Genomic DNA, 57,671 nt, shown 5'->3' with positions numbered 1-57,671 from the left:
CCCGCAACGTTGTTGACGCCGCGACCAAGGCTGTCGACAGGGTCTAAGAAGAACAGTGCTGTCGAGCCGAGTGCGTCGGATCCCCAAACTGTTCCGCCGCCGAGGCGAATCTCTTTTTCTTTATTAAATGCCCATTCACCATATACCCAACCAAGAGTAGGGGTGACGACAAGATCTTGAATGGATGGTATTTCAGCGAATGCTTCTATGCCGTATTCCCAGTAAAATGTGGACATTAACGTGGAATACATGAAAGCATCCCATTGGCGATAGCCAGATTTTCTTGCTGCTTGGTAATAAACTCCACCAAAATAAGGGTGACCAATGTAGTTGATAATGTGGTCATCTCGGTCCCATACCGGACCGGATTGAACGTTGTCCCACCATTTATTCATGAGTTGAACGTCGTCTTTTTCCCAGTTTGTAATGGATTCAGGCATAAGTGCCAACACACCCGCAACACCCACACCGTAAGCAAAGATAGACTTAGTTTGCGACCAAAGGCGCTCGCTATCTTCACCATTTTGAGGGTTGAATAGAGACACTTGATAAGGTGAGTCATAAAAACTGACTTGCTCAACTGTAGTTTCGTTTTGACGCAATTCTTCAAAACTACTATTGGTGGAAATAGAGCGATAGCCGAGTTCATTCCAAGTGCGATATTGTTGAGCAGTCAACGCTTGGTGACTCAAAGGTTCTTCAGCCGTGACCGCTTGTTTTAGCAAGTCTTCTTGAGTCAATGCTGAATCGTCGGTACTGGTGTCTACTTGCTGCGTCGCATTCGCCCAAGGGGTGTATAGACTAGAGAGCGCGACAGTGATGACAGATAGCGTTACCAGTGACTTTGGTGTTGTCGTTTGGGGAGAGACGGGAATTAGCGATGGATAAACATTCATAATATAAAGGGACTTAGCTCACAGTGTAGTGTTTAGTTGCTTAACATCCCTTTAAGCGAGGGAGTAATAATACAGCGTTCATTTATGATAGTCCCTTCTGAAATAACAATAAAACTGTGTCAAAGTGTAAATGTTCATTTGTGTGATAGACTTCTCGCAGTATTACCACGTTGTCGAGCAGAACATGAGAAAGATTACTACCGCGATTCATCCAGATATTGATCATTTGGACGACAAAAAAATTTACCATCGAAAGGCGACCCGAGCGATAGCGATAGACGGAGAACAGATCTTATTACTGTATACCGAGCGTTATCATGACTACTCTCTACCGGGTGGTGGATTAGATGAGGGGGAAGATGTCATCGCTGGTATGGTCAGAGAGCTAGAAGAAGAAACGGGTGCTAAGAATATTCATGGTATTAAACCGTTTGGTATTTATGAAGAATTTCGTCCTTGGCATAAACAGGATGCGGATGTCGTTCATATGGTGTCCTACTGTTATTCTTGTAAGGTTGACCGACAGCTGGGTAAAACCGCTTACGAGGATTATGAAATCAAAAATGGTATGAAGCCAGTTTGGATTAATATACATGAAGCGATAGCTTTCAATGAGAAGACCATTGCTGAAAGTGATAAAAAAGGTATGAGTATCGAAAGAGAAACATACCTGCTGCATTTAATCGCCAAAGAAATGCTGTAATTGAGGAGAGACAGTTTTGAAACTAGTGACTAAAGACGATAACTTTTTCTTTTTGCTGGGCTCGTTATTGGTTCTATTTTTCCTGAGTGCCGTTGTCCACCAATTTAAAGACGATGCGCAGTCGTATGTATTGGCGCTACTTGTACTTTGTATGTCTACGTCGATTGTTGGTGTTCATCGTAAGCAGACTTTCTATCGCTCTTGGTATGCCGTGATGCTGGTGGTTATTGTTACCTCGGGTACGATTACTCTGTTTGAAAATAAAGATTTATCTTTAATAACGATGTCAGCGATGTTGTGTTTTGTACTCGCACAAACGTATTCAGCGCTAAAGCAGGTAGTGATGGCGAAAAGGGTCACGTTGAATCAAATAGTGGGTTCGATTTGTGTGTATTTGCTGTTTGGATTGAGCTTTACGTTTATCTACCTGATTCAATTGGAGCTGTTTGTCGATCCTTTCAATGGGATAACACATAAACCATGGTTAGATAACTTGTTTGAAGTGATCTATTTTAGTTTTATCACGCTCACGACAGTTGGTTACGGTGACATTTCGCCAACGCTCGCGATTCCCAAATTTTTCGTCTTTTTGGAGTCAATCACAGGCAGCTTTTACCTTGCGATCATGGTGGCGAGCCTAGTGAGTAGCCATCTGGCACAGAAAAATGAGTAATCTACTATTGATTTAACGTAGTGTTCGTTAATCATTTATGCAGAGCAAGCCTCCAATTTATGGTCATAATTGGAGGCTTTTTCGATGGTATAACGATACGTCGTGATGGAATGCATCCACGGGCAACAGAGATCTGTTATGATGTGACAAAATCCGCTCAGGTCGAAGTTATGGAAACCATCGCAGTCCTTGTTGACGTTCAAAATATTTACTACACCACACGCCAAGCTTTCAAAAGTCGTTTTGACTACAATGCGCTATGGCGCCAACTGTCTGAGCACTATCAAATTAAATCGGCCAATGCGTACGCCATTTCCTCTACCGATCCTAAACAAAGACAATTCCATCACATTTTGCGAGGCATTGGTTTTAAGGTTCATCTTAAGCCATTTATCCAGCGCTCAGATGGCAGTGCAAAAGGGGATTGGGATGTTGGGATCGCTTTAGATGCGATCGAACTTGCTACCGATGTTGATCGCATTGTTTTATTGTCAGGAGATGGTGACTTTCAAATTCTCGTGGAACGAATCCAGCAACGTCTCGGTAAGAAAGTGACAGTCATAAGTGCGCGTTCATTAACCGCGAATAATTTGATTGAAGTTGCTGACGACTATCAACCTATTGATGATACGTTGTTGATTTACTAATGACGATTAAATCTGAGTTAAGCTTGTTATCCGGGGAGCTAGCAACAGAGTTTAAAACGGTGCAAGCGATGGTCGCAATATATTGCCGTGATCATCACCAGAACACTCGTCAAAGTACGGGGTTATGTGAGTCATGCTGTGAGCTACTTGACTACGCAGAAATGCGTCTAGATCGATGCCCGTATGGGCAGACTAAGCCCACCTGTAATAAATGTCCCATCCATTGCTATAAACCGCAACCTAAAGAACAGATGCAAGCCGTGATGCGTTATGCTGGTCCGAGGATGTTATTTCCTCATCCTATCTTGTCTATTCGCCACCTCTTACACGAGAGAAGGGCAGTCCCTGCCAAGCCAGAAGCGGGTCTATCAAATCGCTCGCAGCGAAAAAAACGTGGTGAGTAATCTTTTCTATCAAGGCTCACCGCTTAAAATACGGTGAGCTTTAATAACAAAAAGAACGCGATACTGACGATCGTGGTTAACAAGACATTGTTTGTGACTTTAGCGCAGATAATGGCAAAAATAGCACCTAAGCAGTACGGCCAGTTGTCACTCCAGTTAAGCTCTCCATGTGGAAGAAACACGATGGGTCCCCAAATAGCGGTGAGTACTGCTGGACTGGCGTAGCTTAGAAAGCGTTTTGCACTGGCACTGATTCGAAGCGGTAGTTTAGGCTCAAGAAATAGATAACGGCTAGCGAAGACAATAGACGTTAGAATTAAAATTATCGCGAAAATCATGACTTAACTCTCCCTTCCACCATATAGCCAACACTCATCCCAACAACGCTGGCGATGACTAACCCCATCTCAATGTTCATTGCTGCTAATACAACAGCGGTCACGAGGGCGGAAAAGGTGGCGAGAAATGTCGCTAAAGATTTTATTGTTGGAATGACGATGGCAATAAATGTTGCTGCGACGGCAAACTCCAAGCCATATTGCTGTAAGTCAGGAATTTGGCTACCAATAATAAGACCAATCAATGTCGCGATATTCCAAATCAAATAAAAGGATAGTCCTGCACCGAGTGCAAACCAGCGGTTAAATTTCTGCGGCGATTGGTGCCCACATAGAGCAAATAACTCGTCCGTTAATAGGAAGCCAAGTCCAAGGCGCCATTTTAACGGCAACGGAGAGATCGAGTCCCTCATAGATAGGCCGTAAAGAAAATGTCGGGAGGTGATAAAGAAAATAGTGACCACCATAGTCAGCAGCGTCGCACCAGATTTGATCATCCCCATGGCAACCAGCTGCGCGGCGCCGGCAAATAATATGGCGCTCATGGCTTGACCTTCAAATAAAGTTAACCCTGATTCAATAGCAAAGGAGCCAGCTAAAAAGCCCCATGGCACGACAGCTAAACTTAGAGGCATCATTGAAAGGCACCCTTTGAGAAATAAAGGCAACCTCTCGGCGGGGGCATCATTCTGACGTTTACTTCTTGCGATATGGTTTGGCATGCGTTCCTTGCTTACTTACTTGTTTATTTGTTTGCGTATTCGGAGTTGAATTCGCGGGTAATTGTTACGGTCACTGGCTATTGCTTTACGTTTGATAAGGGTTATGTTGCATCGGTGCTGTGTATTTTCAAGTGGTTAGGCATGCTAAATGTGAATTATTTTTGTTTTAATAACCTTGCTAGAATCACCACCCAAATTTTAGTTAGGCGCTTTTGCTTGAATATACCAACTTACTTTTTATCACTTAATCATTTATTGAACTCTGTCATTAAGATAGGGGTTTACTTGGCTTTAGCGTTTCCTTTGACAGCAGCAACATGTTGGGCAGTAGAGACGCCGCCATCAAAAGATGAAGATTACGGGCGAACACTACCGTTCTTTGGCGATAGAGTGCGTGATATGGGAATTACGCTGCCGAAACCGATCGGCATCTCATTGTTTACTCACCAGCAAGAAGATCTAATGAACTTGGGTGATTTCAAAATTGATGGCGAGTCTGTTGATGACCTTTTACCGAGCGGTGGAAGTTCAACGACCAACACAACCAGTATCGTCGCAGTTCGCGGTGATGTATGGGTGCTGCCTTTTTGGGGGTTCAATGCCATGATTGGTAAAGCGGTGACATCTTCTAATATTTCAATTGGGGTAAATGATTTCTCTAATGGCAACTTAGCTCGCTTGGAAATGAATGGTATGGCAACCACTTCTACCGTCACAGCAGTGGGCAGTACGCTAGCATATGGGCATAAGAATTTTTTTGGAACCATTGATGCGCAGTATGTATCTACGTCGGTTTCCGGAGTGGGCGTGAGCTTAGATGCGTTGGTTATTACTCCTCTCGTTGGTTTAAATATTGGTGATAGCGGTTGGCGAATTGTGATCGGTGGTCAATATCAGGATTATCAACGACAGCTAAAGGGTAAATTGGGTGATATTAAGTTTAGTGCGACGCAATCTTCTAGTCGTTGGTCGACGATGGTGGGGCTTCAAAAAGGCTTTGCAGAGAACTGGGAAGCATCTTTGATGGCGCAAAGCGGAAAAACGCGTGAAGGTGTGACGTTTATGCTTGGTAAGCGCTTCTAGTAGAGCTTGGTTAGACGACTTGCTTGAGCCTGGGTTCAAGCATCATTGGCATCGCAAGGTGAAAACCTTGATAAAAATCAAAGCCTAACGATCTCATCAAGGTTAATTGTTCTTCCGTTTCGATTCCTTCAATCACTGTTTTTGCGTTATTTTCTTTTGCGAGCGCGATACCATCAATGAGTGGTGCTTGATTACCTGCGATATAATCTAACAACAATTGGCGGTCAAATTTCAGTATGTTTGGGGAAACGGACGCCACCCTTTCTGGGTTTGATTCCTTACAGCCGAAATCGTCAATTGCAATGAGAAAATCAGCGTCACTTAAGTGCCTAGCCGCAGAAGCCAATGTTCTTGGGCTGAACGCGGTAAGCTCGACCAATTCCACTACGACACGCCTGCAGTCGATCTGCAGCGCTTTTAAGCGAGACATCAACAGCGATGATTGCAGTCCTTCCGCGGCTAATCGTTCGCTCGAGATAGGCAAGAAATTCAGAAATAGCAGCCTTTCACGATAGGCGGACATACTGAAGTTTCGAATATGAACGACTCGACTCAAGCGATCGACGTTAAGTTGATCAGATAAAGGAATGTCTTCGTTCTGGAAAAAGAGATTAGGCGGGATAGGTTGATTGTTTTGGTCATAAAGGCGAACCAAAGCTTCCATACCAATAATAGTGCCAGCACGACAGAAGATCGGTTGAAAAACACTTTTTAGTGTAAGGTCTTTATATTTTGCGACATAGCATCCAGTATGATCGATTTTAATCCGTTGTGTAAATTGGTGCTTGTCTGTGAGTAGCATGAAAGTGGCATTTATATTCAAGGTATTCATATAATAATGTCATGGGTGAAAAATAAGTCAAATTCACTACTGTTATGAAAGGTGGTCAGTTGGTTTGGATATTGAATGTTAGCGCTTTGAAAATGGTGTATGCGGCAAACATACCTAGCAATTTTAGTGATACAATTCATTGTTTCTTATAGAATCCATTTTATAAATAGCAATATTTATTTAAAAATTGACGAAGCGCAATGACGGTGAAAATAGCTGATTGTTTTTCGAGCAATTAAAAATTATTTTATATTTAACCAAAATATCGACAGACCTCTCATTTATCGGTTGTCAAAATAATCTTTATTGCGAATGTATTTACTCATTAAGTGATAAGAAAATGGTCGAATGAGCCAAGAAATGACCGATCGGCTAAATCGAACGACCGAGGGAGTATTCTCAAAAATACGACCATTATAGAGCCATAACATTTTACCAACGTGCCAATAAGCAAAGGGTAGTGGCGGCAGAAAAGTGACGATATCCAGATCACAGCAGATTCGATAGGTCTTGTGAGCCAGTTTAAAACGTTTTTTGAAGCGCCATCCTCCGATTGCAGGCTGCCCAAATGTCACTATTCGTTTAATTGATTTAGGGTGTTTCAGTTCCAATGCATCTGCTATCACGCACCCGATCGCTCCGCCCGATGAATGCCCGGTAATCGTAATTCTCTTGCCGTTTTCAATGAGCCCACTGGCTATCATCATAGTACGCTCAAACAGTGATAAACCGAGCGCGTCCAATTTATGGCTTGGCTGGCTTTCTTGATTGAGTATAAAGTGAAACCCTGCATGGATAGAGTAGTCGAGACCGAATGAAGCACATGAACGTTGCCATAACGCGAAATTAAGTAACCAATCGCTTAAGCTATGAGAACCTTTGATGACGATAATGGCTTCTTCTTTATGCTTGCTCCATAAAATCCTAACGACGGTTTTCCCCGCTCGGTTAGTCACTGTTCTTTGACCGTTTGGGTCAAATCCATATCGTGTTTGCTTAAATATGCGAGGGTAAGCGAGATTGCAGAGTACGGCGTAACGTTCATATTGATATCGTTTAAGGCTTTTCATGGATAGGTGAGGCCAGAGCTAACAGAGCGAATGCAAATATATTGCTTACTATGCGAAACTCTCATTAACCTTTGATGACAATAACTGGAGTGGGACAGTCATGTGTTCACTTGATTGAGATTCATGAACTAGCTTTGAACAATGGCATAAAGTTGTACGTATTTTTTAAGTGAATCTCCGTGCCGAGCACGCTTAATAGGGTGAGAATAGTAAATATAACGCGGTGTTAGTTGGTTGCGAGCCATTAGACGTTGGCGTAAATAACTTGGGCTTTCGGCAAGCTTGACGCCTTGCTGAGTGTATAAATCACTGTCTTCTGGTAATTGATGTGTCCACCAGTGGATAATTTCTCTACTAAAAATATTGCGGTTCATCCAGTGATCGGCGATGAGCACGAGTAAATCATGGGGTTGGATGGCAAATCGATATTCTGATTGCCATTCTTGAATTTTTTCAATCAAACGCTCTCGGCTCGAAGGGCTAGCGTTAACAAAGTGATGCGTGATCACCCAAACAGTGCCCTGAGATGAAGAGACTCGGTAATGCTGTGGTGCTTCTGAGCGCTTATTTAATTCAATCGACGCATATTCACAGTGTTGATTTACGCCAGTTTGGTTTGCTACGAGCCGTTTGACAAATGCTAGAGCCAAGTGGTGCTCAGTCATTCCCTTATTGTGAACAGCAGGGTAGTGATGAGCACATAGCTTTAAGCAGTCTTCTTCAAATTGATTTAAGCTATGAACAACAACATCTAGAAGCACGGTCTATTCCTTAACCTAGCGGTATTAATAAAATACAGCGTTTTTCAATTAGCTACGCTTGGACCACGTTCCCCAGCGCACCACACCAATAATGTCTATTTCATCATCCATCACTTGATGAATGGCATTTTTAGATGTGTCATCGCCATACCAAACATGAATAACGGCACCAATTTTGACTAATGTGAAAAACTCGGGGTAATCATTGCCTGGCAAACGAGCTAAGACAATATCGTCATTCACCCATTCTTTACCTTGTTCGACAAGTGCCACGCAGTCCCATTTATATGATAGAGCACCAGACACAGGGTATAACACCCCGAAACAGTTGTTATGTTTTGTAGGAACTGGAATCGAGCCAACAGCGTTGGCTTGTTCACCGCTTAGTAGGTGTGGGACTTCAGATCTTGTATAAACACTAACGGTAGATGCTTCGATGTTTACCGCGTTTGTTAATGTTTGCGCGTGGGTATGTTTATCGCCAATGCCAAAGCATAACCAGTGAGGTTGAACCTGAAAATACTGAGCAATGAGGGAGAGATCCTCTATTGAAGGGTAGGTTCTTGTGGCACCTTTTGTTAGATAGCGTCCAATGGTCGCCTTACCTTTTCCAATAGCTTCGGCGAGCTCGTGGTTGGTCACTCCATTTTCTTTTAATAATTGAGTGATGCGTTCTTGATACCCTGTGTCCATGGTTCCTCCATAAATTTGCTCTCAGCATAGTGGTTTGGTTTCAAAAATGAAACAAGGATTCATAAATAATCGTAATAATGAGAGGTGCTTGGAATAACTTATATGGATGGAGTGTTGAAACTTGAATCATTAAAAACCCTGTGCGTGATGGCGACTAAAATGTAACATTATGTGATACCTATTGAGTAAAAGAGAAGGGCACGATGTTTGAACAAAAGCAACGAAATGACATTATTATCCAATTGCAACAGTACTTTTCTGATGAATTGGAGCAAGAGTTAGGGCAATTTGATGCTGAGTTTTTATTGGATTTTCTTATCAAAAAACTTGGTCCGGCCTTTTACAATAAGGGCTTAGAGGATGCGAAAGCTGTACTCGAACGTAGAGTGCTTGATATTGGTGATGAGCTGTATGAAATAGAGATGCCGCTAGACTAAGGTTTGGGTTTAATGGTTGTCGTTAAGTTAGTTCGAAAAAATTGAATGACTTTATCAAGCTACCCATGTCGTCGTAATGTCAATTTAAGTAAATACTGTATCTCAAGCGTTAAATAGTCGTTAATATGACGAATGAGAATTGGTATCAATACATGGAACAGAAAATGGCAACAACCTCGGTTCAAAATTACAACTCAGTCTCAATGGCACTGCATTGGCTATCCGCTTTGGTGATTATTGGTATGTTTGCAGTCGGACTTTGGATGGTTGATCTTACATATTACAGTGAATGGTATAAAACTGCGCCTCACTGGCATAAATCTGTGGGCATACTGTTAGCGGTGGTAACTGTCTTCAGGTTAATTTGGAAACAGATGACACCAACACCAAATGCAGAGGGTTCTCCCATTGAGAAGATTGGTGCAAAAGTTGGTCACTTGATGATGTACATCGCGCTGTTTGTCATTTTCATCAGTGGTTATTTGATATCAACCTCAGACGGTCGAGGTATCGATGTTTTTGAATGGTTTACGGTTCCAGCATTAGGTGAGCTCTTTGCAAATCAATCTGATATTGCAGGAGAGGTTCATTTTTATGCCGCTTGGTTTGTTATTTTAGCCGCTGCAGGGCATGCATTAGCTGCCTTAAAGCATCACTTTATCAATAAAGATAATACTCTTCGAAAAATGTTAGGAGTTTCGAAATGAAAAAGACACTAATCGCTACAGGAATGGCAGTGGCAATGATGTTGCCACTAGGTGCAAATGCCGCTGATTACGCTATTGATACTAAAGGCGCACACGCCTCAGTGAACTTTAAGGTGAGCCATTTAGGTTACAGCTTTATTCAAGGTCGTTTTAACGACTTCTCTGGTCAGTTTAGCTATGACCCAGCAAACGTTGCTGCTTCTTCGGTGGAAGTCACCGTTGACACAACAAGTCTGGACTCGAATCATGCCGAACGTGATAAGCACATTCGTAGCTCAGATTTTATCGATGCAGGTAAGTACGGTGAGGCAGTGTTTAAAAGTACAGGTGTGAAAGACAATGGTGATGGCAAGTTAGACATTATGGGTGATCTTACCCTTCATGGCGTGACCCAGCCGATTACCATAAACGCTGAGTTTATTGGCGCAGGCCAAGACCCATGGGGCGGTGAGCGCGCTGGGTTTTATGGAACCACTCGTTTGGAGTTAGTGGACTTTAAGATTCCTGTTATGGGCGCATCAAGCTACGTTGATATGGAACTGCACATTGAAGGTGTGAAAAAATAAGCGTGAATCTTTAATTAGTGACTTCTTAGAGGTAAAACCCTGATTTAGACGGTCAGGGTTTTTTTATGTCTCAGGAATAACGACCGGTTAACACTGCCGGATAATCTTCGAGAATTAAAACCTCGCCATTTACAACACTAACTACGGGCAAGTTAGTATCGTCATTTTGGTGGGGCTTTGTGCAGTTAGTTGGGATTTTAACCATATGATTCATAAAGTAAGAATTTACGGTTGACCAAAATTCTATTTGGGGTAAAGTACGTCTCGTCCTCACGGTGAAGCGAGAGGATGATGGTGTTTGCATGTGCCCTGGTGGTGGAATTGGTAGACACAAGGGATTTAAAATCCCTCGACGTTCGCGTTGTGCCGGTTCAAGTCCGGCCCGGGGCACCATCTCATTGTTACAGTTGTGTAGGTAAGTCTACTTGTGCAGTGAACGATAAACACTAAATAAAGGCGCCTTGGCAGAGTGGCTATGCAGCGGATTGCAAATCCGTGGACCTCGGTTCGACTCCGGGAGGCGCCTCCAATATTCATCATCAAATTACATGATACCTTGATGATGAGAGATAAAGTCACCAGCTAAGGCTGGTTTTTTTATGCCTGAAATTTGAAGCTCTCGCCAGTACATGCTGGCGGGGGCTTTCCTATTCTAAGAGCATGCAGCGCTTTTTTAGCAGTATGCTGTTGCTGTCTTCACATAAGAATACCCATCTCCAATCTCGACTCAGGTTTAACTTGCCAGTGAGCGCGTATTCAACATACTCACTCCGCGTTTAAATAGCGACTTCAGTATCACGTTGTCCCAGTCACACTTGGCAATGTCCACTATTTTGTTGGTTTAGTTTCTTTTGTTGTACTGCTCGCAAACTTCTGCCATGCAACTGGAAGAGTATGCATATGCAATAGAAACTTAGCGCAATTCAGTCTATGTGTACAAATCGCTGAGGCATGACATTTTTAGTTCAGCGGCTTCGCATAATAAGGAGCTTTAGTGAAGAAAATTTGTCTTTTTTTACCCACCAACCGAGAATGCGCCAACGCGATTGGCTTGATGATCAAAGAAGCTAAATATGCGGTTGATAATTTTAATGTGCTTGTTCATGTTTTAATTTTAGATACTTCAAGCGGGGATGAATATAGATCAAACCTTGAAGCTGTTAAGCAGTATGACCACGTAAATAAAGTATCAGTTTCTTATTTTGATGATGAGAGACAGAAAAGCTTTATCCGTAATGTGATAAATGATGCAAAACAGCATGACGTGATGGCAAGGCTGTTAGCGATAATGTTGCCTGAAGGCTGTTCTTATGGGGCGTGCACGAATAGAGGTTTTTTAATCAGTACCGCTTTTGGTTGTGACAGTATTCACCGAAGAGATTCTGATAGTCGATTACAGAGAGTCAACGGTGAATATATTTTTCCTATCTACCAGGAGCTTCGCTCTTTATCTCAAAATGCTCATGATGTATCTGGAAATGTTGATTATGTGACCTTGTTACCTGAGCAAGAGCAGATGCCTGTTTCATTGGTCGGAGGCGCCTTTATTGGCGCTATGTCTGTAGATGTTCAAGAGATGCAAAGCATAAACTCAGATGTTTATGAAACAATTGTTAGCCTTGATGTTCCAGACGGCTACTCTGAGGCCCAGAGGAAAGAATTTGTAGAGAAGTCATTTAAAGGTAACGGAATAGAACGATTTAACGGTGATAAGTCGAGCCTATGCTCTGTTGATCCCTATGCGGTCGATATGTGCAATGTCAGTTTCTATAAAGTGCACCAAAAAATACCGCTTCCTCCGGCGAAGTCTACCATCGCTTCTGACTACTTTCTTATACATATGGTTAATAGCTCAAAACTTCCAGGTGTAGAGCACAATAGACATATAGATAACTACCATACCCCAGAAAGAAAAACAGATGATGGTTTCTTCGATTATCAAATTAGGTTGGTTAAGTATTATGTATCTCTTAATTACTTCGGTTTTATTTTTTCCAGACTAGATGAGCTTGGATTAGAGCTACTAGACCATGATTACCAAGTTAATTCGGAAGTTGTTTTGGCAGTGATAGAAGAAAGTCTAAAACTCGATCAGGAAACAGCTAAAAAAACGCTGAATATAATTATTAAAGAATATTCAAAACTCGGCGGTCGTTATGAAAAACTCTCATGTATAATTAGTGCTCGATTCAGTGAGTTATTATCCGAAGCCAAAGCTGATATGGAGGACTTTAGATTTTTAACGGGGGTTTGGTCTTCCCTAATAAATTCAAGTAAGAAGCAAGTTAGCATTTAATTATCAGTGGAAGATAAATTACGATGAAGTATCAAGAAGACAATGATGATAATTTCGATGCCATTACGTTCGATTTGGCAGGAATAGAGTGTCAATATGATAGGTTATCGCATGAACTACCTGGTGTAGATATACGATTCGCTATCAAAGCATGCCCGGTTGATGGCGTATTGAGGTCGCTTGTTGAAAAAGGCTCTGGTTTTGATGCTGCAGGAGTGAATGAAATTTTACAAGCAATTAAATCTGGATGCGATGTTAGTAAAATTCACTATGGCAATACCATTAAGTCGGACAAAGATATTAGTCATGCCTATTATTTAAATATTCGTGATTTTGTGACCGATAACATAGGCGATGTTCAAGCGATAGCACGTCTCGCGAGTGGCAGCCGAATTTGCTGTCGTATTGCTAATGAAGGCAAAGGCGCACTGTGGGAGTTAAGTAGAAAATTTGGTTGCTCAGGAAAGGAAGCAGTTCGAATTTTAATAGAAGCAAAGAGAAGCGGTTTGAAGCCTGCGGGGCTATCTGCACATGTTGGCTCGCAACAAATGGAAGTTGCAGCGTGGGAAAAGTTATTTACTCTCTGGAGAGAGGTTTTGCTTAACCTGAAATCTAAAGGCATAAAGATAGAGTATATTAATTTAGGGGGCGGATTCCCTTGCAGTGGCTATTTAGATAAGCAGGGAAATAAATTATCTCCACCAGAAGCAAAAATATTTAGCACAATTCGTGAAAATATGTCGCGGCTGCAAAAAGACATAGGGTACTCCTTACGTTTTATCGCTGAGCCGGGCCGCTATATTGTTGCTGATAGTGGTATGATTCGTGCGCATGTGGTGCGTTTATCTGAGCGGATTCAACCATGTGGTACTAGAGAGAGGTGGTTATATCTGTCTTGTGGAGTATTTAATGGTTTATTTGAAACTGACAAAATCAGATATAAAATGCGCTTCCCCACGCGAAAGGACAGTAAGCTAGTACTGGCAATTGTTGCTGGGCCAACGTGTGACTCGTATGATGTGATTAATGATGAAACTAGTCAAATTCTCGTTCCTGAAGATCTACAATCTGGGGACCCTGTATTAATACTCTCATGTGGCGCATATTCTGCGAGTTTTGCTACTGTCGGTTTTAATGGTTTTGCTCCGTTAAAGCACAGTTTGCAAAACGGGAGTGAGCATGGTTCGATGCAAGCAAGCTTAATTGAACAACCTGCTTTGAGTTGAATATAGAGGGTAAATAAATGAATACAAGTGTGGTGTCTTTTATTATTCCATTTAGGAACGCAAGTAGTGAAAGAGAACGAAACTGTTTTTCTACGTTGAAATGGGTAATTACCCATTACCCTAGTTGCGAAATAATACTTGCTGAACATGGCTCTAAGACCGAATTTCCACTCGAACTAGGAACCATTAATCAAATTTATGTAGGAAATGAACTTGAGCCATTTAATAAAAGTAAAATCATGAATCAAGCCGCCATTCTTGCATGTCATGATGTGCTCATATTTCTTGATTCTGATATTATCATAGACCCAGAAGATCTAAACCGATGTATCATCAGTTGCCAACAGGAATTTGAGGCAGTGAATCCTTTCAATGTCGTTATTGATCTTCCTGCAGATTTAAGTGAGATGGTTCATAACTCACCCGACATGAGGTTAAATTACCCCATTGCTGAAAAAGATAAATCTGAGTGTAGAGATTTTCTTAATTTTAGTGGTGGCATGGTACTGATTCGAAAATCAAACTTTGTTCAAATTGGCGGCTGGCCTGAAGAGTTCTGGGGGTGGGGAGGAGAAGATGACGTTTTTGCTTACAAAATTGAACGCTTCTTGAAGTTTAAAACATTCAAAAATCCCGTTTATCATCTTTATCATAAGCGTACAACTTATGAAACGGTTGCAGAGAACCCTGAGTATTTAGCTAATTGTGAAGCTATGGACCGGATAATTCGCTATACCGATAATCAATTAATAGACTATTGTATGAAAAGCAAGGAGGCACTTGTTAAGTTCCCTGCGAATGAACTATTATCAAATCCTATTCGTCATGATCTTGCTAAAGAGTTAATTATCCGACATGAAAGAGTCAATTTAGATGATTTAATTGAAGATGGGAAGGTTGTCTATTATCCAACAGTACAGTTAAGTTAGCCAAACTAAGGGTGTATAACAGTCAGCATTGTTAGAAAAGCTTCCCTGCTTTTTAGGGAGCGCCAGTGCCATTTCACGTAGAAGTGGCACTTATCGAAAGTAACTCTCACTTATTGTTAGTATCTGACTCCAATATCAACCTTGCCTCTACGCTAAAGCTAGCTCATTAACTAAGCTGGTTCATTAACTAAGTTGGTTAGCCAACGTTTAGCAAAGATTCGGTGTAAAACTAAGCATCCTTTGACGGCTTCTTCTAGTAGGATCGCGACCATTACCCAATTTAGCGGCCAACCAAGAACAAAAATCGTGAATACTGCAACTGGAATACCTATACCCCAAAGGCCAAATAACTCGATAAAGAGTGCATACTTCATGTCCCCGCCACTACGCAATGCCCCCGACAGTCCAAGCATGTTTAGAGCCCGCAATGGAACAGCGAAGGCCATAATTAGTAATATCTGAATCGCGACATCCAGTTGTGGCGTATTCATGTAATTCAAGACTTGCTGAATATCATCCCTTAACAGGTAAGTCAGCGGGCCAATAAAGAAAGCTAAGATAACCGCAACGATAATCAGTCGCCAAGCGACATACCATGCGCGTTGATACCGTTCCGCTCCCAGCTCCTGGCCAATGAGAGTCGATGCTGCGACACTTATTCCGTAGAAGAGGGAAAGTATCACGGCTTCCACGGGGCTTAGCATACTCACTACAGCCAGCGCGCCCACGCTAATATGCCCCATGAGTATGCTATAGGTTAAAATACCCGCCGCCCAGCCGCCGTTTTGTAGCAATGCCGGAAACGCAATTTTGAGATAGAGTTGGCGAGCTTTTAGAGTAAGACCGCTTTTTACATCGTGTTTATTCGGACAATATTGGCGCCGGCGACTATATAAGTACCAGCCTAAAATCAGCATTTGCACTACTCGTGATATTGCAGTACCTATTGCAGCCCCAACAACACCCATTTCAGGAAACCCGTATAGGCCGAAGATTAATAGTGCATTCAACCCAACATTTAATAGACTGGCAAATATGCTGATGTACGTGGGCACAGTAGCTTCGCCAACCGCCCTAAACATGGACTCTAAAGGAACAACAATTGCCGTGAGCAAGATAGTCCAACCAGTAAATAGCAAATAGTCCGTCGCCATTTGATTAAATTCTACATCGTTACTCGCTAGACCAATGACCCAGCTAGGTGCGATTGTATATAGCAAAGCAAAAGGTAATGAAACGATAGTGGACATAATTATCGATTGTCCTAAAGAACGTTTCACACCTAAAATATCATTGGCGCCAAAGTATTGTGCTGCTAATACAGTAACGCCTGCACACGACCCATAAATGGCAAGTAAATTGAAAAACACAATTCGACCGCCTAGCCCGACAGAAGCGACGGCACTATCACCTAAAGGAGCCACCATAAGCGCATCCACTAAGGATAGTAAGGAGTATAGGATGGACTGGGTAGCAACAGGAATAGCGATACTGCATACTTTACGCCAAAAATTACTATCTGCGGTTCGCCACATGGCTATCATCTTAATGTCCCTTTAAGTTTTGTGTGCATGAATCCGTCATTCCCAACAGCATAATAAGTTTGCCTAGCGTGATCGGTATTCAAACGACTAAGATACAATCTCGAATCATTTACCCACCTGTAACCGCCCCCTAAAATAACGCTAGTTCATTCTAAACGTCGCTTACTCAATATGATTATTTGCCTAGCAAACTTGAACTTTTGTACTGTTCGAGGGAGATTGTTTAAGGGGACAGAGACGAGTATATCGATAAGTTTTTCATATTATTACGTAAGCTCAGCTTGCTATGTACGATACTAAGTAAAAAATGCGAGTCGGAGGGAATTATTTGTAGTGGCATAGTAATTAGGCGATCAACTAAAGGTGATAGCAGTACTTCACCTTGATGCTCGTGTGGTTCGAGTTCAGTCTGACAAGAGGCTCCACTCATTGTTGCAGCTACAAACGTCACTCTACTTGTGCAGTGAACTCATGAATACTAAATAAAGAGCCTCTCTTATCTGTTCTTTTGGTTTCTAGTCCTCTCTATTTCGCTAATGCCAACGCTAAAATCCCGATCGGGTGTAAGCACGTGTAGTTTGTGTTTTCTTCTATTTGCCATTTACATGTTTCGCAATCACTAACAACGTAGTCTGCGTTGCTAGAATTTATGGTTTCGAATAGCGACCTGCCAATCGCAATTGAGTGTTTGTAGTTCTCTGTTTTAAATCCATAGGTTCCGGCTAACCCGCAGCATGCGCTATCTAGCACAATTAACTCTACCCCTGGGATTTGTTTAAGTAATTCAATTGTGAAAATATGATTGCCGCTTTTTTCCATATGGCAGGGGATGTGATAAACAAGTCTAAGATTGACCGGCCTAAAGTTTGGCTGGTGGCCATTCATCATCGCTTCAAGTAAAAACCGAGTAACATAGACAATATGGTTTTTTACTGAACCATTATCAACGCTCAGTACATGCGGGTACTCCTCTTGCAGTGTGAAAGAACAGGTTGAAGAAGTCGAGACAACCGCAGAATTACCGGACGCGAGTGCACCTTCAATCGTTCTGACATTCAGTTGTGCGTTTTTTAGTGCTTTGTTATGGAAGCCGTTAGCGATTAAAGGGACACCGCAGCACTTTTCTTTATCTAATAGAGCAACACCAAATCCGAACGCGTTCATCACTTGAACAAGCTCTTTACCTTGTTGTGGAAAGTTATAATTAACGTAACAGCCATGATAGTAGGCAACTTGGGTTGAATAATGCGATTGATCCGGCGCGTGCTTTTTAAACCATTGTCGAAATGTACCGTGTGCGTAGCGAGGCAATGATTTTTTTTCATGGACCCCAACAGTATGGTGCATGATTTTCTTTATAAGCGGCAGCTGAGTGAGTCGATTCGCAATTGGTGCAAATGGAGTGGCAATATGACCAAATAAATCGGTATGACTTAAGATAAAATCCCGTACCAATTTGGGGCTGATGGATTTCTTCTCATACTGTCCGCGTGCTTTGGCAATAATGTCACCAATTTTAACGCCAGATGGGCAGGCTGTTTCACAGCGCTTACAGTTAGTACACGCTTTTAGTGCAGGATCATAATAGGCCCGACTTTTTATTCTGAGTCTTTCGCCATCAGGTCCCGATGCTTTAGGTCCTGAGAAGTTTGGGTTAACTTTCGAAACTGGGCAGTATACGGTGCATATTGTGCATTTTATACAGCTTTCAAATTTGGAGTCGAGCGGTATTGTTGAGTAGCTAGGAGCGGAACTCATAGTGAAAGCTCCTTATTCGGTGAGTGATTAGATTTATTTCCCACACCACAGCTGGAGTGAGGTTTGGCTGCAACAGCGACATTACTGGTGGTTTTTATTTGGGTGTTGGCAATAATTTGCTCAGCGACTTTAACAGCGGTACTGATGGCAACACCACCGCCACACCCTTGGGCTATTGGGTCGTAATCGGCAAGAATTGACCCGCAGCAAAATAAATTGTTGACTACCTTTTCGCTGATAAAGGGTTGGAAGCGTGGGTTAGTTTTAACGCCATAAGACAAATAGGGTTGCGACTGGTTTGAGAATAAAATTGAATGGTGCCACTGACTACGAGGGTAGTCTTGGTGTACGTCTAGATTGAAAATAGGCTCGATGATCTGTTGATGATCCGATGTTAGACCATTACTAAAGAAACTCCCTGTCGCTAATATATAATTTTCAGCCTTAAGTTCGAAATTGCCGAGATTATGAGTCTGTATTGATGAAATATGAATACCATTATTATCGTGTGAACGATGGGCATTAATGACACTATCTCCCTTGAGATGCGTTCCGCCAAGCTGAATAAATACTTTACTTAATTGTGATTCAATATTGATACCTAACAAGGAAGGGGCAAGTGTGGGTACTAAACAAATGTCTAGATTGTGTTCTTGTTGCAAATGATTGAGGCGGCGCATCGCGTCACCATCACCAAAGACAGCAGGTAATATGATTAAGTCGTTTTGGCTTACTTTATCGAGTAATTGTTGTTTAAATTTATCAAAGTAGTGCGGCTCGTTTAAGCGACCTTGAAGGTCAGTAGATCGTAGTGGTCGAGCGGTTTCGTCGTTAAGAGCGTTAGCTAATGAAATCATCTGACTTTGTATATCAACCGCCTCATCCTCAAACAGTAAGGCTAAGTTGTGACAAAATAAGCTAGGTTGAAAGTCGTGAAATTTCTGGAAAGAGAATACTTGAACTCGGCTATTTTGATTCAAATTGGTTAGGTCTATGGCAAATTTTTTTACCAGCTGTTGGGAGCTCCATGTTGCTTTCAATGTGCCAATTGGCGTTAATCGGAAGTGATTATCTCTATCGCGAGAAGTGAGTACGTTGTTGTCTAGAACAATGGTGTTGATAAACCAATCGAGAGCGTGTTTTACACCACTTACACCGACCTTAGAATAGGGGTGAGAGGTTAACGACACCTCTAAATGTTCTATGGCTTTGAGTGGATTAGTGACAATGTCACCGGATATGGGGGAATGTGATAATACATCAATAGAGCCTGATGCAAAATGAAGTGCACTTTGACCCCGGCTGATCAGTGCAGTATTAAGACCAGCCTGCAAGGCACGAATAGCAGAACAATAGCCGGCCATACCGCCACCAATGACAATGACGTCGTAATGAATCATAGTGTTTCCTCACGTTGGTGTTCGTTAGTTGAAACGTCTGAGCGTGAAATTCCCATTAAACCTTCGAATGTCCATTGACTGAATTCAGCTTCTCTTAGGGCATCTCCCCATAAAATGGGTGTCACTCCTTTCCAGCGTTCTTCCAAAAACTCACAGAGTAATTGATTGAGGTCTTTATCCAGAATATTATCACTACAAGACAATAAGTTAGCGGCTCGATAGGTGCACATTTCACCTTGGCAAGGCCCCATCCCGAGTCGAGTTCGCCTTCGTAAATCAATGAGGTTTCGAACATCTAAATGTTGAATAGCGTAGTTCAGTTCGCCTGATGTAATCATTTCACATTCACAAATAATTGAGCTTGCATCATTAGCACCATCCATTTGCTCCAAAGCTTTTGCTCCGTGTCGGTACTCTGCGGATTGGAAAACAGAAATTTGTTTGTCTCGGAAGCGAGTAAGAGCACTGGTTGATTCCGAACCAGGTAAAGGTTTAACCTTGGTTAGACAAGGCTGTGTATTGTTTAACTTCTTGGCGATGATATCCGTAGTTTGTTCAGCCATGAGCCGATAAGTCATTAATTTACCGCCCGTGATCGTAGTTAATCCGGTCAATCCATCTCGTTGCTCATGATCAAGTAAAACGATACCTCGACTGATATCACGCCCCCTTTGGTCATGGTTTAAAGACACTAAAGGTCTCACACCAGCATAAGCTCGTAATACCCGAGTAGTTCGCATTGATGGAGCAAGCTTAGCCCCCTCAGTGAGTAAGGTATCGACTTCTTGCGGCGTGACTTTGAGATGGTCAATCTCACTGTAATCAATATGTTCTGATGTAGTCCCAATGAGAGATATGGTATCGCCGGGAACCAAAATATCGGCATCAGCAGGTGGCCGGCAGCGATTAATCACGGTGTTATTAATACGGTGATTTAGGATCAGTAACGATCCTTTAGCGGGATACATCTTGACGTCCAATTCGGCATATTCGCAGATGTTCTGGCCCCAAATGCCAGCAGCGTTAATGACCTGTTGGGCATAGACCTCAAAATACTGTTGAGTTTTGTGGTTGTAGACGCGGACTCCAACGACACGGTCAGTTTTACGGATCAAAGATGTCACAGTGCAATGATTGAATACTCTGGCGCCATGGCGTTTGGCATCTAGGATATTGGCCGTACAAAGGCGAAAGGGATCGATGGTGCCATCGGGAACACTGACTGCGCCAAGTAGTGAGGGATTGCAACTTGGCTCGATGGCTAAGGCTTGTCTAGGGTCAAGCGTCCGAGTCGGGATGTCTACGTGGTGGCAAGCTTCTAAAAAACGCTTCTGAAACCCAAAGTCGTCTTCAGGCAAGGAGATAAAAAGACCTTGAGTGTTCTCAATACAGTGATTGGCCACACGCTTTAAAATTTGGTTTTCTCGAATGCACTCTCTGGCTGAATGCTCATCGGTGACCGCATACCGAGCGCCGGAGTGGAGTAAGCCATGATTGCGGCCTGTTGTACCAGAAGCAAAATCATCGCGCTCAATTAGGATGCATGCTATTCCTCGTAATGCACAATCACGAAGTACTCCACTGCCTGTCGCGCCACCGCCAATTATCACGGCTTCTGTTTCTATACGATAATCTAGGTTCATGACGTTCTCTCCCGTTTGTAATATCAGTTTGGCAGTAATGCTCGAAAATGTTCGAGATTGCGTTCACAATTTTTCGATTTTAGATTGAAGTATTGGGTGGCTCAACGGTTGTGCAGTGATTGGCATTCGTGTCAATTATGATTGTTGTGGTTATTAATGCTGACTTTGTATGCATTGCAGCACTTTATTCTGATAATGATATCAATATTAGCAGTGTTTTGTGTGGATCGAATCTCATATTCAATCAAAAGTCAATGATGAGCGAGGTGTTTTATAAAGTTTGCGAGTCTCCTTTGGTTAGTTTTGATGGTTATTTATTATTGTTCGTGAGCGTTTATGCTCGATTGTGAGTGTGAGCAAGGTGGTGAAACAATCACAGGAGGAATTTTTATGGACAATAAACAGCGACATATACTACTTGGTCAATGCATAGCCGAATTTATCGGTACCGGACTACTCATTTTTTGGGGAGTCGGTTGTGTGGCTGCATTGGTGCTAACAGGTGCAGAATTTGGGCAATGGGAAGTCAGTATTATATGGGGGATGGCCGTCGCATTAGCGGTCTACTGCACAGCGGGAGTGTCGGGGGCGCATATCAATCCAGCGGTTACTATTGCTTTAGCTATGTTTCATGGTTTTGAAAAAGCCAAAGTTCTACCTTATATCATTTCTCAAATAGCAGGAGCGTTTGTGGCTGCGTCGATTGTTTACGCGTTATATGCCAACTTATTTGTAGAATGGGAACTGGTTAATGGTGTGGCCAGAAACTCGCCTGAAGCACTTGCGACAGCGGGGATCTTTTCGACGTTTCCTAACGCTTCATTGTCGTTATCTGGAGCGTTTGCGGTAGAATTTGCGATCACTGCAGTCTTGATGTTTGGCATATTGGCATTTGGTGATGAAAACAACGGTGCCCCACGAGGAGCACTCAGTCCGCTGCTGATAGGCCTACTTGTTGCCACTATTGGTGGTTCATTTGGTCCGCTAACTGGTTTTGCGATGAATCCCGCCCGTGATTTTGGTCCAAAACTATTTTCATTTTTTGCTGGTTGGGATTACGCGTTAACTGGTGCAAAGGATATCCCATATTTTATTATTCCAATTTTTGCGCCAATTGCGGGGGCGTGTTTTGGTGGCTGGCTTTATCCAAAGTTTATCTCAACCTACCTGCCTAACACTGGGACTGGATGCACCATTCCAAATCAATGTGATACTGATACAGACGCAGAAACAGAAGTCAAAATCTAACCGCACAACGACGCTTATATAAATAGAAAGGATTAAATTATGACGAACCAATATATTGTTGCTCTAGACCAAGGCACAACAAGTTCACGCGCCGTTGTTTTAGACCATGACGCGAATATCGTTAGCGTAGCACAGCGCGAGTTTACCCAAATTTATCCAGAAGCAGGGTGGGTGGAACATGATCCGTTGGAAATTTATGCAACACAAAGCTCGACGTTAATCGAGGCATTAGATAAGAAAGGGATCCGCTCTGATCAGGTGGCAGCCATTGGTATTACGAATCAGCGTGAAACGACGGTAGTTTGGGATAAAGAAACGGGTACACCTATTTATAACGCCATTGTTTGGCAATGTCGTCGTACCGCCAGTATTTGTGAATCACTTCTTAAAATTGATGGTCTTGAAGCGTATATCAAAGAGAATACCGGCCTCGTTCTCGACCCTTATTTTTCTGGCACTAAGGTGAAGTGGATCTTAGATAATGTTGAAGGGGCTCGTGAACAAGCTGAAGCGGGAAAATTGTTGTTTGGAACCATTGATACGTGGCTCATCTGGAAAATGACTCAAGGACGCGTGCATGTAACGGATTATACTAACGCTTCTCGCACAATGTTGTTTAATATCAACAGTCTTCAATGGGATGAAAAAATATTGAGTCAGTTTGATATACCGTTATCAATGATGCCGGAAGTGAAAAGTTCGTCAGAGGTTTATGGTAAAACGAATATCGGCGGCAAGGGTGGGACTCGTATTCCAATTTCAGGTATCGCTGGAGACCAACAGGCCGCGTTGTTTGGTCAAATGTGTGTCGAGCCGGGACAAGCAAAAAATACTTATGGAACAGGCTGTTTCTTGTTGATGAATACGGGTCAAGAAAAAGTAACATCACAAAATGGTTTGTTAACCACGCTAGCTTGTGGTCCCAAAGGCGAAGTCGCGTATGCCTTGGAAGGGTCTGTATTTATGGGGGGCGCGTCGATTCAATGGTTACGTGACGAAATGAAGTTGATTGACGATGCCAAGGATTCAGAGTACTTCGCTACAAAAATTGACTCTAGTGATGGCGTGTATGTGGTTCCTGCCTTTACTGGCCTTGGCGCGCCTTATTGGGATGCGTATGCAAGAGGAACGATTGTAGGCATGACACGTGGAACCGGTGCGTGCCATATTATTCGAGCGACGCTTGAAAGTATTGCGTATCAGAGCCGCGACGTGATTGATGCGATGCAAGCAGATTCGGGAATTAAACTCTCCGCCTTACGGGTGGATGGAGGAGCGGTCGCCAATGATTTCTTGATGAACTTCCAGGCTGATATTTTGAACACCGAAGTGTTACGACCTAAAGTCACGGAAGTCACAGCGTTAGGTGCCGCGTATTTAGCGGGTTTTGCTGTTGGTTTTTGGGATGGTATTAATGACATTTCAGATAAAGCAGAATTAGATCGCGCCTTTAAGCCATGCCCAAATAATACAAAGCGTGAAGTAAGGTATAAAGGCTGGCAGCGTGCAGTTAAAGGCGTAAGAGCCTGGTCTACATTTATGAATGATGAATAGGCTATGATGGATAAGGAATAGCTCAAGGTGTGATTAAAAAGAGATAGGTATTTATCTATCTCTTTTGTTATGTACGCAGATTTTCTCTCTATTCTACGATGTTAAGCTTGAGAGGTTCTCTATATGCTTTGTTGGCATTGTCTCTAAGTAGGCGCTCAAACTCTTTAGCAGGTACTGGCTTACTATAATGAAACCCTTGACCATACTCACAATCAATGGAATTGAGATAATCAACATGCCATTGATTTTCAATACCTTCTGCGATTACTTTTAAGTTTAGCGCTTTTGCCATGGCGATCACAGCGTTGACAAGCTCGCGGTCAGATTTATTTTTGCGGATATTTTTCAAAAATGAACGATCGATTTTTAGTTGATCAAACGGAAATTTTTGAAGATAGCTTAACGCTGAATAACCGGTGCCAAAGTCATCGATGGTTAATTTTACGCCCATGGATTGTAATTTATTCAGCAGGCTGATGACTTCTTCGTTGTGGTTAAAAAGTAGGCTTTCGGTAATTTCTATATCGAGTCGATCGGCGGGCAGCCCCGATTTCATCAGGCCATAGCGAACTTGCGTAAACAACTTATCGCAAAATCGAAATTGGACACTGGAAAAGTTAATAGACATGTGTATTGGAGCGATGGCTTGCCAAAGCGCTGCTTGTTGACAAGCCGTCATGATAGCGAACTCACCAATTTGATGGATTAGGCCATTCTTCTCTGATAAAGGTATAAATTCGTCGGGCGGCACCATACCAAATTTCTTGTCATTCCAACGCATAAGCGCTTCTGCGCCAATGATTTCATTAGTGCGTAAATTTAGGATCGGTTGATAATAGATTTCCAGTTCATTGTTGGCTATCGCATAGCGCAGTCGCCCGTCTAAGCTTAAACTCCGTTGAACATTACTGCTCATATCTGAACTATAAAAGCTAAATGCATTTCTACCATCTTGTTTAACGCTATACATGGCCATATCAGCATTAGCGAGGAGTTGTTCTGTATTTTGACCATCTTGCGGGTAAACAGACATTCCAATACTGATGGAAACGAAAAAATCTTGGTTATTCCAGTTGAATGGTTGATTGAAAAGGGCCAATACTTGGGTTGCATAGTCTTTGGCCAATACTTGGTTATTGAGGTTAGGGACAATGAGTAAAAATTCGTCACCACCTAAACGAGATAATAGCTCTGAGCTACCAACAGAATCCATTAAGCGGGAAGTGCTTTGCTTGAGCACTTCATCACCGGCTAAGTGACCCAAGGTATCATTTATCTGTTTGAAGTTGTCGAGATCGATAAACATTACCAGTAAGCTTGAGTTGTTTATGCCAGCCTTTTCTATCTCACTTTCTAGTTGTTGGTTACCATAACTGCGATTGGGCAAGCCGGTTAGGGCATCGTGAGTGGCTTGATAGGAGAGCTTTTCTTCTGATATTTTCCGTTTTTCTATCTCGTCTAAGAGCTGATGATTTTTTACCGATAATATAGCGTGCTGTTTTTTTGATTCAGTCACTTTTGTTCTTAAAATGATATTAGCGTTATTAATTATAAAAATATAAAATAAACCACACATAACAGGTAGCGCTAGGAAGGATAGGCCAATAATAAACCAGCTAGAGGTTAATATGCTTTTTTCGTTGACGGATTCAAACCAACTATTTAAAACGAAAGGCGTATTTTTGATAGGAATAGAAAAGTTAATCGTCGCATTAATATTATGTTCAGATATCGGATTTTTTCCTGATAATGAGTCCCAAACAAAAGAGTGGCCATTTTGGGAAACCAGTTCAATCCTACTTTGACTGTCCTTACTTTCTTGAGCGGTCAACTGTTCAAAAATAACGTCTTTGTTGAGAATCGCGACTAAGTAGGCTGTTGGCAGTCCAGATTGAGTCACCATTTTAACCAGTTGAACTTCATTGTCACCCAGTCGATTGACCGTTCGAATTATCACATCACTTGACTTGTTGTTCTTAAGGCGAGAGACATTAAATAACAGTTTTGATCTTGGGTAGGTATCGGCAATGATAGAACCATCCAGCCCAACAAGAGCAAAACGGTCATATATGTTCTTTTGATTGATGGTTTTGTTTTTTTGCGTTGCAACAAGTTTGTTCTTTAGCCTTAGGATACTCGAGCCTAAGCCATACTGCATGGACATCCCTGATGCTAAGTTTGCGAAGAAAGCATGCATTACTCTGTCTTCGGCCAGCGTATCCATATCTTCATTGGTGACGTAAAAGAAATACTCTAAAGTACTGGCGTAATTTCCTACTTTTAACTCAAGTTCGCGGTGCTGAGATTCTTCTAAACGAGTCTGACCTAAGTTAGTAACACCAAGAATTAACATTAAGTAAGCTGCCAGCAATAGAGAGGCTAATAATATCAATCGATTGGCTTTTACATTTTTAGTCATAGTTTAGATTTACTACCTTCTGTAAAATAACCTTCATAAAAATAGAAAACGGATGGATAGTATTTCTCGACAAGTTTATTGTAGCTTCCATCTTTTTTAATTTTAGATAAGTATTTATTAAATTCAATTCTGAGATTCGGAGAGTCTTTGCGAAAAACGGCAGCCATCCGTTGCTCTTCTGATACTGGTCCAATAACCTTAATTTCACCTGGCCATTTTTCTAGTGCAATTAGCGTATCTGGTACATCGAGTAATGTACTTTCAGCATTACTATTTAGTACAGCAGGGACCATTTCACTGAGCTTTCTTTGTTGCTCCGGAAGAATGATATTGGCGCCAGTGTCATAAAGTTGATACAAATTGGGGTCGAGACAAGAATGTTCCATGGCAAGTACATCTTTACCCCGCATCAGTTTTTTAACTTGTACGATGTCTTTGACGCTCGAACCAGATGGTTGAATGGGTCTCAAGTCGGATTCTGTTTTTGCTATCAACCATACTGCTGATGGAAAGTAATCTGTGGAAAAGTCAGCGATCTGTGTTCGCCATTCTAAGATTGTCACGCCGTTAGCAATTAAGTCGCCTTCAATTGGAACTTGTTTTCCTAGCGTTAGTGCATTGTTGGTAAATTGAGCATCTTGCCCTATTAGTTTGCCGAATACATTGTTCCATTGTGCAGGTACATATTGATACTCCACTCCGATTGATTCCGCGAACCCTTGTACAATTTCGACATCTAATCCAGTTAAATATTGAAAGTCATTTTGATCAATGTAGGAAACAAAGTTGGCGTATGAGACCCCAAGGTGTCTTAAAACCCCACGTTTTTGTATTTCTTCCAAATCATCAGCTAAGAGTGCTGAACTAAAAAAGGTCAGGGCAACCGTGGCAAGAGCCGCCGGTATTTGACTATACGATAGAGTAACTTTCATAGTAAACCTCTTAAAGCTCAGGTGATAATCGCCCAATATAGCATTGGGCGTATGGTAACTAGGCGATATCGTAGCTATGTCATGTCGTAACTAAGCCATGTCGTAATATAGATCTTGAATAGCATTGATCAGACCAATTACATCGTTTTTATCATGGAATAGGTGGGTAGAGATCCTTAATGAATAAGTATCGGGTCCCCCGACTTCCAATTTAAAACTCGTTGTACGGATTATGTAACCATATTCTTCTCGTAAACGATCCCTGAACTCTGTCAGTACGCTTTCGGGCACACTAAGTTCAAACGGGTTAAACGTAGTAAGGCCGCTAGTTAGGCCAGTTACGTTGGGCGAAAAAATATAGACGTTTGGCAGAGTCTTTTGCAAAAGCTCTTTGCACAGTGAGCCAAGTGCCAGCACTCTTTCTTCAATACGAGCGCGGCCGATATCGTCCCACATTTTACAACTGTCAGCTAAAGCTTGTTTTGCTGGGTAATTATCATTGCCAACATATTGGAGTTGATATTGAATACCCAAATAATCTAAATGGCCCAATGATGAGTTTATTGCCCAGTAAGGCTTTTCTCCGTTGGCCCATTCTTTGATTCGGTTCATGTTGTCACGGACGTAAAGAATACCAGTGGCTCCGGGGCCACATTGCCATTTGTGCCCAGAACCTGCGTAGAAATCACAATCAAGATCATGGAAATCGAGGTCGAGCATGCCTATTGTATGCGCGCCATCAACAAGGGTAGGTATCTGACTTTGTGTCGCCAACTGACAAATTTCTTTCGCTGGTAGGCGCGTGCCCGTTTTATAGGTGATGTGCGAGAAAGTAATAAGCTTGATATTAGAATATTGTTCAATCGCTTCACGGAACGCTTCTACATAATCTTGTTCTGTGACAGCTTCACTGCCCGTATAAATTGGCAACTGAATCTCGATAATTTCAACGCCATACCTTTGTTTAACCATATTCAATGGTGACATTGCGGCGATGTGTTCGTGATGTGTAGTAAGAATCACATCACCAGATTGCAGGTTAAGACCGTTGATTATCGAGCACATTCCATCGGTCGTGTTTCGGCTTAAGATGATCTCACTTGGGTCTGCACCAAACCCTGCAGCAATATCCGATACCATGTCTGAGACATAGGGCCATGAACCAAATTTTCCGTCCATATCCCAAGGGTGTTTTGCAACGGTTTTGTTGTTTTTGTTATAGTGTTTTAACACTTGTTTAGGCATAGATCCTGTAGTGCCGATGTTCATGTATGTCGTCGAATTATCGAGAATAAATTGGGATTTAATATTGGCCCAAAATGCTTTGCCTGTTGAGTGGCGATGAGAGCTCCACTGGGAGTCGAGCTCGTCGGCGTTTGACACTGAACTAAACAGGGTACTACTAACTCCAGCAATGGCTACGCCCGCACTACCTTTCATGAAATTACGTCGATTAAGTGATTCTACTTCCTTGTTCACTTTACTCATTTGCACAGTCCTTTATGATTGAGTGAGGTTGATAATGCTTATTTACAGTTATGTTAATTAAAGTTCGCTGTTTCAACAGCTTAGTATCTACAGGGCCAAAAATAAATTAGCCAAAGGTGATCTTGACTCCAAAACAAGTTAAAAGCTTTCTAAAAATCAACATGATAGCGTTCTATTTCGCGATCTAGCGCAGAGGCACACGTTGAACGCGATTGTCACTATCCTCAATTTTGTCATTATCTTAATTGATGGCCTCCACAGAGTAATAGATTAGGACTTTGAAAGCCTTAATCTACATTGTTTGCACGGTAAGCGATGAAGCGATCTTAGGGAGTTAACATCGGTGCTGGTGATTGCCCTGAGTTAGAATTAGAAATAGGGTTGTTTATTGGTATTGCGGTTGGATTAATATCTGACGTTAAAGGCATTGATTTGTCTCTTTCTTTTTGAATGTGAAGAGGATTTATCCAGCTTGCTGGAGTTTTCGCCAGGTAACCCATAAAGTTAACATTTTTGCTTGACGATAATTCTCATTCGAATATAGTGCCCAACGTTGCCGCATTTCAATGTGGGAGCGATGGTGTTTCCAAGCATTATATGCATGCCCTGGTGGTGGAATTGGTAGACACAAGGGATTTAAAATCCCTCGACGTTCGCGTTGTGCCGGTTCAAGTCCGGCCCGGGGCACCATCTCATTATTGTGTGATTAACAGCCGTTAATTTTCACCACATAATGAATTTAGAAACACGACATAAAAAGGCGCCTTGGCAGAGTGGCTATGCAGCGGATTGCAAATCCGTGGACCTCGGTTCGACTCCGGGAGGCGCCTCCATTTCTTAATGCTTCCCTATTCAAGCTAAACTTCCGCTACATTCGTAATCCTGATTACCTTCTTCGGATGCTACATAGGCACGTTCATTTCATTTATACTATAGACTTACATTAAGCGCTTAGTTTTACGTTAAGTGTATAGTTTTAGACGCAATTAGTTCATTTATAACCATGACTCTTGTTATTGCGCCATCTATTGAAATGGGTCATTGATGCAAGGAACTTAATTTTAGTCATCAATAAAGCTCCTCGCCAAAGGTGAGCCAACTCTCTCATTGAAGGTTGAAATCTACGCCTTTAAGGCTCATCCGTATTTACTACGCCCCCACGCTAAGTACCAAAACTCTGTGCCACGGCTCTCAGTAAACGATATGGTTAAGCGTTGTTACTGTGAGGGCAGTTCAAGACGGCGGTAATTTTTCCAGATACAAAAAGTTTACAAAGCGTCATCTCATTTTGTTGTTGCCACTGTTATTTAACATGGAGGCTGTACTGCACATCAGTTTAAATAATCAATAACAAAAGGTTTGCCAAGTGGACAATAAAACATTCAAATTATCGATGATTGCTAAAAGCTTAATTCCAATACTCTCCGTCGCCGTCATTGCAGGGTGTAATGATAGTGGTGGTAGCGCGGATGGTAACTCCGGCGGAAATAATGGCAGCAACATAACAGGCCTATATCAAGCGGGTGATAACGAAGTCGTGGTTTACTATAAACAAGATATTGCTGCCTCTTCAGGATCACCGTACGACGGATGGGGATTACATCTATGGAACGGTGAGGGGTGTACCAGTACTGATCTTCAAGCGATGGGGATCGCCGATGGAGGTACAGCTTGGGGGGCACCTAAGCTAGCCAATGGCGTAAGTGATACTTACGGTGCGTACTACGTATTGAACGTTGATCCGGATGCATCTGATCCTCACAACTGTATGAATTTCATTTTACATAAAGGTGACGAAAAAGCCTTTGGTAGTGCAAACTCAAAAGTGCAACTTAACAATCTTGATGAAAGCAAAGGGCTATTTGGCTTCCATGGTAGCAGTGAGCTGTACTACAAACCTATTGCCGATCGTCCGGTTGTTATTGATGGGCAAAAAGCTCACTGGCTAGATGCGGACACGCTTGCGTGGGAAGCGGCGGCCAGTGCTCAGAAAGTGAAATTGTTTTACAGTGAAACAGCCGCCATCACGATGGATAAAGACAGGAACATAGTAGGTGGCACTGCCGTTGACATGACGGTGCAAGGCGATTTGTCGGAAGCGTTAAAAAAACGATTTAGACACCTAGGAAGTTTAAAGTCGGTCACATTAAATACGACTGACGAGCTACTGCGAACCATTTTAAAATCACAAATTGTCGTGGTGGCTTACAACGGTAATGATGAAGTGATGGCCGCGACAGAGGTACAGAAGCCGGGCGTGCTCGATGCGGTGTTTGTTGATGAAAATACTGGCAATGCTATCAATGAAACTCTGGGTGCAATCGTGACCGGTAACGATGCGAACTTTAAGCTTTGGGCACCAACGGCTCAGCGTGTTCAGTTGGAAATCTACGACGTTGACAAACAGTTAGAGCAAACCGTTGCGATGACTGAAAATAGCGATACCGGTGTTTGGTCTTCTGATGTGGTGAGTGGTGTCGTGGGCAAGTTCTATCGCTACAATGTCAAAGTCTACCATCCCACAACCAAGATAATTGAACAGCGTTTAGTGACTGACCCATACTCTGTTAGCCTTTCTGTTAACTCGCGCTATTCTCATGTGGTTAATCTAGACGATCCTGCATTGATGCCAGAGGGTTGGGGCAGTGCTGAACATGTACGACCTACCGTAAAGAATGATGAAGATCATGTTCTGTATGAATCCCATATTAGAGACTTCAGCTTTAGTGACACATTAGGCACAACCGCGCTGAACGGCAAATACATGGCATTGACGGAGCCTTCTCGTGAATCGGTTACCCACTTGCAAGCGCTTAAAGACGCAGGCTTAACCACGCTTCATGTGCTTCCTGCTTTCGATATCGCGACAATAGATGAAGAGAAAACCGTGGATATTACCGACACGGTCGGTGATTTGTGTGCTGCTTCACCTTCGGCTTCGGTGTGTGCAAGTGCGGATTCGTCACAGGTTATAGAAGATTTGTTAGAAAGCTATGATCCGGCAACAGGCAGTGCGCAAGTATTGATGAACGATCTTCGTATGCTAGACAGCTTTAACTGGGGTTACGATCCATATCACTACACCGTACCGGAAGGAAGCTATGCAACAGACGCGAAAGGCGCTGTTCGTATCAAAGAGTTCCGTGAAATGGTGAAAGCCTCGCACGATATGGGGCTAAAGCTTGTCATGGATGTGGTGTACAACCATACCAACGCTTCAGGAGTGAATGAAAAGTCTGTTCTGGATAAAATTGTCCCGGGGTATTACCACCGACTCAATGTGAATACTGGTGGTGTTGAAACGTCAACCTGTTGTGATAACACTGCAACAGAAAACCTAATGATGGGTAAGTTGATGGTGGATTCGCTAAAAGTATGGGCAGATGACTATAAAGTGGATGGTTTCCGTTTTGATTTGATGGGGCATCAACCTGCTTCGGTAATGATCCAAGCACTGAAAGACGTTCGTGAAATTGACCCTAATACGCTGTTCTATGGTGAAGGTTGGGATTTCGGTGAAGTTTCAAATAATGCCCGTTTTGATCAAGCGAATCAGTTAAACATGGCGGGTACTCAGATCGGTACTTTCTCAGATAGACTGCGTGACGCGGTTAGAGGCGGGAGCCCGTTTGACGGCGGTCAAAACACTGACGGCAAACATCCTCTTCGTTTCAACCAAGGATTTGGTAATGCTGCGTATATCAACGAAGAAGTGACAAGTTCACCAGAAACTACCAAGGCCATGCTTCATAATCAAGATATCGTACGTTTAGGTATGGCTGGAAATCTGGCGGATTACGTTCTCATTGATTATACAGGGAGTACTAAAAGAGGCAAAGATGTGGACTATAACGGCGCACCTGCGGGCTATACTAAGTTCCCATCCGAAAACATTTCTTATGTGTCAAAGCACGATAACCAAACACTGTGGGACAATAACGCGTATAAGATTGCGACTGGCACATCGTCTGCCGACAGAGCGCGCATGCAAAGTGTTTCTCTGTCTACGGTTATGTTAGGGCAAGGGATTCCATTCATTCATATGGGCTCTGAATTACTGCGTTCTAAGTCGATGCAGCGAGATTCTTATGACTCAGGTGATTGGTATAACCGAGTTCGCTTTGACGGCTCTGACAACAACTGGAATGTGGGTCTACCAAGAGAAGATAAAGACGGTGCAAACTGGGGGTTAATTAAAACCATCATAGCAGACACGACCGCCGAGCCTGATCAAAACGATATCACCTTGACCAAAGCACAGTTTTTGGAGTTATTAACCATTCGTAGTGAGAGCCCGCTATTTAGGCTAAACAGCGCTGAGGAGGTGATGAACCGAGTTGATTTCCGAAATGTGGGCAAAGGTCAAACCCAAGGTTTGATTGTCATGACCATCGATGATGGAACGACAGCAGGTGCCGATCTAGATAACAATTATGATGCGATTGTGGTTGTGATTAACTCGACATCAACTCAGCAAGATGCTGTCATATCGGGTGTCACGGGCTTTGAACTGCACAGCGTACAGAAAAACTCGGCAGACACGACGGTGCAATCGGCTTCGTTTAGTGAGGGAACCTTCTCAGTACCTGCATTAACAACGGCGGTGTTTGTTCAACCACAATCGGGCGCTCAAGGTGCAGGCCTACCCGTTGATATGTCAGATAAAGACGTGGATTCTATTCCGCCATTTGGTGACACCATTGTGTACGTTAAAGGTAGTATGAATAGCTGGGCAGATAGTAATGACTGGGCGATGACATTTGTCGGCAATGGCTTGTATCAGTTATCCGCAACGTTAGAGGCAGGTACACACGAGTTTAAATTTGCTGATTCGAGCTGGAGTGCACCAAATGTCGGTTGTGGTGCCGCCACGCTAGCAGAGGGTTCTCTAAGTCTGGGTGACAGTGAGAATTGTAAGCTTACGGTTGCAGAAGCGGGCAAGTATAACTTTGTGTTTGATGCGCGTTATATGCAAGATGACAAGATTGCAAAAGCGACTGTGAGTGTGACGAAGCAGTAGTACTGAGATAGTTCGAATAATTTATAGCTTATAGGTTATTGCTTATTTAGGCAGCGAAACTACGGTTTTGCTGCCTATTTTCTAAAGTGATGGGGATGAGTAATTGGCGGTAACTAGTCTATAGCTAATCTATAACAACGGCAGTGCCACTTGCGGAGACCATCAACATGCCATTGCCGGAACCTAGCACTTCATAATCTAAATCGATACCCACTACCGCATTCGCACCAAGATCTTGTGCTTTTTCCTGCAATTCTTTTAGAGCAATTTCACGAGCGCGCTGTAATTCTCTTTCGTAAGTACCCGAACGACCCCCGACAATATCGCGTAAGCCGGCAAACATATCTTTAAAGACATTTGCACCTAAAATTGCTTCACCTGCAATTACGCCTTTATAGGCGACAATTCTTTTGCCTTCAATGCTTTGAGTCGTTGTAGTAATCATGAAAACTCTCCTGAGTTGAGTAATAGCAAACCAAATTACAACATAGCAGGTCAGGTAGAGATGTGAAATGACTAACTTTGCCTATTTTAGAAGCAATAAAAAGGAGAGCGTTGCTCTCCTTATATCGTAAACACAAAATTGGCGGAGACTACTTTTTGATAGGGGTATAGCCGTATTCCGCGATTAATGCTTGTCCGTTATCTGAAAGCACATATTTAATGAATTTATCGGCATCGTCATCTATGTCGTCCTTTTTATGTAGCAACAAGAATGGGCGCGCTAATTTGTACTTTCCTTGCGCGATATTCTGTGTCGACGCTTCGACACCTTCAAATTGAATCGCTTTGATGGAACGGTCTACCGAGCCCTCAGAAACAAAACCGATAGCATGTGGGTTGTGATTGACAATAGTTTTCACCATGCTGTTACTGTTAACAACTAAATTTGTCGGGTTGATATCAGAGACCAATCTATCGTTCACAATTCGAGTTAACCCTAATAGGCTCTCAAAACTATAACGTGTCCCCGAAGACGCTTCACGAGTGACAACCGCAATTTCTTTATCTTCACCACCGACTTGCTTCCAGTTGGTGATTTTGCCTTTATAAATATCAAAAACCTGTTCGCGCGAAAGGTTAGGCACTGGGTTGGTGATATTAACCACAATGGCTAAACCATCATAAGCGATAGGGAAGACGTCTAACGCTTCACTGCTTTCTCGCTCGGTTAAGTAGCGACTGCTCATACCAATGTCGGCGACACCTTTCTCAACGAGTGTGATACCAGCGGTAGACCCTATACCTTGAACGGCAATAAACGTGTCTTTATGAGAGGTATTATATTGTTCAGCCAGCACATCCATCACTCGAGCGACGGAGGTAGAGCCGGAAATATTCACTTCTTCAGCATAAGAAAAGGAAGTGGCTGAAATTGAAATAAGGGCGGCCATAGCGACGCGTAGCATAGAATAACTCCATATAAAGTAACGATTCGACACATCATATGTCGTTTGTATGACACTTTTGTGATTAAGGTAAAGAACTCAGCATTCGGCGGTTATATTTTTCTACATCGAGATTAGGCGTCTAACAAAATCCTGAAAAAACAGTTATATTAAATGACAGTGAGATAGAAGGGTGGGAGTGTATGACATTAATTCAAATGTCCCAATGTCGGCTTGAACGCTGTGCCGAAATGGTATGTATGAACCGGAATAAAAGTATCCCGGTTGAGCTTGGAAAGTCTTTATTTGAAACGATTCCTAACGGCGTGTTGTTTTCTAACGCCCATTACTTGCTCGATTCGACGTTTTCTGATTATACCAATCCAGTTGCTAAAGTTGAGTTTGATAGTGTTGATAAAACTTGGCATCTGTCGATTCCTTTTGAGGATGATGAATCACAATGGATTCCATATCCATTTTTGTCGCAAAGCCGCGATCTTACTGCGATCATGCGTGAAATTGAGAAAGACCCAAAAGCCTATTTTTGGTAATTTTTCCGTAATATCTTGAAAAATTGCTAGAAATAGAAATAGAAATAGAAATAGAAATAGAAATAGAAATAGAAATAGAAATAGAAAGGGAGAGCGTTAGCTCTCCCTTTTGAGTATCGATGTCTAGGAAAACGCCATTAAGTACGGTATCGGATAAGGACTTCGCTAAGTGAGCGTGTTGCTTCCGATAGCGTGGTAATAGAGGCTTCGCTTCGTTGGGCGACTTCTTTAATCGTCGCCGATTGTGAGCGTATATCACTGAGTTCGCTTGCAATACTGGAAGCAACTGAGCTTTGCTCCGTAGCTGAAGTGGAAATTTGGGTACTCATATCCATTACCGCTTGAGCCGAATCAGAAATTGAATTGATATCATGTCCAATATCAGAAATAAGTGCGCTGCTCGATTGCGCTTGTTCAACGGTTTGTTGAGTAATAGAGGCGATGTTATGGCTTTCAGATTGCAGTTTCTCTATCATCGTTTGAATTTCAACCGTGGCGGCTTGAGTTCGGCTAGCAAGAGTACGAACCTCATCAGCGACAACAGCAAACCCACGACCTTGTTCACCTGCTCGGGCGGCTTCGATAGCTGCGTTGAGCGCGAGCAGGTTTGTTTGCTCAGAGATGGCATTAATGGTGGTAATCACTTCATTAATTTGAGTCGTGTTTTCTGTTAGTGCAGAGACGGAGTGAGACGCCTCTTGGATGAAATTAGACAACTGGTTAATGTCGCCAATAGCTTGCTGAACTCTTTGATAGCTTTGTTCAACTTGCTTAGCGTCATCTTCGGCTTGTTGGTTTGATTGCTGCGAAATGTTAGAGACCTCTTGTGACGATGCGGTCATTTCTTCCATTGCGGTTGCCACGGAGTCAAGGGATGAATATTGGCTACTAATTTGACTGTTACTGCGGGCCAACTCTGAATGAAACTGTACCGAGGTTTGCTCTAAGCTGGTTGCAGACGACTTTACGGTCACAACAAGCTCGGTTAGCGTATCCATGGCTTGATCAAGTGCCACACCAATCGTGCCAAACTCGTCTCGACCTGCGACAAAGTTCAACCTTGAGGTGAGATCGCCATCAGCAATTTTTTTTGTGGTGGCATAAAGTGTCCACAGTGCACCACCTAAAAAGGTGCTTAGCCAATACGCAAAAATACCAAATGGTAGTATCCAAAGAGAAGTGAGAGCAAGAGAGGTTAACGCATTAGATTTGGCTGTTTCGATTCTGGTAGATGCAGAGTGATGTAAGCCGTACCGTTTGCCATTATTTGCTTGTGCGACTGCCTGTACGGTTCCGTTGTTGATGGAGCTCACTTGCGCTGATGTTGTTGTAACACCTAGAGCACGAAGTTCCTCAGGACTTGGCGTTGTTTCAAGGTAACCTTGTAAGCGTGACTCCGCTGCGGTGAGCGCTAGCTGTTCCGCGTGAATGACGGCATCTTGGTATCGATTTATCGCAGTAAAGGATAGGGCAAGTAAAAAGAGGGCAACAAGTACCCAAACCTTATCGCTTATCGACATTTTAATAAAAATTGAGTCGATTTTTCTAAATTGAACTTCTCTCATAGAGACTCCGCTGCTTTCTTATAATTTGTTTGAATAGACAAATGAACAGGAGGCCTTCGAATGAAGGCCTCCTGTTCCACATGCTATCTTTGATATCGGCGAAGATGTAATTTCTTGAGAGCTTTTACATTGTTAATGTGACTAATGTCGATATTTACAAGCTAGGTAGGATATTCATCGAAATCAATACCTGTGATACGACGATGATTAGCCCAGCTGCAAACGATAGGTTTAGCGCCACTTGCCCACCAGCAACAACATAAGCTTGGTCGTTGTTTACCGACGTTTTGCGTACTTTCTTTATCATTGCTACTGGTAAAAAGATCGCTAGGGTGGCGAGTGCGATGGCCGCATAGCCAAGTGCCATAATAAAGCCCTGTGGGTAGAAAAGGGCAAAGCAAAGCGGCGGAACAAAAGTAACCAGTGCCGCGATAATACGTTGCTGGGTAGTAAGTGTACCTACGTCATCGTCCTTAGCATTAGTGCTATTCACTGTGTTTTTCGTGGTGTTTACTGATGTATTGTAGCGGCTACCGAGGTCGCGAAGATATTCAAACAACCCTAGACTCACCCCTAAGAAAGACGTCATCAAAGCAAGATCGGCAAACACGCCAATGACGGTTGCTAACTTATCAATATGTACGGTTTGCGCTAATGACGCGATAAGGTTACTAAGGCCAGTATTGTCCAATAAGTTACTTTGACTGACGACACCAAGCGTGACAACTTGCCAGAAAATATAAATGACCAATGGAAGGCTAGAGCCAATCATGACCGCTTTGCGCAGTGAGCGAGTGTCACCTTTAAGGTAATTTACAATAGCTGGAATACTGCCGTGAAAGCCAAATGAAGTGAAGATAACAGGGATTGCAGCAAGGATTAATCCTTGCTGTACTGGCATGCTCAGCAGGTATGAGTGAGTGACACTCGGTGCCAGAAGAAAAAGCACGCCACCCATCGCAAGAAGCTTGATGGTGAACAGAACTCGATTGAGCTTGTCGACAGCGTGTGTTCCTAAGGCAACAGTCAACGCTACTAAGAAGGTAAAGATAAGCGTTGCGACGGTGCTCGACAGTTCAACCCCTAAGATCATTTCCACACGTTCACGAAATTGACCGCCGCCACCTGCAATGTAAGCAGCACATAAGGCGTAAAATAAGACCAGCATAGCGATGCTCGCAATGTATTGACCTTTTTTACCTAAAATTTGTTTTGCGAGCGTATGCAGAGTAGCTGAGTGGTCGGCATGCTGGTGAAGCTCAACCATGAGCAGCGCGGTATACGCCATAAGTGCCCAAAGGCTCATCATAATGATTAATGAGGTGCCGAATCCAATACCAGCAGACGCGATAGGCAAGGCTAGCATACCTGCACCGATAGTCGTTCCCGCAATAATGAGTGTGCTTCCAATAACTTTTGATTTCATGTAAATAATTCTTTACGCAATGGCTTTCTAAAGCGTTACCGACTAGTTGTCTGCTAGGTTTAGAGCGCTTTAATCTGGATTGATAGTGATTATGTAGACAATTAAATGTCAAAACAAGCGAAATGTAAGATTTTTTATTACCACGTGTAAACTATTATTTACGATTCGCGATTGCTGGTTGATAAGTGAGCAAAGCAATCGATTAACAATGAGGCGGGTCAAATATTGTCTATTAGAGTTTGGGTTTAATTGGAACGTCATATAAGTTAGTTATAACTCAATGAAGAGTGCCTATACGGTCATCGCCGTTAATGTTGGGCAAAGAAGGAAGATATTATGGAAACAGCAACGCACGAAGATGCATTAGAGTGGATGGATGCAATGGAAGTAGGGATCATCCTATCGGACTACCAAGAAAGTGATCATCCAGAAGAAAGCCTATCTTGAAATAGAGGCACTGTTATGGTGCCTTAAGCGTCTCATTGTTTAAACAAAACCGCGATCCCCCGCTTTTATAGTCCTATCTAGCCGAACCTCGTTAACATTCTTGCTTTTCCACGCCTAGACTAAAATTATCTGATACGATCATGGAGGATTGGGGGTGATGTGGATTGCTTATGTAGCGATACCGACCTTAATTGGTATTTGTGCCTACTATTTACCGAATAGTTGGATGTTAGAAAACTCCGCATCCTTTATCGTAATACTGCCAGTGTTTTATCTCTGTACTGCATTGGTGTTGTTGGTAACAAAGAGGCGCATCCTCGCCAGCACGAGCCTACTATTAGCCCTGAGTTGGTTGCTTCCTCTTAGTCCTATTGCCTTTAGTGGAGCGGAAACCTGTGAAGGAAATGAGGTGTCGGTGCTGCAATACAATGTGTACTATGGCAATCCTCAACTGGACTCTTTTATTCAGTATGTTCGAAAAAATAAGCCTGAAATCCTTATTCTTCAAGAAGTGTCTCCCAGCCACGGTGAGCAGTTGAAAGCGCTTACTGAACTTTACCCTTATCAATTTGGGGGACAACGCCGTGTTGGGTATCCGAGTGGTCAAATGATATTGAGTCAACAACCGTTATATGGAATGAATTCAATAGCTTCACGCTCCGGACATAAAATCCTGAAAGTAATTTGGCGTGCAACTGAAGATAAAGATGTGTACTTAATCGCAGCGCATCCGCCATCGCCAAGAACTGAACAATTATGGGTAGAGCGAAATGAGGTGCTACAAGATGTGATGCGTGAGGCGAAACGCTCACCTTTGGATACCACGCTTGTTGTCGGTGACTTCAATTTAGCGAGCACGACTTACCGATTTACGGCGTTGATGCCAGACTTTCAGACCGAACCCGTTATCAGTTGGCCCTCTTTTCTCGAGCGTTGGCTGTTACCATTCCAGCCAATTGTTGCCATTGATCACCTATGGGCACGGACTGAGACGAAGGGGAGGTTGATCTGTCAGCGAGAGGCTCTTTCTCAAATCGGAGGGTCAGATCATCTTGCGATTCGCACTTATTTAAACCTATAGCGCGCAATATAGTATGAAATATAGTTCGAAATATAGTTCGAAAGCGGCGATTAGACATGAAAAAAGCGCCTTAAGGCGCTTTTAACTATTGTCATTTACGAAATATTTATAGCTATTACTTTTTACGGCAATATTCGCAACGTAGCCACATAGACTGGCCTTCAACTTTTCCAGAGAATAGTTCTGGATCGTCTTGTGCAAGACCGATGTTTCGTACCATGGTGCCAATTTTAACCACCATTGAAGACCCCTTAACTGGAAGGTCTTTGATGATTGTGACCGTGTCACCTTTTTGTAGTGGAGCACCGTGGCAGTCAACGTGTTTTAGGCCATCATTTTCTAGGCCCGTTTCAGCCCATGTTTTTGTCTCTTCTTCCATGTACATCATGTCGAGAAGATCTTGCGCCCAGCCTTCAGCTGAAAGGCGGTGCAGTTGACGAAATGCCACAACTTGAACAGGAGCAACTTGGCTCCACATGCTGTCATTTAGGCAGCGCCAGTGGTTAACGTCCATTGACTCTGGATTTTCAATTTGGCTTGAACATGTTTCACAAAGCATGATTGCGTGATCAACGGTCACGTGCGAATGAGGTGCGACAACAAACGGAGATAGTGACGTTTCAGCCGCACAAAGTTCACATTTGTTTCCACAGCGCTCTAGCATCGTTGCTTCAGTAGACATACTTAACCCTTATTTTGGTGAGATCGGGCGAAAGCCTCGTCCGATGGTTATTCTGTGGTACTTAATTTTAGTATCACCGGATTGATAGCCGCGCATTATACATGGTTTTAGCGAAAAGTGTGACATAGATACGGAAAAGCACGGCAGGGTACCGTGCTTTGTTGCCACGCTAAATCAACGTTACTCTAAAACAGAAGCAGAATTTGAAATCGCCGCAGTACCTGTTGCAATGAAAGAGCTTACTTCACTTTGCATCTCCTGATGATGGGCTAAATCGGAAAAGGCAGTGGTATCTTGAACCGAAATATAACTACTGTGTTGCCCAACTGCACTAAAGCGCACAAACGGCGTCGTTTCAGCAGACCCGCCTTGACTACTACTGACCACCGTTAAACCCAATTTAGCGGCTAATGGTTCGGTACCGGCGAAAATAGACTGTTGGACATATTTACTGACGCCTTGGCCTTGATCAATATACCCTGGTACGTTGTTAGGCACGGTTCCGTCGCCTTTAACCTGAGCCATATATACTGGCGTTGCAATCGCCTTTAACGTAGTAGCATGTGTGTACGGATCAGCTGTATCCAACACCGTTTGAACTGCGTAACTGAACTCGGTATTTGTGGTTAATATTTTTGCGGTATTTTCTATGGGTGAAACAAGCTTAAATGCGTTTAGACATAAGTCAAAATAGTTATCAGGATCGGCGGCAAATTGATCGCATGCGCGTGAATTGACGAACGTGTCGTAGCCGATTCCAGCAGACAAGGCGATATTATGAGTGACCAGTGGGCCGAAGGAATCGGAGCCTAGCAAAAGATTTGCGATCTGCCCACCTGAGTTAACAAACGCAGCACGACTAAACTTGAACAGTGGATCAACTGACGCATTTAATGGCGCGTTGGCTTGAGTGATAGCAGGTACGCCCAATACTCCCCCTAATGAGTGTCCAATGAAGGTTGGAGGTGTTGCGACTGTCGAAGGTAGCGTGGCTAGTGGGGTATCGGTAAAACGCAACATGGCTTGATTGGTCGATAATGCCATTCTAAGCGTCATGATATCCAACATGGATTGACGAATATTGTCACGCGCCACGGGTAGTACCGTTAAATTCATGTAATCAGTGACATCGCGTTGCGCGGATGCGCCGTTGGGTAAACTCCGATCTCCGTGAAGAGGCGCATCAATGGCGATGACGGCTTGACCGGCTTTTACGAGATTGCTCGCAAATAAATAAGAGTTCTCTTTCGCTGATGTGATTCCATGTTGATACACCACAATGCCAGTTATTGTTCCGCTGGTGGGTGTGTAAAGCAAAAAGTTGACGTCTTGTAGTGATTTGACGGCGGGTACAGGTGAGTATCGTGTCACGATACGCTCTGAATCAAATACACTGCCATCGAGTTTGGTGAAAGATAGCCCCATTAAGTCGGCTAACAGTGATTCTGGGTCAGTTAAAAATGTGCTTGGGTTAATATTGTTCGCTTGAAGTTGCGCGGCAAAATTCGCTTGTTCAGCACTATCACTAATTATACTTTTAGTGATCGCGAGGCTATCCGTGCCAGATTCAAATGGTTGGGTATTCCAACTGTCACCCGTTTCTAAATAATAGGGCAGTTTAATCGTCCCTTTTGTCACAGATACTGTACCTGCAGCGACGCTATTGTAATTGGCGATCACAGCATTTCGTGTATCGTTAGAAAGCCCTAAGTAGGTGGTGAAGTTGTCGTCGCTCGCGAGAGCGGTAGCAAGGTCAACGGGTGTAGAAAAGGTCATCTCACCAATCCGGTTAACGTCGGCATTATTTGGGTTTGCTGATCCTTTCCAGATATCGCTGTAGGATTTGCTAGGGTCTTGTGCAGCCGCGAGCATCCCTTTGGTCGCATAAAGCGTGGCACCAATAGATTGGGTAGAAAACCAAGTGGAATAAACGATGCTGTTGGGGTCGATAGCACCAGCGCTACCGGCGTGGATCAGGGCCTCAACTCCTTGCACAACCTGTTGAGCCGTTGCGAGCGATCCTTCACTGTAAATTTTGGCTTGGGATTTTAACGCAGCGTAGCTCTGAGAGGTACCGACCGAATCCCCGTTGGCGTCTAGTAGGGTATTATTAACGGCAATGATATATTCACTTGAACCGGCAAGGTCTATAAGAGGAATGACGATAAGCGTTGTACCCTGCGTTTTAACTACATAATCAACCCCATAAGTGAGTAACTTTTCTGGTAAAGGTGAGTCTGAAGTTAAGCCTTTTGTCAGCTTAACCATAGTGACTGATGTGGCAGCGGGCGTGTTTGTTAATGGTTTATCGAATTTTATTGCAATAGGAGAGGTTGTGGACCACCCATCAGTTTGTCCCATTGCTGCGATGGGGTTGCTTAGTGCGTCGTTTCCACCTGTTGGAATTTCTAATGTACCATCGATGGTGTTCATTAACGCAAAGGTTGGAAAAGGAACATCGGCGTTTGCACCCTGAAGGGTGTACACCACTTTGGTTGGTTTACTGAGCAGGGTTTTAATATGTTGTTCATAAGATACTGCGGTTGGGGTTCCAGACAGTTCACTTTCACCACCACAGGCAGACAAAAGCAGCGCGCCAGAAATGATCGACGCTAAATATAATGGTTTCATAGTCGTATCCTTACTGACTTAGTTGAATTGGTAGTTAACTTGAAGTGCGCCAATATACGCCGTGGAATCACCACTAAATTGCAACTCCTGACCTAACTTGTCGACTTCGGTAAATGATCCGGACTTTCCTTGAAGAAACGTCAAACCCACATCCACTGAAAGCGCCGAGCTCATTTGATAAGTGATGCCCGCTGAATACCAATAACGGTCTGAATCTGGGATGCTTAATGTAGCTTCACCTGCTTGTTTATCTAATGCAAAGCCCGCACGTAGTGTCCAATCATGAGTTAGATAGTGGGTAAATCCTGCCGAGTAACGGTTACTGTCTTCATAGTTTTCTTTTTTATAGAAGCACTCGCCGGGCACACTACCGCCAGTACAGGTCGGGGATGTCGCTTTAAGTTCTTTAAAACTACTCCACTCTGTACGCTGTAGTCCGTAATGAATCGCCCATTTTTCTACCACTTTATGATAGCCAGAAAACTCCCAAATCGCGGGTAAGGTCACGTCTAGATTCGCTTTAGTGTTGGGAGGCGTTGAAATGTTACTATCGTAACTGGAGAAATCCCCGTCTTCGAACGCAAGATCGATAGCCGAGCGGTACGAGAAACCGAAGCGGTGGTTGTTATTGACTTCATAAAGTGCACCAAGGTTCCAGCTAAACGCATAAGTCTCACCTTTCATTGAAATGAGCATGTCACTCGCAGAGCCACCTAAAAATGGTGCTAACGCGCCTTTATGACGATTTAGTTCTGCTTCCGCATAAACAAAGTTAACGCCACCACCGAGAGAGAAATGATCATTAATACGATAGGCAATGTTTGGGTTTAAGTTCACGGAAATTAGTGAAGTATCGCCAGCTAAGTCACCTGCATACGCATTGTCAGGGTAATCGGTTGCGACACCATAAGTACTAAACAGCCCAATTCCCCACGCCCACTGCTCATTGATCGGGCTTATATAATAGGCACCAGGCACAAGTTGCATGGGAGCCACATCTTTCATTTGTTGGTTGTTGGTTTCATCAGTAATGTTCACGTTAGGGTCGACGAGAGTGATTGCACCTGAAAACTGCGCATTATCAAATAACGTCATAGCCGCTGGGTTTCGAGCTAGCACACTGGCGTTATCGGCGACAGCACCCTCGCCTGAAAACGCTCTACCTAAGCCAGACGCAGAATGTTCGTTTGCTTGAAAGCCAGCGGCAAGTGAGGCAGGTGTGATAACCCCCAATATAATGGGCGTGAGGATCGCTCTTTTTTTCATTTTAAATTCCCTTTTAAACAATATTCTTAAACGAGCTAGTAACGGACTATTATCAGGTCGCGGAATATCTTCCCACCTATCATCGTAGTATTTGGAGATGAAGTAGGGCTTTTACTGATCAGACCAGTTGTTAATGTCATGTAAAATATTGGTAAAAGCAAGGTTAAAATTCATTAAGTGTGACAAAACGAATAGTAGTAACTGCGCTGGCGGGTATGGAGGTGGGAAGAAGAGAGGGTTATCGGAAAAGGCGGTGTAGGGAACACCGCACAAATTTTTGAGTGATGGAATCAGACAAATGTCGCCGAATAGACTAGGACGAAGCCATTAGTAATGCCTGTTAAACCCTAGGTTCTTTTACAGTTTGGGGCCTTAGTGGCGTACGCGGGTAATGTCGCAGCCTTGGCTTTGAGATCGTTGATTCGCGTATCGTGGGAAGGGTGCGTTGAAAGTAATTCAGGAGGTTGATTCCCCCCGGACGCTTTCGCCATGTTTTTCCACAAATCAACACTCTGTCGTGGGTCAAAGCCACTTTTTGCCATCAGTTCTAGACCGACAATATCGGCCTCAGATTCTTGAGTCCGTCCGTAGGGGAGGATTACCCCATACTGAACGCCGACACCAAGTGCTGCCATGGTCACATTTTGATACTGTGAGCCGCCTAGCGCGACGTTAGTAATTTGCATGCCGGTATTGGCAAGTTGTGACTGTGATAACCTTTCATTACTGTGGTCGGCGAGAACGTGAGCGACTTCGTGCCCGATCACGGTTGCGAGCTGGTCGGGTGTGACAGCGACATTAAGCAAACCGGTATAGACACCAATTTTACCGCCCGGCAATGCGAAGGCATTGACTTGATCGCTGTCGAAGACAACGACTTCCCACTCGGAAAACTCAGCTTGTGGTGGAACGTGGTCGGTAATGGTTTTCGCGACACATTGCACGTAGGCGTTGGTTGCTTGGTTAGTACTGATTTTTTGCTCTTTCTTCATTTGCTCAAAAGATTGTGCGCCTAACTGGCTCATTTGACTGTCTGAAAATAGAATTAATTGATTGCGACCAGTCGGTGATGATGAGCAGGCAGCGATGGAAGAGGTGATGATCGCGGCGGCGCAGACCTTTGCCCAAGTATTCATGATGTTATTACTCCTGTACATCCATGCTAACGCGCTCTGTTGCTCATGGTCAAAAAACAATTAATTGAACAGGGCTGCAATGAGCGGTGACTATGTTGATATTTGCCAAACGAAAGAACTCAAGGCATCATACTTTTCATTAATGGTTCTAAGTATAGGATTTAACAGTGAGTATTTGGAAGAAGAAACTCTCATTAGCTGCGCTAAATCGCACTTCCGAGAATACACTGATTGAACATTTGCAAATTGAATACACGGATTTTAGCGACAATTCATTGTCTGCCACTATGCCAGTATGCAGTTTTACTCACCAGCCATTGGGGATGTTACATGGTGGTGCCTCGGTGGTGTTAGCCGAAACGTTGGGTTCGCTTGCTGCGAACTATTGTGTCGATGAAAATCATTACTGTGTGGGATTAGATATCAATGCCAATCATGTACGAGCGATGCGTTCCGGGCATGTTATAGGCTGTGCAACGCCTATACATCTTGGGGTGTCTACTCAGGTATGGCAAATTAACATTACTGACTCTCAGCAACGATTAGTCTGCACGAGTCGTTTGACCATTGCGGTTAAAAAACACAAAAGAGTCGCATCATGATGGTCGAATTTAGTGGCGGTAAAGTGTTAATGACCCCTCATGAAATTGTGGTTCGCGTAACGGGTAATCATGTTACGTTGCAAGCCCAAGTGGATGCGGTTCAATTAATTTTGCCAGCTTGCGTCATTTCGGCCAATGGGGCGGAGTGCAAATGGTCCATTCGCCTAGATAATCAACAACAGCTCCAACAGATTGCGAATGAGACGGGAATCGAGGTTCTGTCTTTGTAACTTGCTAATTACCCTCTTAAAGGGGAAACTAATACCAAAGCCATTTCCTAAGTGTTTCCTCTTTATGAGTAGTCCTCGTCTTCGTAAACAGTTCGAAATTTTATTCGAACACTTCTCTGGTCAAAATGCTGAAACTCAGCTCGACGATGTCACCGAAATATTATTTTGCACCCGCCGTAATGCTCGTATTGTACTGAATAAGCTTGAAGAAGCGGGTTGGATTGAATGGCACCCGGCAGCAGGCCGTGGAAAACTCTCCACGTTAAACTTTAAGCAAAACCGCAACGATGTTAGTGAGACGCTGGCTCGCCGCTATTTAGAGGAAGGGCGAATTGGACATGCACTCAATGTATTAGATAAAGATACCAATCGACTTAGCAAAGTGATCCAAAGTTACTTAGGGGTAACACAGACCGATGGTAAACAAGTCATACGACTACCGTATTATCGTGCACTTTCTATGCTTAATCCGGCTAAACCATTGCGACGTTCGGAATTACATATCGCAAGGCAAGTATTCAGTGGTCTAACTAAGTTGGATGAGCATGATGAGATTAAACCAGATCTTGCCCACCATTGGCAGCAACTAAGCGATTGTCACTGGCGCTTTTACATCCGACCAGGTGTGCGTTTCCATAATGGTGAGTTGCTCACGTTAGAGCATATTATCTCGAGTATTGAGTCATTGAAAAGCTCAAGGCTGTTCTCCCATATTGATCACGTGGTCAGCCCATCACCTTGGGTATTAGATGTACACTTTTCACAACCTGACTTTCAGGCGGCTTTTTTGTTCGCAGAAATAAGCGCCAAAGTACTGCCGCCATTGAGCATGAGAAATGATGATTTTGATCGATTCCCTGTCGGAACGGGTCCTTATTGCGTCACCACAAATAATGAGAAACGACTCATTCTTTCTGCATTTGACGGCTATTTTGGCTATCGACCACTTCTTGATACCGTGGAAGTGTGGATTATTGATGAGCCTCATTCGACACTGGTATTTCCTACTCTAGCCGATCCTATTGCTGGGGCTCGTTCTGAAAAACATGATGATATTGAGCTCGATCCTGGCTGCACCTATTTACTGCTAAATAGGGTGAGTGGTCTTGCTAAAGATGATGTTTGGGCGCGTTATCTGACTAAAAAATTAACCTCACTAGCGGTATTTAAAAAGTTACCGGAAAGTACCGTAACGGACTTGGGGATCATCCCTGCCCATGGGTTAAAGCCTGGGTGGTATCATCAGCCAATACACGACGACCCTGTTGAACGTGTGAATATTCAAGAGCTTGAGCTCACAAGGGATATTAAAATTGCCTATTATTCTGAGCACCCTACATTCCCAGATATTTCACGCGCAATAGAAGAGCTGCTAAAGCAAGACGGTATTCGCACTCAGTTTATTCGCTATGGGCATGATGCTCCGGACGTTGAAAATGTCGATGTTTGGATAAGACCAATGGGTATTGCGACCAAAAGGGAAGAAGCGATTGCAAGTTGGCTATTGGATTACAGTGGTATCGAGTCGATGTCAAAGCCAGAGGACTTTTTGGCGTGGTCAACGTTGGTTGAAGAATGGCGAAGCCAAGAGGGTTACAAGTTTCCGGCGCAAGAAATAGCCAAGCTGTTAGTACAAAATTACCAAGTCATACCCATGTTTCACTGTTGGTTAGGTATCAGTAAAGATCATTGTGGTAGCCTGCAAAACGCCAAGTGTAATGCCCTCGGGTGGTTTGACTTTAGTCAGGTTTGGGTTAAACCTGACGAACTCATTTACCAAAACCACCAGATCACCAGTGACAACAATAAGAGAAATGAGTAATGGCGAAACCTAATAGTAAAGCGCCATCAAAATCAGTGGATGTGTTTTGTAGTAAATGTGGCGCCAAGCTTTATCGGTATAAAAAAGGCGGCAAGGGTGCGTTGGTAAAGTGTTTCAAAGAAAGAATTACCGAAGATCACACGAATAATTTAGGCGTTTGCCCAGGCTGTGACAGTGTGTTTGGGCGAGATACTTTAGTTCGCGGTACACCTGCTATTAAGATGGTAGGTGGTAAGGTCCGCATGAAATAAATTGGAGAAGTGTAGTGAAATCTAACGCGATAACCGTACTTACCACGGTGCCTAATGAGCAGCAGGCGAACCTTATTATTTCGGCATTGTTAGAAAAGCAACTCGCGGCTTGTATTCAAACGCAAGTGATAGGGAGTCACTATATGTGGGAGGGTAAAGTTTGCAATGAACAAGAGATTTTACTGATCATTAAATCCACTAATGAGGCGTACTCCAAGCTTGAGCGCCTAATTATCGAACTTCATGATTATGACGTGCCACAAGTTGTGGCGCTGCCTATAGAGGCGGGGTATAGACCGTACTTGAATTGGTTAAAAAGTCATGTAAAGCCGTAGTATGGCATAGTAATGTCGCTCATTTCTGAGCGACATTACTATTGTGTCGGGGCTGCCTATGCTATGAACTGCTCTTTAGCCCATGGCTATGATTGAGTGAGTTAACGGTGGCGTGTTAGAAAGAAAAACAAGAATAGCGACGCAATAGCACCAGCCGTATCACATAGCATGTCTTTTTGTGCATCCCATACATCCCCTTGTGAACCTAAGAACGCGATGCCTTCATCGCCCCCAGCCAAAACGGCATACCACCATTCTATAATTTCGTAAGCGGCAGCTAAACTCATGATGGCGAATAAAGCGAACAGGGCGGCAGGTATCCGATTCATGATTTTGTTTTGGTAAACATACTCTGCTATCGCAAATGCGTACAAGCCAATAGAGAAGTGCGCGACGCGGTCAAAATTATTTCGTTCAGAGCCAATCAACTCGTTAAACCAATCAAATGGGACTTCGGCAAAGGTATATTTTGCGCCAATCGTATGCAGCACTAACCAGATAAACATCAGTACGTAAGCGATGATAGAGAAAGTGAATCGACGGGAAATAAGCCAGATAAGTAGCAAAATCCCAATCGCAGGCACGATTTCTGCGATCCAGACGGCGCGAGAGTGAGGCTCGATTGATGAAAAGACTAAGATGAATGTATAAAGCGCAGTTAAAACCGACAGAATGGGGCGCTGAACGTGTGAAGGGGCCATACATTATCCTTATCTGTCACGATGGAATCACTATAGTACACTTTATTATATGGATGTGCGGTTTCTTACGAGCAGTTGGCACTGAACGTTGTACCTGTTGATTAGTAAAAGCGTTTTGTGATGTAGGTCACATTATTGTTGGCTATTACTGAAATAGACCCAGCAATACTTTGAAACTCCGCTAACTTTTTCTTAACATCGCGCTACAACAATAAAGATAAGAAAGTGAAGTCATGAAATTAGAAACTGTCGATTATCTAGCGCCAAACGCTCCGGAGTTATTTGTAAAATCATTACGCGAGACGGGATTTGGTGTACTAAAAAACCACCCGATCCCAAAATCTCTGGTTGAGTCCATTTATAAAAACTGGCAAGCATTTTTTAGTTCTTCTCAGAAGGAAGGCTATCAATTTAATGTAGACACCCAAGATGGGTATTTCCCGCCTAGCGTGTCTGAGGTTGCGAAAGGTCATGCGGTCAAAGATATTAAAGAGTACTTTCATGTCTACCCATGGGGGCAAATCCCTGCGGAGTTAAAGGATGAAATTCTGGATTATTACTCTCGCGCTAATGCCTTTGCTGAAGAGCTATTAGGCTGGGTTGAGTCGCATGCACCAAAAGATGTACAAGAAAAGTTCTCTATTGCACTGTCGGAAATGATTAACAATAGTGATAAGACACTACTACGAGTATTGCATTACCCACCAATGACTGGCGATGAAGAGCCAGGCGCTATCCGCGCGGCAGCGCATGAAGATATTAACTTATTAACGGTTTTACCCGCTGCGAATGAGCCCGGATTGCAGGTCAAAACCCAAGAAGGCGATTGGCTAGATGTGCCTTGTGATTTCGGTAACTTGATCATCAATATTGGCGATATGCTACAAGAAGCCAGTGGCGGATATTTCCCGTCGACCACGCATCGTGTGATTAATCCTACCGGTGAGAAGCAGACACACTCAAGAATTTCATTACCTCTGTTTTTACATCCTAAACCAGAAGTGGTGTTATCAGAGCGCTATACCGCTAACAGTTACCTGATGGAGCGCTTAAGAGAGTTAGGTGTAATCTAACTCGTAACTTGTTGGGTCGTATGAGTCTAAGCCAGTGAATAACTATCACTGGCTTTTTTGTGCTTGAACCCATCTAGAGTTAGTTGTTTGACGAGGTTGAATCGATACTTCGTTAGGTAACGTGTCTTTTAAGCTACGCATTCAATTTGGAGAAGTGCTAACATAAAAAGAGTGCATTAGGGAGTAAAGTGTTGACAGAGCAAAGAGATAGCGAAGTTCATGCCTTTAGAGCTGAGGATAATCCATTAATTTGGTCGGTGCTAAATCGTTTAGAAGCCAGCACGAGCAGTTGGAAGATTCATGTCTTAGCCTCGGAGCTAATGAATGATAATTTAATCCCTGTACTTGATGAGCGACCAGAAAAAGATCTGTTCAAGCGTAACTTCTTATTGATGAACGCTCTATATCAGCTACAGGCGATGTTGGTGCCAGAAAAGTGGCTGAACGTGGAGGCAATGAGTATTGAGCTACTGCCGTATGACATGTTGAACCACGGTATTTCACCCTCCGATCCATTACGTGAATACTACTTAGATTGGTCACATTACGAGGCGGATACTTTGGAAGTAAAGCGGTTATTGAATGATTTTTGGGATAGATATAAGTCACATGTCGGTGCAAAGGGCGTGACAATGTCACAAAAGAAAGCGTTCGATTTTTTTTGTCTGGACGAAACCGCGACAGCAAAAGAGATTCGTCAAGCCTGGCGCCGCAGCGCATTGAAATGGCATCCCGACCGTGATGGTGGGGATGCAGAACAATTTAAGTTGGCTTGTGAGGCGTGGTCGTTGCTTAAATAGTGACGAGAAACCAAAGCCGTTTATCTTGGATGTAATCAACGATTTTCGCTACTAACTCGTTTAACGCGGTTGACGCATTTTAGCGCTGCGTAGCCTATTTAATGCAGAAAGGGCATCAATAACACGGGGCTTGGCCAAGTCACCTGAATTAGGCATTCTTGAGCTCCAATCTCCCTCTAGCAAAGTGAGTATCGCTTTGGGTGGATGTTCGGACCAACCAGGTTGTTGCGCGAGTTGGAAGATTAACCAACCAATCGCATTCAATTCAGCATTGGATTCCAATTGTTCTAGCGCTTTTAGGTCGATAGTTTCTTTACCAAAGCGTAACGAGTTGCCGCCTTTTCCTGATACACGGAATTTGCCTTCCGCTAAAATCGACATTAAGTGCTCTGAATCAACATGACGTGGCGGAATCATCTCCAGTGGCTTTTCGCTCTCATTTTGTCGTTCACTAGGGTGCAACTTAACGACTTCTTGTGCTTTTTCTGTTACATCAATCGCCTGATAGTCATGCATCTGAATGACAGTGTTGGCAACATCAAGGTAGTCTCCTGAGCCGCCCATGACAATTATGGTGGAGATATCAAGTTCATCGCGCAATTGACCAACTCGATCAACAAATGGCGTAATAGGTTCGGCCCCTTTAGCGACAAGCGCTTGCATACGCTCATCACGAATCATAAAGTTGGTCGCTGAGGTATCTTCATCAATTAAGATGCCCGTTGCACCAGCTTCAATAGACTCTTGTAGCCACGCAGCCTGAGACGTTGAACCTGAGGCATCTTGAGTGCTGAAGTCACTGGTCTCTTTACCAAAGGGCAGGTGGTTGATGTAATTGCTTAGGTTCAAGTTGTGAATTGAGCGACCATCTTCTGCTTTGATTTTAGTAGCGTCAGTTGAGGTAACAATGCACTCGCGACCATCGCCAGGAATGTGGTTGTAGATTGAGCGCTCGATAGCGTTAAGTAACGTAGACTTACCATGGAAGCCACCACCTACAATTAAGGTCACGCCTTTTGGTACACCCATTCCCTTCACTTCGCCGTGATTAGGACGTTGCAGTGTCACTTCTAGTGAGGGTGGTGAAACAAATGCTATGGCGTCTTTCATCGGGAAATCACAGTTACCGGCAATACGTGGTAGCACACTGCCATTGGCAACAAACGCAATTAGGTCGTGTTCGTCTAGTTGACGGCGCAGTGCGTCTTGGTCTTCGATTACTTCACAGTGGCGCTTAAGCGCTTCAACATCGATTTCACGTTCTAGCGTACATTTACGAATATACTTTGGTAGGTGGAATGTCAGGATGTTCGAGGCTTTTTTGCCTAAGATATTTCGACCTTCTGCTGGTAGGTTAACTCGAAAACGTAACTCAATACCTTCATCACTAAAAACCACCGAGGTAGAATCCATAACGGTTTGGCCCGTTAATGTGACTGAGACACTGTTTTCTTGCTTGGCAAAGTCGGCAAAGGTACGCGCAATAAAGTCTCGAGCTGCCACTTGGTAGCTTGGCGAACAAGCTTTAAGCCATTCTAGGCCAGTTAATGACCACTTTCTGAAAGCACGAACTCGAGAGGCGGTGGCGTAAGGGTCGGATTGGACGTGATCAATATAAAAATCGAAATCAGTAAAGTCGTATTGGCCCTTGATTTGTTGGTAGGCTCGGTAGTTCTGTTTTTCAATTTTCTTTAGTTTGGCTATCAATTGATCCATGACGCAAATTCCGCATTTCTAGAGTTTGGGGCGCGATTATAGGAGCCGCGCTAGTGATGGTAAAGACATAAACGTCATTCTACCTACGAAGAAGCTGTTATTCCTTGTTTTTACGCATATTCGATGAGTTCCAAGCGTGCCTTTAAGCATAGTTTAACGAATGATGAAATTGCGGGGCATTGGATATTGTTTAATGAGTTGTCGTTCAAACACGTCGCGGGGCATAGGTTTCGCGTAGAAATATCCTTGGCCTATATCGCAGCGCTCTCGTTGAATAAACTCGTGTTGTGCTTCACTCTCAACGCCTTCAACCACGACTTGCTTGTTCAGTTTTTTCGCAATGGTAATAATTGATCGTAAAATGGCCTTGTCCTGTTTGCTATACAAAACGTTACTTAGAAATTCTTTGTCGATCTTAAGTGCGTCAAAGGGCAATTGTTTTAGGTAATTAAAGGAGGCATAGCCAGTGCCAAAGTCATCAAGTGCAAACATGACACCTTGTGCTTTGAGCTTTTCAATATTACTTCTTGCTACCTCGAAGTTATCGACTAGACAGCTCTCCGTTAATTCTAATTCTAGATTACCTGGAGGGAGTTCATGCTGAGTGAGCAGATCGGTGACTTTGTCTGCAAAGTCTAAGGCGCAAATCTGTTTGGCTGACACGTTGACAGATAAATGAAATTCAGGGGCAATTTGAATCCATTCCGAGGCTCGATCTATGGCGTTCCGTAACACGAAATAACCGACCTCGATAATGAGACCATTTTTTTCTGCCATGTGAATCAATGCTTCATTTGATACATCGCCCAAAACAGGGTGCCTCCATCGCAGTAAGACTTCAGCGCCAGTCCACTGTCCCGTGTCGAGGCTCACTTTTGGTTGGAAGTGCAAAATAAGGTCGTCATTTCGAACCGCTTGCAATAGGTAGTTCTCGAGCTGGTTGAACTCTTTTTGTTCAACTTGATCAGCATAGGAAAAGACGTTGACGAGAGTGCCTGACTCCTTACAGGCTACGGATGCTTGATAGGCATTATTAATAAGGTCAGTAGCGTTATTAGTATGGTAAGAGTTAGCTACGCCCATATAAGTGTGTAGATGAATTTCTTGCTGTTCAATGTTGAAGCCTTCACGAGCGACGCTAGAGAGGCTTTGGCATAAGTTGGGTAAAAACATGTCATCTAACGAGGGAACGATAGCTGCAAGGGCGATCTCTGTGGTGGAGATACGTGCAATATGGCTAATATGGGGGGTGTTTAAGTGGATCATATTTTCAAATTCATTCAATAACTGGTCAAAGGATTGATAACCAATACGCGCTTGTACACGCTCACCGTTAGTGAAATGAAGAAAAATGACCGATAGGTAAACTTTGCCAGATTTTACCGTGGTACTACGTAAGATGCGTTGAAGAGCTAATTCGAACCCAGCCCTATTTAGCATTCTTGTCGCGGGGTCATGGGTGACTTGAAACTGCATTTGTGTGCCGAGTTCGCTGTGCTGACATTTTAACGCTTCGACCATGGCATCTAACTGGGCTATTTTCTTATCTCTGCTTTGTAGCTGCTGTTGAAACTCTTTTTTTGCGTGAAAAAGTTCTTGAGTTAAACGGCGCTGCGATAAGAATGTATCTATTTGAGTTACCGCTAATCTGAGAAGTTGATTGGTCTTTTCTGCTGTGGGGCATACGGCAAATACACCGAATTGATAACCATGATGTGAAGCGGGTAAATACTGATAGTGTATATGCGTACAGTCATCAATAGAACAGAGCGGAGCCAATACTGCCTGTAGAGCAGCTTTCACCTCTGCGATTTTTGGCTTGGCTTTTTTTAGAGTGAAAGGGTCACATATAGGCTGGTGACTATCGTCCTCAGGGTGGTGAGCCCATTGAATAATGAGCTGCTTGTCCTTGATAACGCACCACCCAAAGCACTTAACTGAATGAATAGTCAGGTGGCTGTAGACGATGTCTGATAGTTTTCTATAATCAGACAAGTTTATAGGATCGATTACGATAGTGTTTCCTGTTCCTTCCATTACGGGTCACCACATCCTGTGGGTAGTTATCAACGTCAATCCGACAAATGATGACGTTATACGCAGTGGTAAGTATATGTAATGAATTGAAATGAAGAAAAGCGGCTTTCCCTAACAAGAGGAAAAGCCGAGGATACTGTTAATTCGTCTCAAATTTGAGAGTGGGAGATGTTAAACGACTAAACTAAGGTGTTAGTGTTTTAAGCTTATTTACGTCAGTCCGTTTAGTGTAATCAATGCCATCTAGTCCAAAACCATTAAGGTTTAAGAACTCTTGTTGGAAGCCGTCAAAGTCACCGATGTCTTTAAAGTTGTGCTCATTCATTTGACTTAAACGTTCAGAAACCAGTTGTTGAGTTTGTGGGTCTAATTCAAAATCGTCAACCCGTAGTAACCTCTCACCATCGACAGGCACGATGTCTTGACCATAAAGCTTAGTGCTAAACAGGCGCTGCATTTGTTCAATACAACCCTCATGCGTACCTTGCTCTTTCATGGTTTTGTACAGCGCTAATAGGTATGGCGTTAAGCCGGGGATAAAAACACTCGCTTTAGTGACGAGCGCCTTACAAACCGCAGCGTAAGCGTTGCCGTTAAAATGCGCGAGCTCGAGGTTGAGTGCATGGCTGGTTTGATGTAAATCAACCTTGGCTCTGCCTAGCGTACCATCAAGGTAGATAGGGTGAGTCACTTCTGGACCGATATAAGAAAAGGCAATGGTTTTACATCCATTAGCAATAGAATCGGTATTGATGAGGGTATCAATCCAGTTTTCCCAGTCTTGCCCGCCCATGACTTTAAGTGTGCCCTCAATTTCATCGTCACTTGCAGGTTCTAAGGTGGTATTTTCCCATTGCTGTGTTTCGAGGTTAATAATCGCACCAGAAACACTCTCTCCAATTGGTTTAATCGCCGAGTGCCAATAGTTGCCGTCTTCTTTTGTGCGGCGTCCAGACGCTAGACTATAGACAATGAGGTCTACTTCACCTTCAAAGTAGGTTTCTATCGCCTCAATGACTTGCTCACGCGTTTCAGTTGAATAGGCGTCACCAATAATGTTAATTGCTTGGCGACCAGCCTGCTGGGCACGACGTTTAAAGTGGATATTGTTGTACCAACCTGCAGAACCAACGCCCTGTTCAGAAGGGCCGTGCTCAAACGATACACCAATGGTATCGGCTTCTGCGCCACCAAATGTTAATGCGATGCGTGCCGCTAAGCCAAATCCGGACGAAGCACCCAAAATCAATACGCGTTTCGGACCATCTTTGATCGGATCTGCGGATTTTACGTATTCAATTTGATTATCGACCGCTTTTTTGCATCCTTCTGGATGGGCAGAGCGAGCAATAACACCGCGAATAACTGGTTCAATTATCATTAATTACAACCTATCTAAGACGATGATAAAGAATTAGGGTAACGTAATAATAATTAGTCTACATTGAGCTAGACCATTAAAAACGGTGTTTTTAAGGGACTAATCTGAGCAAATTAGCCCTTTAGAGGGAGGCTATATGGTCGGTGAGGCTAATTATTAACCATGTGTTTTCGTTAAAATCTATACATGCCTCAATATCAAGTTTAATGGTTCGCTAAGCGTCCGTCGTTTGATGAGTATATAGTTTATAGATAGGGTCGAACTTCATTAGCAACGGTCTCGGCTATAAATGGCTGAGCTTCGGGTTTTGGGTGTAGGCCATCGTCCATCATCCATTCGGGCTTGGTGATGACTTGCTCTAAGAAGAACGGAATCAAAGGGGTGGCACTTTGTTCAGCAATTTCAGGGTAGATAGCTTCAAACATTTTTGCATACCTTTTACCATAATTTGGTGGAATGCGAATCTGCATTAGCATAACCTTTGCCCCTGCATCTTCGCTCATTCGTATGAGTTGCAGCAGGTTGTTTTTTACGATGTTGGGCTGAAATCCTCTAAGCCCA

Annotated in this window: 50 protein-coding genes and 4 tRNA genes (2 of these 54 running past the window's edge); 27 read left to right on the top strand and 27 right to left on the bottom strand. The window is 43.3% G+C overall.

Annotation, left to right across the window (positions count from 1 at the left end; translation table 11 throughout):
• Window positions 1-896, bottom strand: the 5' portion of a protein-coding gene (locus L4D05_RS08890; protein WP_428793691.1) for a DUF3943 domain-containing protein. It extends 643 nt beyond the left edge of the window; 896 of the gene's 1,539 nt are visible here — the first part of the coding sequence; its start codon is at window positions 894-896; the stop codon falls past the left edge of the window.
• Window positions 897-1,080: 184 nt separating this feature from the next.
• On the opposite strand from L4D05_RS08890, the gene L4D05_RS08885 reads away from it, so the two are divergent.
• From L4D05_RS08885 to L4D05_RS08870, 4 genes are all read left to right on the top strand, one after another.
• On the top strand, window positions 1,081-1,599 hold the full coding sequence (locus tag L4D05_RS08885; protein ID WP_265674006.1) for an NUDIX hydrolase: 519 nt from the start codon (window positions 1,081-1,083) through the stop codon (window positions 1,597-1,599).
• Window positions 1,600-1,615: 16 nt separating this feature from the next.
• On the top strand, window positions 1,616-2,272 hold the full coding sequence (locus L4D05_RS08880) for a potassium channel family protein (RefSeq protein ID WP_428793690.1): 657 nt from the start codon (window positions 1,616-1,618) through the stop codon (window positions 2,270-2,272).
• A gap of 170 nt (window positions 2,273-2,442) precedes the next feature.
• Window positions 2,443-2,919 carry a LabA-like NYN domain-containing protein gene (locus L4D05_RS08875; protein WP_428751313.1) on the top strand — a complete coding sequence of 159 codons (477 nt, stop codon included), beginning with the start codon at window positions 2,443-2,445 and terminating at the stop codon, window positions 2,917-2,919.
• Entirely contained in the window at window positions 2,919-3,323 is a 405-nt protein-coding gene (locus L4D05_RS08870; RefSeq protein ID WP_428751312.1) for a nitrous oxide-stimulated promoter family protein, read from the top strand. The genes L4D05_RS08875 and L4D05_RS08870 overlap by 1 nt, the downstream gene beginning before the upstream one ends.
• A gap of 23 nt (window positions 3,324-3,346) precedes the next feature.
• Here the strand turns inward: L4D05_RS08870 and L4D05_RS08865 are convergent, their stop codons facing one another.
• Window positions 3,347-3,661: an AzlD domain-containing protein gene (locus L4D05_RS08865; RefSeq protein WP_428751311.1), complete on the bottom strand. Its 315-nt coding sequence runs from the start codon at window positions 3,659-3,661 to the stop codon at window positions 3,347-3,349.
• Window positions 3,658-4,299 (bottom strand): AzlC family ABC transporter permease, encoded by a 642-nt coding sequence (locus L4D05_RS08860; RefSeq protein ID WP_428793689.1) that lies wholly within the window; start codon window positions 4,297-4,299, stop codon window positions 3,658-3,660. Before L4D05_RS08860 ends, L4D05_RS08865 begins: the two co-directional genes overlap by 4 nt.
• Before the next feature lie 300 nt (window positions 4,300-4,599).
• Between L4D05_RS08860 and L4D05_RS08855 the strand changes: the two genes are divergently transcribed.
• Entirely contained in the window at window positions 4,600-5,466 is an 867-nt protein-coding gene (locus tag L4D05_RS08855) for a hypothetical protein (RefSeq protein ID WP_428751309.1), read from the top strand.
• Window positions 5,467-5,476: 10 nt separating this feature from the next.
• Here the strand turns inward: L4D05_RS08855 and L4D05_RS08850 are convergent, their stop codons facing one another.
• From L4D05_RS08850 to L4D05_RS08835, 4 genes are all read right to left on the bottom strand, one after another.
• Complete coding sequence (locus L4D05_RS08850; protein ID WP_428793688.1) at window positions 5,477-6,298, bottom strand: EAL domain-containing protein; 822 nt, start codon at window positions 6,296-6,298, stop codon at window positions 5,477-5,479.
• A 281-nt stretch (window positions 6,299-6,579) separates the two neighbouring features.
• Window positions 6,580-7,368, bottom strand: a complete 789-nt coding sequence (locus L4D05_RS08845) for a lipase family protein (RefSeq protein WP_428751308.1) — start codon at window positions 7,366-7,368, stop codon at window positions 6,580-6,582.
• Between the two features lie 128 nt (window positions 7,369-7,496).
• A complete protein-coding gene (locus L4D05_RS08840) occupies window positions 7,497-8,129 on the bottom strand; it encodes a hypothetical protein (protein WP_428793687.1) in 633 nt (210 codons plus the stop codon).
• A gap of 48 nt (window positions 8,130-8,177) precedes the next feature.
• Entirely contained in the window at window positions 8,178-8,822 is a 645-nt protein-coding gene (locus tag L4D05_RS08835) for a helix-turn-helix domain-containing protein (RefSeq protein WP_428793686.1), read from the bottom strand.
• A 203-nt stretch (window positions 8,823-9,025) separates the two neighbouring features.
• Here L4D05_RS08835 and L4D05_RS08830 point away from each other — a divergent pair, with 203 nt between their 5' ends.
• The 8 genes from L4D05_RS08830 to L4D05_RS08795 all read left to right on the top strand — a co-directional run bounded on the left by L4D05_RS08830 (window position 9,026) and on the right by L4D05_RS08795 (window position 14,983).
• A complete protein-coding gene (locus L4D05_RS08830) occupies window positions 9,026-9,259 on the top strand; it encodes a DUF2164 domain-containing protein (protein WP_428793685.1) in 234 nt (77 codons plus the stop codon).
• Between the two features lie 125 nt (window positions 9,260-9,384).
• Window positions 9,385-9,966 carry a cytochrome b gene (locus L4D05_RS08825; protein WP_428793684.1) on the top strand — a complete coding sequence of 194 codons (582 nt, stop codon included), beginning with the start codon at window positions 9,385-9,387 and terminating at the stop codon, window positions 9,964-9,966.
• Window positions 9,963-10,532, top strand: coding sequence for a YceI family protein (locus tag L4D05_RS08820; protein ID WP_428751303.1), 570 nt, complete (start codon window positions 9,963-9,965; stop codon window positions 10,530-10,532). The genes L4D05_RS08825 and L4D05_RS08820 overlap by 4 nt, the downstream gene beginning before the upstream one ends.
• A gap of 306 nt (window positions 10,533-10,838) precedes the next feature.
• Window positions 10,839-10,925, top strand: a tRNA-Leu gene (locus tag L4D05_RS08815).
• A gap of 62 nt (window positions 10,926-10,987) precedes the next feature.
• Window positions 10,988-11,061, top strand: a tRNA-Cys gene (locus L4D05_RS08810).
• A gap of 465 nt (window positions 11,062-11,526) precedes the next feature.
• Complete coding sequence (locus tag L4D05_RS08805) at window positions 11,527-12,828, top strand: DUF6271 family protein (protein WP_428793683.1); 1,302 nt, start codon at window positions 11,527-11,529, stop codon at window positions 12,826-12,828.
• A 23-nt stretch (window positions 12,829-12,851) separates the two neighbouring features.
• The gene (locus L4D05_RS08800) at window positions 12,852-14,054 is read left to right on the top strand and encodes a type III PLP-dependent enzyme (protein ID WP_428793682.1); all 1,203 of its coding nucleotides are present in this window, start codon (window positions 12,852-12,854) and stop codon (window positions 14,052-14,054) included.
• A 17-nt stretch (window positions 14,055-14,071) separates the two neighbouring features.
• Window positions 14,072-14,983, top strand: coding sequence for a galactosyltransferase-related protein (locus L4D05_RS08795; protein ID WP_428793681.1), 912 nt, complete (start codon window positions 14,072-14,074; stop codon window positions 14,981-14,983).
• A gap of 170 nt (window positions 14,984-15,153) precedes the next feature.
• Here L4D05_RS08795 and L4D05_RS08790 read toward each other — a convergent pair whose 3' ends face one another.
• From L4D05_RS08790 to glpA, 4 genes are all read right to left on the bottom strand, one after another.
• Window positions 15,154-16,527: an MATE family efflux transporter gene (locus tag L4D05_RS08790; RefSeq protein ID WP_428793680.1), complete on the bottom strand. Its 1,374-nt coding sequence runs from the start codon at window positions 16,525-16,527 to the stop codon at window positions 15,154-15,156.
• A gap of 525 nt (window positions 16,528-17,052) precedes the next feature.
• Window positions 17,053-18,285 carry an anaerobic glycerol-3-phosphate dehydrogenase subunit GlpC gene (glpC, locus tag L4D05_RS08785; RefSeq protein ID WP_428793679.1) on the bottom strand — a complete coding sequence of 411 codons (1,233 nt, stop codon included), beginning with the start codon at window positions 18,283-18,285 and terminating at the stop codon, window positions 17,053-17,055.
• Complete coding sequence (gene glpB, locus L4D05_RS08780) at window positions 18,282-19,685, bottom strand: glycerol-3-phosphate dehydrogenase subunit GlpB (RefSeq protein ID WP_428793678.1); 1,404 nt, start codon at window positions 19,683-19,685, stop codon at window positions 18,282-18,284. The genes glpC and glpB overlap by 4 nt, the downstream gene beginning before the upstream one ends.
• Window positions 19,682-21,328, bottom strand: coding sequence for an anaerobic glycerol-3-phosphate dehydrogenase subunit A (gene glpA / locus L4D05_RS08775; protein ID WP_428793677.1), 1,647 nt, complete (start codon window positions 21,326-21,328; stop codon window positions 19,682-19,684). The genes glpB and glpA overlap by 4 nt, the downstream gene beginning before the upstream one ends.
• Window positions 21,329-21,718: 390 nt before the next feature.
• On the opposite strand from glpA, the gene L4D05_RS08770 reads away from it, so the two are divergent.
• Entirely contained in the window at window positions 21,719-22,576 is an 858-nt protein-coding gene (locus tag L4D05_RS08770; protein WP_428793676.1) for an MIP/aquaporin family protein, read from the top strand.
• Between the two features lie 39 nt (window positions 22,577-22,615).
• Window positions 22,616-24,130: a glycerol kinase GlpK gene (glpK, locus tag L4D05_RS08765; RefSeq protein ID WP_428793675.1), complete on the top strand. Its 1,515-nt coding sequence runs from the start codon at window positions 22,616-22,618 to the stop codon at window positions 24,128-24,130.
• An 88-nt stretch (window positions 24,131-24,218) separates the two neighbouring features.
• Here the strand turns inward: glpK and L4D05_RS08760 are convergent, their stop codons facing one another.
• The 3 genes from L4D05_RS08760 to L4D05_RS08750 all read right to left on the bottom strand — a co-directional run bounded on the left by L4D05_RS08760 (window position 24,219) and on the right by L4D05_RS08750 (window position 28,969).
• A complete protein-coding gene (locus tag L4D05_RS08760; RefSeq protein WP_428793674.1) occupies window positions 24,219-26,549 on the bottom strand; it encodes a putative bifunctional diguanylate cyclase/phosphodiesterase in 2,331 nt (776 codons plus the stop codon).
• Window positions 26,546-27,481: a transporter substrate-binding domain-containing protein gene (locus L4D05_RS08755; RefSeq protein WP_428793673.1), complete on the bottom strand. Its 936-nt coding sequence runs from the start codon at window positions 27,479-27,481 to the stop codon at window positions 26,546-26,548. Before L4D05_RS08755 ends, L4D05_RS08760 begins: the two co-directional genes overlap by 4 nt.
• Before the next feature lie 90 nt (window positions 27,482-27,571).
• Window positions 27,572-28,969 carry an aminotransferase class V-fold PLP-dependent enzyme gene (locus L4D05_RS08750; protein WP_428751296.1) on the bottom strand — a complete coding sequence of 466 codons (1,398 nt, stop codon included), beginning with the start codon at window positions 28,967-28,969 and terminating at the stop codon, window positions 27,572-27,574.
• Between the two features lie 603 nt (window positions 28,970-29,572).
• Between L4D05_RS08750 and L4D05_RS08745 the strand changes: the two genes are divergently transcribed.
• From L4D05_RS08745 to pulA, 3 genes are all read left to right on the top strand, one after another.
• Window positions 29,573-29,659: transfer RNA gene (locus L4D05_RS08745), tRNA-Leu, on the top strand.
• Between the two features lie 69 nt (window positions 29,660-29,728).
• A tRNA-Cys gene (locus tag L4D05_RS08740) sits at window positions 29,729-29,802 on the top strand.
• A gap of 533 nt (window positions 29,803-30,335) precedes the next feature.
• Entirely contained in the window at window positions 30,336-33,989 is a 3,654-nt protein-coding gene (gene pulA, locus L4D05_RS08735) for a pullulanase-type alpha-1,6-glucosidase (protein ID WP_428793672.1), read from the top strand.
• Between the two features lie 124 nt (window positions 33,990-34,113).
• Here the strand turns inward: pulA and L4D05_RS08730 are convergent, their stop codons facing one another.
• Window positions 34,114-34,434, bottom strand: a complete 321-nt coding sequence (locus tag L4D05_RS08730; RefSeq protein WP_428793671.1) for a heavy metal-binding domain-containing protein — start codon at window positions 34,432-34,434, stop codon at window positions 34,114-34,116.
• A 148-nt stretch (window positions 34,435-34,582) separates the two neighbouring features.
• Complete coding sequence (locus tag L4D05_RS08725) at window positions 34,583-35,398, bottom strand: phosphate ABC transporter substrate-binding protein (RefSeq protein ID WP_428751293.1); 816 nt, start codon at window positions 35,396-35,398, stop codon at window positions 34,583-34,585.
• A gap of 182 nt (window positions 35,399-35,580) precedes the next feature.
• On the opposite strand from L4D05_RS08725, the gene L4D05_RS08720 reads away from it, so the two are divergent.
• Entirely contained in the window at window positions 35,581-35,928 is a 348-nt protein-coding gene (locus tag L4D05_RS08720) for a DUF3024 domain-containing protein (RefSeq protein ID WP_428751292.1), read from the top strand.
• A gap of 137 nt (window positions 35,929-36,065) precedes the next feature.
• Here the strand turns inward: L4D05_RS08720 and L4D05_RS08715 are convergent, their stop codons facing one another.
• On the bottom strand, window positions 36,066-37,493 hold the full coding sequence (locus tag L4D05_RS08715) for a methyl-accepting chemotaxis protein (protein WP_428793670.1): 1,428 nt from the start codon (window positions 37,491-37,493) through the stop codon (window positions 36,066-36,068).
• A gap of 154 nt (window positions 37,494-37,647) precedes the next feature.
• The gene (locus L4D05_RS08710) at window positions 37,648-38,919 is read right to left on the bottom strand and encodes an aromatic amino acid transport family protein (protein WP_428793669.1); all 1,272 of its coding nucleotides are present in this window, start codon (window positions 38,917-38,919) and stop codon (window positions 37,648-37,650) included.
• 604 nt (window positions 38,920-39,523) lie between these two features.
• On the opposite strand from L4D05_RS08710, the gene L4D05_RS08705 reads away from it, so the two are divergent.
• Window positions 39,524-40,447 carry an endonuclease/exonuclease/phosphatase family protein gene (locus L4D05_RS08705; protein ID WP_428793993.1) on the top strand — a complete coding sequence of 308 codons (924 nt, stop codon included), beginning with the start codon at window positions 39,524-39,526 and terminating at the stop codon, window positions 40,445-40,447.
• Window positions 40,448-40,562: 115 nt separating this feature from the next.
• On the opposite strand, the gene L4D05_RS08700 is transcribed toward L4D05_RS08705, so the two are convergent.
• The 4 genes from L4D05_RS08700 to L4D05_RS08685 form a co-directional block, all read right to left on the bottom strand.
• A complete protein-coding gene (locus L4D05_RS08700) occupies window positions 40,563-41,129 on the bottom strand; it encodes an alkylphosphonate utilization protein (protein ID WP_265673978.1) in 567 nt (188 codons plus the stop codon).
• Between the two features lie 180 nt (window positions 41,130-41,309).
• Entirely contained in the window at window positions 41,310-43,760 is a 2,451-nt protein-coding gene (locus L4D05_RS08695; protein ID WP_428793668.1) for a VolA/Pla-1 family phospholipase, read from the bottom strand.
• Window positions 43,761-43,778: 18 nt separating this feature from the next.
• Window positions 43,779-45,026, bottom strand: coding sequence for an outer membrane protein transport protein (locus tag L4D05_RS08690; RefSeq protein ID WP_428793667.1), 1,248 nt, complete (start codon window positions 45,024-45,026; stop codon window positions 43,779-43,781).
• Between the two features lie 347 nt (window positions 45,027-45,373).
• Window positions 45,374-46,162, bottom strand: coding sequence for a M48 family metallopeptidase (locus tag L4D05_RS08685; protein WP_428793666.1), 789 nt, complete (start codon window positions 46,160-46,162; stop codon window positions 45,374-45,376).
• Window positions 46,163-46,329: 167 nt separating this feature from the next.
• Here L4D05_RS08685 and L4D05_RS08680 point away from each other — a divergent pair, with 167 nt between their 5' ends.
• The 5 genes from L4D05_RS08680 (at window position 46,330) to cutA (ending at window position 49,402) form a co-directional block, all read left to right on the top strand.
• Window positions 46,330-46,764 carry a hotdog fold thioesterase gene (locus tag L4D05_RS08680; RefSeq protein WP_428751287.1) on the top strand — a complete coding sequence of 145 codons (435 nt, stop codon included), beginning with the start codon at window positions 46,330-46,332 and terminating at the stop codon, window positions 46,762-46,764.
• Window positions 46,761-46,994: a DUF3389 domain-containing protein gene (locus tag L4D05_RS08675; protein ID WP_428793665.1), complete on the top strand. Its 234-nt coding sequence runs from the start codon at window positions 46,761-46,763 to the stop codon at window positions 46,992-46,994. The genes L4D05_RS08680 and L4D05_RS08675 overlap by 4 nt, the downstream gene beginning before the upstream one ends.
• Window positions 46,995-47,058: 64 nt before the next feature.
• Window positions 47,059-48,816: an SgrR family transcriptional regulator gene (locus L4D05_RS08670; RefSeq protein ID WP_428793664.1), complete on the top strand. Its 1,758-nt coding sequence runs from the start codon at window positions 47,059-47,061 to the stop codon at window positions 48,814-48,816.
• Entirely contained in the window at window positions 48,816-49,067 is a 252-nt protein-coding gene (locus L4D05_RS08665; protein WP_428751284.1) for a hypothetical protein, read from the top strand. The genes L4D05_RS08670 and L4D05_RS08665 overlap by 1 nt, the downstream gene beginning before the upstream one ends.
• 14 nt (window positions 49,068-49,081) lie before the next feature.
• On the top strand, window positions 49,082-49,402 hold the full coding sequence (cutA, locus tag L4D05_RS08660) for a divalent-cation tolerance protein CutA (RefSeq protein ID WP_428793663.1): 321 nt from the start codon (window positions 49,082-49,084) through the stop codon (window positions 49,400-49,402).
• Between the two features lie 101 nt (window positions 49,403-49,503).
• On the opposite strand, the gene L4D05_RS08655 is transcribed toward cutA, so the two are convergent.
• The gene (locus L4D05_RS08655) at window positions 49,504-50,103 is read right to left on the bottom strand and encodes a DUF2238 domain-containing protein (RefSeq protein WP_428793662.1); all 600 of its coding nucleotides are present in this window, start codon (window positions 50,101-50,103) and stop codon (window positions 49,504-49,506) included.
• Window positions 50,104-50,336: 233 nt separating this feature from the next.
• Here L4D05_RS08655 and L4D05_RS08650 point away from each other — a divergent pair, with 233 nt between their 5' ends.
• Both L4D05_RS08650 and L4D05_RS08645 read left to right on the top strand, forming a co-directional pair.
• Window positions 50,337-51,176: an isopenicillin N synthase family dioxygenase gene (locus tag L4D05_RS08650; protein WP_428751281.1), complete on the top strand. Its 840-nt coding sequence runs from the start codon at window positions 50,337-50,339 to the stop codon at window positions 51,174-51,176.
• Window positions 51,177-51,364: 188 nt separating this feature from the next.
• Window positions 51,365-51,976, top strand: a complete 612-nt coding sequence (locus L4D05_RS08645) for a DNA-J related domain-containing protein (protein ID WP_428751280.1) — start codon at window positions 51,365-51,367, stop codon at window positions 51,974-51,976.
• Window positions 51,977-52,036: 60 nt separating this feature from the next.
• On the opposite strand, the gene L4D05_RS08640 is transcribed toward L4D05_RS08645, so the two are convergent.
• The 4 genes from L4D05_RS08640 to L4D05_RS08625 all read right to left on the bottom strand — a co-directional run.
• Window positions 52,037-53,692 (bottom strand): P-loop domain-containing protein, encoded by a 1,656-nt coding sequence (locus L4D05_RS08640; RefSeq protein ID WP_428751279.1) that lies wholly within the window; start codon window positions 53,690-53,692, stop codon window positions 52,037-52,039.
• 153 nt (window positions 53,693-53,845) lie between these two features.
• Entirely contained in the window at window positions 53,846-55,729 is a 1,884-nt protein-coding gene (locus L4D05_RS08635) for a putative bifunctional diguanylate cyclase/phosphodiesterase (RefSeq protein ID WP_428793661.1), read from the bottom strand.
• Window positions 55,730-55,913: 184 nt separating this feature from the next.
• On the bottom strand, window positions 55,914-57,110 hold the full coding sequence (fabV, locus tag L4D05_RS08630; protein ID WP_428793660.1) for an enoyl-ACP reductase FabV: 1,197 nt from the start codon (window positions 57,108-57,110) through the stop codon (window positions 55,914-55,916).
• Window positions 57,111-57,355: 245 nt separating this feature from the next.
• Window positions 57,356-57,671 carry the 3' portion of an arylesterase gene (locus tag L4D05_RS08625; RefSeq protein ID WP_428751276.1) on the bottom strand. It continues 293 nt past the right edge of the window, so only the last 316 of its 609 coding nucleotides appear in the window; its start codon lies beyond the right edge, outside the window — the gene reads right to left on this strand; it ends in the stop codon at window positions 57,356-57,358.

Origin of the sequence: Vibrio nomapromontoriensis, from assembly GCF_050337205.1 — a bacterium.
In the GTDB taxonomy this organism is placed as follows: Bacteria; Pseudomonadota; Gammaproteobacteria; order Enterobacterales; family Vibrionaceae; genus Vibrio; species Vibrio nomapromontoriensis.
This window is presented reverse-complemented; position numbering and strand designations above follow the sequence as displayed.

Coding starts and splice junctions, on each gene's coding strand:
- L4D05_RS08885 (WP_265674006.1), top strand. CDS start 1,081: ATGAGAAAGATTACTACCGCGATTCATCCAGATATTGATCATTTGGAC.
- L4D05_RS08875 (WP_428751313.1), top strand. CDS start 2,443: ATGGAAACCATCGCAGTCCTTGTTGACGTTCAAAATATTTACTACACC.
- L4D05_RS08870 (WP_428751312.1), top strand. CDS start 2,919: ATGACGATTAAATCTGAGTTAAGCTTGTTATCCGGGGAGCTAGCAACA.
- L4D05_RS08865 (WP_428751311.1), bottom strand. CDS start 3,661: ATGATTTTCGCGATAATTTTAATTCTAACGTCTATTGTCTTCGCTAGC.
- L4D05_RS08860 (WP_428793689.1), bottom strand. CDS start 4,299: ATGATGCCTCTAAGTTTAGCTGTCGTGCCATGGGGCTTTTTAGCTGGC.
- L4D05_RS08850 (WP_428793688.1), bottom strand. CDS start 6,298: ATGAATACCTTGAATATAAATGCCACTTTCATGCTACTCACAGACAAG.
- L4D05_RS08845 (WP_428751308.1), bottom strand. CDS start 7,368: ATGAAAAGCCTTAAACGATATCAATATGAACGTTACGCCGTACTCTGC.
- L4D05_RS08835 (WP_428793686.1), bottom strand. CDS start 8,822: ATGGACACAGGGTATCAAGAACGCATCACTCAATTATTAAAAGAAAAT.
- L4D05_RS08830 (WP_428793685.1), top strand. CDS start 9,026: ATGTTTGAACAAAAGCAACGAAATGACATTATTATCCAATTGCAACAG.
- L4D05_RS08825 (WP_428793684.1), top strand. CDS start 9,385: ATGACGAATGAGAATTGGTATCAATACATGGAACAGAAAATGGCAACA.
- L4D05_RS08820 (WP_428751303.1), top strand. CDS start 9,963: ATGAAAAAGACACTAATCGCTACAGGAATGGCAGTGGCAATGATGTTG.
- L4D05_RS08800 (WP_428793682.1), top strand. CDS start 12,852: ATGAAGTATCAAGAAGACAATGATGATAATTTCGATGCCATTACGTTC.
- L4D05_RS08795 (WP_428793681.1), top strand. CDS start 14,072: ATGAATACAAGTGTGGTGTCTTTTATTATTCCATTTAGGAACGCAAGT.
- L4D05_RS08790 (WP_428793680.1), bottom strand. CDS start 16,527: ATGATAGCCATGTGGCGAACCGCAGATAGTAATTTTTGGCGTAAAGTA.
- glpC (WP_428793679.1), bottom strand. CDS start 18,285: ATGAGTTCCGCTCCTAGCTACTCAACAATACCGCTCGACTCCAAATTT.
- glpB (WP_428793678.1), bottom strand. CDS start 19,685: ATGATTCATTACGACGTCATTGTCATTGGTGGCGGTATGGCCGGCTAT.
- glpA (WP_428793677.1), bottom strand. CDS start 21,328: ATGAACCTAGATTATCGTATAGAAACAGAAGCCGTGATAATTGGCGGT.
- L4D05_RS08770 (WP_428793676.1), top strand. CDS start 21,719: ATGGACAATAAACAGCGACATATACTACTTGGTCAATGCATAGCCGAA.
- glpK (WP_428793675.1), top strand. CDS start 22,616: ATGACGAACCAATATATTGTTGCTCTAGACCAAGGCACAACAAGTTCA.
- L4D05_RS08760 (WP_428793674.1), bottom strand. CDS start 26,549: ATGACTAAAAATGTAAAAGCCAATCGATTGATATTATTAGCCTCTCTA.
- L4D05_RS08755 (WP_428793673.1), bottom strand. CDS start 27,481: ATGAAAGTTACTCTATCGTATAGTCAAATACCGGCGGCTCTTGCCACG.
- L4D05_RS08750 (WP_428751296.1), bottom strand. CDS start 28,969: ATGAGTAAAGTGAACAAGGAAGTAGAATCACTTAATCGACGTAATTTC.
- L4D05_RS08730 (WP_428793671.1), bottom strand. CDS start 34,434: ATGATTACTACAACGACTCAAAGCATTGAAGGCAAAAGAATTGTCGCC.
- L4D05_RS08725 (WP_428751293.1), bottom strand. CDS start 35,398: ATGCTACGCGTCGCTATGGCCGCCCTTATTTCAATTTCAGCCACTTCC.
- L4D05_RS08720 (WP_428751292.1), top strand. CDS start 35,581: ATGACATTAATTCAAATGTCCCAATGTCGGCTTGAACGCTGTGCCGAA.
- L4D05_RS08715 (WP_428793670.1), bottom strand. CDS start 37,493: ATGAGAGAAGTTCAATTTAGAAAAATCGACTCAATTTTTATTAAAATG.
- L4D05_RS08710 (WP_428793669.1), bottom strand. CDS start 38,919: ATGAAATCAAAAGTTATTGGAAGCACACTCATTATTGCGGGAACGACT.
- L4D05_RS08705 (WP_428793993.1), top strand. CDS start 39,524: ATGTGGATTGCTTATGTAGCGATACCGACCTTAATTGGTATTTGTGCC.
- L4D05_RS08700 (WP_265673978.1), bottom strand. CDS start 41,129: ATGTCTACTGAAGCAACGATGCTAGAGCGCTGTGGAAACAAATGTGAA.
- L4D05_RS08695 (WP_428793668.1), bottom strand. CDS start 43,760: ATGAAACCATTATATTTAGCGTCGATCATTTCTGGCGCGCTGCTTTTG.
- L4D05_RS08690 (WP_428793667.1), bottom strand. CDS start 45,026: ATGAAAAAAAGAGCGATCCTCACGCCCATTATATTGGGGGTTATCACA.
- L4D05_RS08685 (WP_428793666.1), bottom strand. CDS start 46,162: ATGAATACTTGGGCAAAGGTCTGCGCCGCCGCGATCATCACCTCTTCC.
- L4D05_RS08675 (WP_428793665.1), top strand. CDS start 46,761: ATGATGGTCGAATTTAGTGGCGGTAAAGTGTTAATGACCCCTCATGAA.
- L4D05_RS08670 (WP_428793664.1), top strand. CDS start 47,059: ATGAGTAGTCCTCGTCTTCGTAAACAGTTCGAAATTTTATTCGAACAC.
- L4D05_RS08665 (WP_428751284.1), top strand. CDS start 48,816: ATGGCGAAACCTAATAGTAAAGCGCCATCAAAATCAGTGGATGTGTTT.
- L4D05_RS08655 (WP_428793662.1), bottom strand. CDS start 50,103: ATGGCCCCTTCACACGTTCAGCGCCCCATTCTGTCGGTTTTAACTGCG.
- L4D05_RS08650 (WP_428751281.1), top strand. CDS start 50,337: ATGAAATTAGAAACTGTCGATTATCTAGCGCCAAACGCTCCGGAGTTA.
- L4D05_RS08640 (WP_428751279.1), bottom strand. CDS start 53,692: ATGGATCAATTGATAGCCAAACTAAAGAAAATTGAAAAACAGAACTAC.
- L4D05_RS08635 (WP_428793661.1), bottom strand. CDS start 55,729: ATGGAAGGAACAGGAAACACTATCGTAATCGATCCTATAAACTTGTCT.
- fabV (WP_428793660.1), bottom strand. CDS start 57,110: ATGATAATTGAACCAGTTATTCGCGGTGTTATTGCTCGCTCTGCCCAT.